The organism is Carboxylicivirga sp. (assembly GCF_982718395.1).
This window is the reverse complement of the sequence record NZ_CEXQWX010000040.1, coordinates 1-40,506: the sequence shown is the minus strand read 5'-3', so window position 1 is coordinate 40,506 and position 40,506 is coordinate 1. Positions and strand designations below refer to the sequence as shown.

40 protein-coding genes are annotated in these 40,506 nt (G+C 38.0%); 14 read left to right on the top strand and 26 right to left on the bottom strand.

Annotated elements, in window-relative coordinates; translation table 11 throughout:
- The 3 genes from AC4MRQ_RS09755 to AC4MRQ_RS09745 all read left to right on the top strand — a co-directional run.
- The coding region (locus tag AC4MRQ_RS09755; RefSeq protein WP_491197482.1) for an oxidoreductase at positions 1 to 877 on the top strand (877 nt) is incomplete at its 5' end.
- A gap of 177 nt (positions 878 to 1,054) precedes the next feature.
- Positions 1,055 to 1,507 carry a hypothetical protein gene (locus tag AC4MRQ_RS09750; protein ID WP_491197481.1) on the top strand — a complete coding sequence of 151 codons (453 nt, stop codon included), beginning with the start codon at positions 1,055 to 1,057 and terminating at the stop codon, positions 1,505 to 1,507.
- A gap of 161 nt (positions 1,508 to 1,668) precedes the next feature.
- The gene (locus tag AC4MRQ_RS09745) at positions 1,669 to 2,712 is read left to right on the top strand and encodes a TRM11 family SAM-dependent methyltransferase (RefSeq protein WP_491197480.1); all 1,044 of its coding nucleotides are present in this window, start codon (positions 1,669 to 1,671) and stop codon (positions 2,710 to 2,712) included.
- Positions 2,713 to 2,802: 90 nt separating this feature from the next.
- Here AC4MRQ_RS09745 and AC4MRQ_RS09740 read toward each other — a convergent pair whose 3' ends face one another.
- The 5 genes from AC4MRQ_RS09740 to AC4MRQ_RS09720 all read right to left on the bottom strand — a co-directional run bounded on the left by AC4MRQ_RS09740 (position 2,803) and on the right by AC4MRQ_RS09720 (position 6,516).
- Positions 2,803 to 3,165 carry an endonuclease domain-containing protein gene (locus tag AC4MRQ_RS09740; RefSeq protein WP_491197479.1) on the bottom strand — a complete coding sequence of 121 codons (363 nt, stop codon included), beginning with the start codon at positions 3,163 to 3,165 and terminating at the stop codon, positions 2,803 to 2,805.
- A 524-nt stretch (positions 3,166 to 3,689) separates the two neighbouring features.
- A complete protein-coding gene (locus AC4MRQ_RS09735; protein WP_491197478.1) occupies positions 3,690 to 4,388 on the bottom strand; it encodes an SDR family oxidoreductase in 699 nt (232 codons plus the stop codon).
- A 142-nt stretch (positions 4,389 to 4,530) separates the two neighbouring features.
- Positions 4,531 to 5,535 (bottom strand): alpha/beta hydrolase, encoded by a 1,005-nt coding sequence (locus AC4MRQ_RS09730; protein ID WP_491197477.1) that lies wholly within the window; start codon positions 5,533 to 5,535, stop codon positions 4,531 to 4,533.
- Between the two features lie 2 nt (positions 5,536 to 5,537).
- Entirely contained in the window at positions 5,538 to 6,071 is a 534-nt protein-coding gene (locus AC4MRQ_RS09725) for a nuclear transport factor 2 family protein (protein ID WP_491197476.1), read from the bottom strand.
- 4 nt (positions 6,072 to 6,075) lie between these two features.
- Positions 6,076 to 6,516, bottom strand: coding sequence for a nuclear transport factor 2 family protein (locus tag AC4MRQ_RS09720; RefSeq protein ID WP_491197475.1), 441 nt, complete (start codon positions 6,514 to 6,516; stop codon positions 6,076 to 6,078).
- Positions 6,517 to 6,735: 219 nt separating this feature from the next.
- Between AC4MRQ_RS09720 and AC4MRQ_RS09715 the strand changes: the two genes are divergently transcribed.
- Together AC4MRQ_RS09715 and AC4MRQ_RS09710 are read left to right on the top strand one after the other, a co-directional pair.
- Positions 6,736 to 7,605: a helix-turn-helix domain-containing protein gene (locus AC4MRQ_RS09715; RefSeq protein WP_491197474.1), complete on the top strand. Its 870-nt coding sequence runs from the start codon at positions 6,736 to 6,738 to the stop codon at positions 7,603 to 7,605.
- Positions 7,606 to 7,744: 139 nt separating this feature from the next.
- A complete protein-coding gene (locus tag AC4MRQ_RS09710) occupies positions 7,745 to 8,500 on the top strand; it encodes an MBL fold metallo-hydrolase (protein ID WP_491197473.1) in 756 nt (251 codons plus the stop codon).
- A 47-nt stretch (positions 8,501 to 8,547) separates the two neighbouring features.
- Here AC4MRQ_RS09710 and AC4MRQ_RS09705 read toward each other — a convergent pair whose 3' ends face one another.
- Positions 8,548 to 9,462: an AraC family transcriptional regulator gene (locus AC4MRQ_RS09705; RefSeq protein WP_491197472.1), complete on the bottom strand. Its 915-nt coding sequence runs from the start codon at positions 9,460 to 9,462 to the stop codon at positions 8,548 to 8,550.
- 240 nt (positions 9,463 to 9,702) lie between these two features.
- Here AC4MRQ_RS09705 and AC4MRQ_RS09700 point away from each other — a divergent pair, with 240 nt between their 5' ends.
- Together AC4MRQ_RS09700 and AC4MRQ_RS09695 are read left to right on the top strand one after the other, a co-directional pair.
- The gene (locus AC4MRQ_RS09700) at positions 9,703 to 11,589 is read left to right on the top strand and encodes a mucoidy inhibitor MuiA family protein (RefSeq protein ID WP_491197471.1); all 1,887 of its coding nucleotides are present in this window, start codon (positions 9,703 to 9,705) and stop codon (positions 11,587 to 11,589) included.
- An 83-nt stretch (positions 11,590 to 11,672) separates the two neighbouring features.
- A complete protein-coding gene (locus tag AC4MRQ_RS09695) occupies positions 11,673 to 12,398 on the top strand; it encodes an SIMPL domain-containing protein (RefSeq protein ID WP_491197470.1) in 726 nt (241 codons plus the stop codon).
- A gap of 76 nt (positions 12,399 to 12,474) precedes the next feature.
- Here the strand turns inward: AC4MRQ_RS09695 and AC4MRQ_RS09690 are convergent, their stop codons facing one another.
- Entirely contained in the window at positions 12,475 to 12,795 is a 321-nt protein-coding gene (locus AC4MRQ_RS09690) for a hypothetical protein (RefSeq protein ID WP_491197469.1), read from the bottom strand.
- 210 nt (positions 12,796 to 13,005) lie between these two features.
- Between AC4MRQ_RS09690 and AC4MRQ_RS09685 the strand changes: the two genes are divergently transcribed.
- Positions 13,006 to 13,428, top strand: coding sequence for a lipocalin family protein (locus tag AC4MRQ_RS09685; protein ID WP_491197468.1), 423 nt, complete (start codon positions 13,006 to 13,008; stop codon positions 13,426 to 13,428).
- On the opposite strand, the gene AC4MRQ_RS09680 is transcribed toward AC4MRQ_RS09685, so the two are convergent.
- From AC4MRQ_RS09680 to AC4MRQ_RS09665, 4 genes are all read right to left on the bottom strand, one after another.
- Complete coding sequence (locus AC4MRQ_RS09680) at positions 13,425 to 15,926, bottom strand: TonB-dependent receptor domain-containing protein (protein WP_491197467.1); 2,502 nt, start codon at positions 15,924 to 15,926, stop codon at positions 13,425 to 13,427. The genes AC4MRQ_RS09685 and AC4MRQ_RS09680 overlap by 4 nt on opposite strands.
- A 76-nt stretch (positions 15,927 to 16,002) precedes the next feature.
- Positions 16,003 to 16,890, bottom strand: a complete 888-nt coding sequence (locus AC4MRQ_RS09675; protein ID WP_491197466.1) for a FecR family protein — start codon at positions 16,888 to 16,890, stop codon at positions 16,003 to 16,005.
- A complete protein-coding gene (locus AC4MRQ_RS09670) occupies positions 16,887 to 17,375 on the bottom strand; it encodes an RNA polymerase sigma-70 factor (RefSeq protein WP_491197465.1) in 489 nt (162 codons plus the stop codon). The genes AC4MRQ_RS09675 and AC4MRQ_RS09670 overlap by 4 nt, the downstream gene beginning before the upstream one ends.
- A gap of 150 nt (positions 17,376 to 17,525) precedes the next feature.
- Positions 17,526 to 18,464 carry a hypothetical protein gene (locus AC4MRQ_RS09665; protein WP_491197464.1) on the bottom strand — a complete coding sequence of 313 codons (939 nt, stop codon included), beginning with the start codon at positions 18,462 to 18,464 and terminating at the stop codon, positions 17,526 to 17,528.
- A gap of 299 nt (positions 18,465 to 18,763) precedes the next feature.
- Here AC4MRQ_RS09665 and AC4MRQ_RS09660 point away from each other — a divergent pair, with 299 nt between their 5' ends.
- The 5 genes from AC4MRQ_RS09660 to AC4MRQ_RS09640 all read left to right on the top strand — a co-directional run bounded on the left by AC4MRQ_RS09660 (position 18,764) and on the right by AC4MRQ_RS09640 (position 24,666).
- Positions 18,764 to 19,339: an RNA polymerase sigma-70 factor gene (locus AC4MRQ_RS09660; protein WP_491197463.1), complete on the top strand. Its 576-nt coding sequence runs from the start codon at positions 18,764 to 18,766 to the stop codon at positions 19,337 to 19,339.
- 73 nt (positions 19,340 to 19,412) lie between these two features.
- Positions 19,413 to 20,414 (top strand): FecR family protein, encoded by a 1,002-nt coding sequence (locus AC4MRQ_RS09655; RefSeq protein WP_491197462.1) that lies wholly within the window; start codon positions 19,413 to 19,415, stop codon positions 20,412 to 20,414.
- A gap of 3 nt (positions 20,415 to 20,417) precedes the next feature.
- Positions 20,418 to 22,196: an STN domain-containing protein gene (locus tag AC4MRQ_RS09650; RefSeq protein ID WP_491197461.1), complete on the top strand. Its 1,779-nt coding sequence runs from the start codon at positions 20,418 to 20,420 to the stop codon at positions 22,194 to 22,196.
- Positions 22,197 to 22,382: 186 nt separating this feature from the next.
- Complete coding sequence (locus AC4MRQ_RS09645) at positions 22,383 to 23,240, top strand: lysophospholipid acyltransferase family protein (RefSeq protein ID WP_491197460.1); 858 nt, start codon at positions 22,383 to 22,385, stop codon at positions 23,238 to 23,240.
- 325 nt (positions 23,241 to 23,565) lie between these two features.
- Entirely contained in the window at positions 23,566 to 24,666 is a 1,101-nt protein-coding gene (locus AC4MRQ_RS09640; protein ID WP_491197459.1) for an LA_2272 family surface repeat-containing protein, read from the top strand.
- A gap of 124 nt (positions 24,667 to 24,790) precedes the next feature.
- Here the strand turns inward: AC4MRQ_RS09640 and AC4MRQ_RS09635 are convergent, their stop codons facing one another.
- Positions 24,791 to 25,498 carry a Crp/Fnr family transcriptional regulator gene (locus tag AC4MRQ_RS09635; RefSeq protein ID WP_491197458.1) on the bottom strand — a complete coding sequence of 236 codons (708 nt, stop codon included), beginning with the start codon at positions 25,496 to 25,498 and terminating at the stop codon, positions 24,791 to 24,793.
- 112 nt (positions 25,499 to 25,610) lie between these two features.
- Here AC4MRQ_RS09635 and AC4MRQ_RS09630 point away from each other — a divergent pair, with 112 nt between their 5' ends.
- Positions 25,611 to 26,027, top strand: coding sequence for an OsmC family protein (locus AC4MRQ_RS09630; protein ID WP_491197457.1), 417 nt, complete (start codon positions 25,611 to 25,613; stop codon positions 26,025 to 26,027).
- 140 nt (positions 26,028 to 26,167) lie between these two features.
- On the opposite strand, the gene AC4MRQ_RS09625 is transcribed toward AC4MRQ_RS09630, so the two are convergent.
- The 14 genes from AC4MRQ_RS09625 to AC4MRQ_RS09560 all read right to left on the bottom strand — a co-directional run.
- Positions 26,168 to 27,103 (bottom strand): hypothetical protein, encoded by a 936-nt coding sequence (locus tag AC4MRQ_RS09625; protein ID WP_491197456.1) that lies wholly within the window; start codon positions 27,101 to 27,103, stop codon positions 26,168 to 26,170.
- Entirely contained in the window at positions 27,100 to 28,092 is a 993-nt protein-coding gene (aroF, locus tag AC4MRQ_RS09620) for a 3-deoxy-7-phosphoheptulonate synthase (RefSeq protein ID WP_491197455.1), read from the bottom strand. Before aroF ends, AC4MRQ_RS09625 begins: the two co-directional genes overlap by 4 nt.
- Positions 28,089 to 28,979, bottom strand: coding sequence for a DUF5777 family beta-barrel protein (locus AC4MRQ_RS09615; protein ID WP_491197454.1), 891 nt, complete (start codon positions 28,977 to 28,979; stop codon positions 28,089 to 28,091). The genes aroF and AC4MRQ_RS09615 overlap by 4 nt, the downstream gene beginning before the upstream one ends.
- Positions 28,980 to 28,989: 10 nt before the next feature.
- A complete protein-coding gene (locus AC4MRQ_RS09610; RefSeq protein ID WP_491197453.1) occupies positions 28,990 to 29,352 on the bottom strand; it encodes a hypothetical protein in 363 nt (120 codons plus the stop codon).
- The gene (locus tag AC4MRQ_RS09605; RefSeq protein WP_491197452.1) at positions 29,345 to 30,025 is read right to left on the bottom strand and encodes a hypothetical protein; all 681 of its coding nucleotides are present in this window, start codon (positions 30,023 to 30,025) and stop codon (positions 29,345 to 29,347) included. The genes AC4MRQ_RS09610 and AC4MRQ_RS09605 overlap by 8 nt, the downstream gene beginning before the upstream one ends.
- Positions 30,026 to 30,092: 67 nt before the next feature.
- Entirely contained in the window at positions 30,093 to 31,304 is a 1,212-nt protein-coding gene (locus AC4MRQ_RS09600; RefSeq protein WP_491197451.1) for a porin, read from the bottom strand.
- Between the two features lie 45 nt (positions 31,305 to 31,349).
- Positions 31,350 to 32,525 carry a Rid family hydrolase gene (locus AC4MRQ_RS09595; RefSeq protein ID WP_491197450.1) on the bottom strand — a complete coding sequence of 392 codons (1,176 nt, stop codon included), beginning with the start codon at positions 32,523 to 32,525 and terminating at the stop codon, positions 31,350 to 31,352.
- Between the two features lie 27 nt (positions 32,526 to 32,552).
- Positions 32,553 to 33,977 (bottom strand): di-heme oxidoredictase family protein, encoded by a 1,425-nt coding sequence (locus AC4MRQ_RS09590; RefSeq protein WP_491197449.1) that lies wholly within the window; start codon positions 33,975 to 33,977, stop codon positions 32,553 to 32,555.
- 173 nt (positions 33,978 to 34,150) lie between these two features.
- Complete coding sequence (locus AC4MRQ_RS09585; RefSeq protein ID WP_491197448.1) at positions 34,151 to 35,296, bottom strand: imelysin family protein; 1,146 nt, start codon at positions 35,294 to 35,296, stop codon at positions 34,151 to 34,153.
- Between the two features lie 32 nt (positions 35,297 to 35,328).
- Positions 35,329 to 36,609: a porin gene (locus AC4MRQ_RS09580; RefSeq protein WP_491197447.1), complete on the bottom strand. Its 1,281-nt coding sequence runs from the start codon at positions 36,607 to 36,609 to the stop codon at positions 35,329 to 35,331.
- 269 nt (positions 36,610 to 36,878) lie between these two features.
- Complete coding sequence (locus AC4MRQ_RS09575) at positions 36,879 to 37,472, bottom strand: response regulator transcription factor (RefSeq protein ID WP_491197446.1); 594 nt, start codon at positions 37,470 to 37,472, stop codon at positions 36,879 to 36,881.
- Between the two features lies 1 nt (position 37,473).
- A complete protein-coding gene (locus AC4MRQ_RS09570; RefSeq protein ID WP_491197445.1) occupies positions 37,474 to 38,226 on the bottom strand; it encodes a hemerythrin domain-containing protein in 753 nt (250 codons plus the stop codon).
- Positions 38,227 to 38,485: 259 nt separating this feature from the next.
- A complete protein-coding gene (gene pheS / locus AC4MRQ_RS09565; RefSeq protein ID WP_491197444.1) occupies positions 38,486 to 39,508 on the bottom strand; it encodes a phenylalanine--tRNA ligase subunit alpha in 1,023 nt (340 codons plus the stop codon).
- Between the two features lie 132 nt (positions 39,509 to 39,640).
- Positions 39,641 to 40,506, bottom strand: an 866-nt coding sequence (locus AC4MRQ_RS09560; protein WP_491197443.1) for a peptidylprolyl isomerase, incomplete at its 5' end; no start/stop codon positions are given.

Below are 40,506 nucleotides of genomic sequence, written 5' to 3'. Positions count from 1 at the left end.
AGAGCAAATACCTGACTTAACAGGGAAAGTAGCAATTGTGACTGGCGGTAATACAGGGCTTGGTTTCCAGTCAAGTATGGAATTGGCACGAAAGAATGCAATGGTCATAATTGCATGCCGAACAATTTCAAAAGGAGAACAGGCTATTGCCGAAATAAAATCAAAAATTGGCGTAAATGCTAAATTAGAAGTATTGCAACTTGATTTGGCAGACTATAACTCTGTACGAAAGTTTGCCAAAGAATACATCGATAAATATGACCGCCTGGATATTCTGATGAACAATGCAGGAATCGTAAACCAAATCGATAAAGGCACAACAAAAGATGGCAGTGAAACCCAAATGGGAACAAACCATTTTGGCCATTTTCTGCTGACAGGTCTGCTTGTTGATGTTTTAATGAAAACCCCTGAGTCAAGAGTTGTGACAATGAGTAGTGGTGCTTACAAGCAAGCTAATATTGACTTTGAAGATTTGAATTGGGAAGAACGTCCTTATCACAGAGTTAAATCGTATGGAGACAGTAAACTTGCCAATTTACTTTTTACAATGAAACTTCAACAATTCTTTGAAGCCAAAGGAGCCGATAGTATGGCCGTTTCTGCCCATCCGGGTTTATCAGCCTCACCACGACAGCAAGCTATTGGTATAGGAGGTAAGCTTTCGAAGTGGTTGGCCTCCCCTCTTTCGCGCGGCAGCAGACCGCAGTTGTTAGCAGCAACAGCATCTTTTGTAAAAGGAAACGATTTCTACGGTCCCAGGTATGGCATTGATGGAAAGCCAGTGAAAATAGGCATCAAGCATAAACAATATACACAAGAAGTTGCAGAAAAGCTCTGGGATATTTCAGAAACGAAAACAGGTGTTAGGTTTTAAGAAAGCATTAATGGTTTTTAGTTTAAGAACGGGATAAAGAGATATTTGAATGATTCGAACCGGAGTTGATTAATAATCAGAAAGGTGTTCATTTTTTCGGGTTTATCTATTCATCTTCTTAACTTGCTTAACGACTTTGCCTGATTGCCTTTATGGAAATAACCAGATAATTTCGATATGAGCAAAGAGAAACAAAAGATAAAAAAGGATTTGGCCCGCCGAATAAAAACCTACTACATTACTGCTATTTTTAGTCTGGTATTCGCCGTTATGGGGTTTTCATACAACCTCTGGCGTATGAAGGTAAATGAGAAGAATAGCACAATCCGCACCGCTTCATTTGAAGTATTAAGGGTCTTGGGCGAGTTGGAGCAAAATATTTACGCAGCTCATTACGATCAGGACACTATAAGAGGCAATGCAAGAATTGGCTGGGTTAAAGTAGGTTTAATTCATGATCTTAGTGTGCTCTTAAGTCCCGCTGTTACAGAGGAAGCACTGGAATTAAAAAGATACTGGGGCAAAGTGTGGGATGACCTTCCGGATGATAATACGGTGGCAAACAAGTTGGTAGAGAATATTGACGCAATAAGAGCTGAGATTCGATTAACCATTGAAGATATAAAGTAAGGGGTAATCCGTGCTGCTTCCAACCCATCAGCTGGTGCGCGTGTCCTTACGCGTTCCTGATTTACTTAAAGGACATGTAATAAGGAATATTAAAAGGCAACCTCCAACTTGCCTTATTAAACTTGTTTCGCAATTCATTATTCGCTTCTTATCTTTGCGGCATGTATTTGATTTTACAAAATCCGGGACATAACCGAGTCTATTATAAAGAGGCCGCACAACTGGCCGTGTCAGAATTGGGCATTGCCGGTCAGCGCTTAAGTATTCCTTGTGATGAGGTTGAAGTTGTTGAGGTAGCCGGAGTTCGGTATATCTCATTAAGAATTGAGGATGAGCTAAACAGTGATGATATTGGTATTTTGTCACGTCTCTCGTTCACCTTTGCTATTTTTAATCAGTTTGGAATATATGCTGAAGATGGTCTCGTGCCCATCCCCATTGAGCGTTACGAATACCTGGATGGCAAGATTAGTACTATTCAGAAGTATGCCGGTAAAACAAATGAGTTGTTCACCAAAATGATGGTGAATGTAGCATTATTGGCCAGTGATTTTAATTACACTGATGATATCTGCTTACTTGATCCGGTGGCTGGACGTGGCACCACATTGAACGAAGCTACTGTATATGGTTTCAATGCTTTTGGTATTGAGATAGAGCAAAAATCAGTACACGAGAATCAGATTTTCTTTAAGAAATATCTGCAGAACGAGCGTCATAAGTTTTTGGCAGATAAACGTATGGTGTATGGTAAAAACAAGTCGGAAGCCATTTACATGCACGAGTTTGAATATGCCAACAGTAAAGAGACCTTTAAAAACAAGGAAGATCGCAAACGACTTGGACTGGTGAATGGTAACTCACAGGATGCCGATAAATACTTTAAAAAGAATAGCTTTCACCTGATCGTGGGCGACCTGCCCTATGGTATTGCACATGGTAATACCGGTGCTAATAAAAGCAGCACTGGAACCCGTAATCCTTCTGAGCTGATCAGTTCATGCCTGCCCGCCTGGAAAGCGGTTCTGAAGAAGGGCGGTACCATTGTACTTGCCTGGAATAGTTTTGTCGCTTCAAAACAAAAACTGGCTGCGATATTTGAAGAACATGGTTTGCAGGTGATGAGTGGTAAAACTTATGATGGCTTTGAGCATATGGTGGATAAGTCCATTAAGCGTGATATTATTGTGGTGAAGAAGCTATAAGAAGAATTGTTGAATACAGACTATTATTTGGAACAATTTCTCCTCCTTAATCAAGGAGGAGTACGGTGAGGAACGAACCGGGAGGTGGTTTTATAAATGTTTTTTAGTCTTTTGGTAATGAGATTTAATGTCGTCTATAATTACATCAGGATGTTCAAACACCATACAATTCTCATATCTTAAAATAGTAATACCATATTGTTCTAAGACTTTATCACGTATTCGATCGTATGCTTCATTATAAACATGGTATTGGCCATCCAGCTCAATACCCAATTTAAGTTGGGGACAGTAAAAATCAAGTATAAAATTATCAATTGAATGTTGCCTTCTAAATTTGAGATTACAGATTTGCTTAGCTTTAAGAGATCTCCATAATACAGCTTCAGCCGATGTTGAATGGTTTCTTAAGTTCTTTCTCCTGTTCTTTAATTCAGGTAGGTTGTTTTTCATAGAAATACAATCAAAATTATAATTTGCTCAAAACCTCCTCCCCTCTCCGTTGTCGAGGTACTCCTCCTTTTTAAGAAGGAGAAATTTAAAACAACCTTATCAAGTAAATCAATCCAATCGCAACTTGTGATTTTTGATCTCTTCCTGATTCAAGTATAAATCCTGATCATATTTTAGCCATGTGGCAGCAAACTTCTTAAAACGACTACATGGGTATATGGGGCATTGGTGGCAATGTTGCAAGCCCCTTTTTTCAACACAGCAAACATAAATGCCCTTACACTTTCGCTTTTTACAGCCTTCTTCAAAACCTACACATTTGTTCTTCGTTCGTTTGTAGTTTGGACATTCTGCACAATTAATGCCACAAGGAGGGTAGAAGTTGTTTTTAGGTCCGGGATTATTCATCTTCGAATATTTACGGCTCAATTTATACCAAAAATATTTAACCTGGAAATGTCATTAGAAAATCTATTACCTATCTGGGTTAAAAGCCGAAACGATTGATTGTACCACCATTGTAATCACCACTGTATTTCCTTCATATCCCTGAAGAACTTTCCGGTAGAGCCATTATCGGGGAGTTCAGCAGCCCAAATGATCGTTTCGGCCCCCTTTTCAGGGCTGCGAGGGGCTGTTGGTCCACCCATATCTGTTCTCACCCAACCGGGGCATACAGAATTTACAAGTATATTGTGGTCTTTTACATCAGCGGCCAATTTTACGGTCAGAGCATTTAAAGCGGCTTTTGAAATGCTATAACCAGGCGTACCTCCACCCATCTCGTAGAAGGACCCTGCCCCGCTCGAAACATTTACAATACGTCCGTATTTTTGTTTTTTCATCATGGGGATAAAAGCTTGTGCCATTCGCCAGGCACCGATCAGGTTGGTTCTGATGGTTTCCTGCACTTCCTCCAGATTGGCATTGGAAGCACCATGCCAGGTATCGTAATTGATTCCCGCATTGTTAATGAGTACATCCATTCGCCCAAATTCATTTTCAACAAAATGCTGTATAAACCCCACACTTTCCAGATCAACTACATCCAAAGCGTGATAATACACGTCTCCATACTCCTGAAGCTTAGTTTTAGCCTGCAATCCATCAGTCTCTTTTCTGGCTGTCAGGATCACCTTATAACCTTTCTTCAATAGTTCCTTAACTGTTGCCAGCCCAATACCTCTGTTTGACCCGGTAACTAATACTATTCGTTGTTCCATTGTGTTTTTATAAGAATTATTAGTGTCTCATTATTTCGCTAAATCAGTTTCCTATTAATAAAACACCTCTTCCTATCCTTGTCAAGGAAAAGAAGAGGTGTTTAACGGTCCGTTTGTAATCTGGAACAGGCTTATTTACTGTTTACAGTTTAGCCTGAAACCATTTAGATGCTTTATCAACCGCCATACCAACTTCTGTTTCCTGATCGTAGAAGTTAAACTGTTGCATTGGTGAATCTAAATCGGTTTCTACCCAATTTAACTGCTTGTCATTCGTGGCAATCTTCTCAAAAAAGTTTTTGGTGTATTGTGGTAAAACACAACCATCGGAGTGAATCATTAAAGTTGCGGCATTCAATTTTGAAGCATAAGGCATGGGATCAAGTGTTAACCAATCTTCCCAACTCATAACTGCAAATTTATCGTTGCTCCACTCCTTGATACCACCTCGTTCTGGGTTCAAGTAGTAATCGTATGGACCATACATTGCTGCAGAAGGATTGGTCGTAGAAATGGTTTCGATATATTCCACCACGCCATCTTTAGCAAAAGCTTCTTTTGCCTTGCGTGCAGCAGCAATCTTTTCTTTCACTCCTTCCTCGCCTCCATAGAATAATTTGACGGCCTCGGCATCCTGCAGCCATGATGCAGCAGTTACAACTGCTTTAATTCTATTGTCATCAGCTGCCGCCATCAAAGTGTACATCGATCCTGCACATACCGCAAAAGCGCCAATCTTGGCATTGTCTACTTCTGGCAGAGTTTCCAGGTAGCTCACGGCATTTTTAATATCCTGAACTTTCATTGTGGGATTCTCCCAAAAACGTGGTTCACCTTCACTTTCACCATAGTTTCTAAAGTCGAATGCAAGAGTAATAAATCCTTCGTTGGCAAAACGTTCTGCATATAGTCCGGCCATTTGCTCTTTTACAGTTGTCCAGCTTCCTGATACCACAATTGCAGGATAGGATTTGCCTTTTTCATAGTTTGCGGGATAATATAGGTTACCAACCAATTTTAAACCTTCGCTTTTAAAAGTTACCTGTTCCATTTTTCTATTTGTTTCAGTTAATACTTTGGCCTGTTTTGAATGGGCACAAGCTGAAAAGGCCACTAACGTTACGATTACTCCAATTAAATTTCTCATGGTTATTTGATTTTATCGAGCAGTCCGAATCCTTTTGCAGCTACAATCGGATTAAAGATTTCTACATACTCGGTTATTTTACCTTCATCATTAAATTTAAATGTGGCGTAGTAGTCGTTATTATACCAGCCAGCATCGTTCTTTAATTTGATTCTTCCTTCGAATTTCACAAAAGTCATAGAAGGGTCTTCCATTGCATAAAGCTCTTCAATCGGGAACTCCATTTTTTCGAAATTAGGGAAAACAGGTGCCCAGTAGGCACGTACTCCATCCTTTCCTTTGGTTCCTTCCGGGAACAAACCAGATGCGTAAGGATTAATATGTACGCCATCTTCAGCGAATAAATCTACCACAGCTTCTACATTCATATCTTCCAAAGCCTTTAAAAAAGCACGTGTATTCGCTTTGTTTCTGTCAGATATTTGACTTTTCATATCAACTTCTTTTTTCAATGCTTCCCCTTCCTTTTTATAGTTTGTATGGCAAGCAGATAATGTTGTTATTGCCACTGCTAACACGATTACTACTTTCTTCATGGTTTTACTTTTTTACATTCTCCATTGCTACCTGTGGTAGCTGTGTATTTCCATCCTGATATTTGTAATTCAGCTTCATCTTGTTTACCCTCCAGGTGTCTCCTTCTTTTGTTAGCTCAAGATTGTATGAACCAACAACCGTCCAGATATTTCCTTCTTCGTGTTCCAGGTAGTGTGTTGCTGTCCCATAGCAATAAACTTCTGCCATATCACCATTTACTTTTGTAATAAAATTACCTAGTTGATGGTGTGTTGCAGTAAATCCAGGTAAAATAGTTTTCCAGGCATCAGTGATTTGTTTTGGACTTAAAACCACAGCTGGATTGCCATTCATGCTTGAATAGTCCAACTCCACCTGGTCGGCAAATATTGCTTCAACAGTATCCCATTCCCTGTTATCGCTAGCAACAAAAAGTTGCGATACCACTTGATTAATTGTTTCCATATGCTGTGCATTTATACTTATTGAAATAATGCTGAATAGTAAAATTGTCAGAGCCTTCATATCGTTTTGTTTTTGTTTGATACAAAGGTCATTACATTACAGACCATTGGATTTATGATTTCAAAGCAAGAAGTATGAATTTCAAAGAATGCCGATTTTCTAGTAGAGAAATGCCTAAGGAAGCTCTTATATTTACATGGTTGTTTAAAAGCGAAAGAGATGAAGCATATCAAATTCAATAAAACACTGTGTGGAGTAGATTTTCTTTTGAATGTCATTGAAGTTGATGGTTCGAAGAACAATATCATTTCACAAGAGCTTCATACAGCCGATTTTTTTCAGATTGTTTTTATCAACCAGGCAGAAGGAAATTTGTTATTAAACGATCAATCAATTCGCCTGAAGGACAATCAGGTGTTATTTATTTCCCAAAATCAGAAATACCAATGGCATGTAAAGTCCGAAATGTTTAAGGCCACGTTTTTGGTCTTTCAGGAGGATTTTTTGAATGATTTTTTCTCCGATCAGTTTTTCACCTATCGCATGCTCTATTTTTATCAAACAGAGTTTCCGCTGTTTATAGAAATAGCCAATGAAACAAAGCAGCAATTTACAGGACAGCTAGAAGAAATAAAGAAAGAATTAATGCAACCCCAAACCGATAGTGTGCATCTTATCCGTTCAATTTTATATTATCTGCTGGCTAAGCTAAACCGGGCATATACCAGTGAGTATCATATTTCTGCATCAGATATGAATGAAAACATGGCTTTTCAGTTCCGAAAACTGGTAGAAACACACATTCGTAGTAAACAGCGCGTGGATGACTATGTTGATTTGATTAAGATGAGTCGTATCACCCTTAATAAGGTGGTGAAAAAACAGTTTAATCAAACCATCTCTGAGTTTCTAAAATCGCGTCTCACTCACGAAATCAAAATGGAACTTATCTATTCCAATAAAAGCATTGATGAATTATCGCTGGATTTTAACTTTTCTGAACCAAACCATTTATCCCGTTTCTTTAAAGCCCAAACGGCTTATACACCAACTGATTATCGTACAAATTATCAAAATGGTAGTTTATAGCAAAAAGCTGGTAGCCTATTCATGTCTTGATATACTGAAATTTGCATCGTAATTTTTAAATAAAACGATGAGAACATTAGCACTAGTGATTATTGCAATTATCACATTAAGCAATTGCACCACGTCAAAACAAAAAGACATGGAAAAGGTAAACATTCAGTTAATCAGAAACGCCACGCTTAGGCTGAACTATGGAGGCAAAACTATATTGCTTGATCCTATGTTATCGGCCAAGAAAAGTTTTATGTCATTTGTAGTACCAGATAAAAACTTGAATCCAACAGTTGATCTGCCTGTTTCGATCGATCAAGTCATTGATGGTGTTGATGTGGTACTGTTAACACATGCTCATCCCGATCATTTAGATCCTAAAGCAATAGAAGTGTTACCAAAGGACATTCCATTTTTTGCCCAGGTTGCTGATAAGAATGCATTGAGTCAAACACCATTTACCAATATTACACTCGTTGATTCTAAACAAACATTTGAAGGCATTTCGATTACCCGCACTGATGGTAAGCACGGACCAGATGAGTTATTCCAGGCCTTGGGCACCGTATCCGGATTCATTCTTCGGGCAGATAATTATCCAACAATTTATATCGTTGGTGATTGTTTGTTGGATGAAGACATAGAGAAAACCATTGCTACCTATCAGCCGGATATTATCATTACCAATTCTGGTGGTGCACTGTTTATGGGAGATAATCGTATTTTAATGGATGTAGATGAAACCTTAAAAGTGGCACAACTGGCACCAAAAGCAAAGGTGATTGCCGTCCATATGGAAGCCTTGGATCATTGCACTGTAACGCGTGAAGCGATGAAGCGTGCAGCTCAAAAGGCAGGAGTTGAAATTATTATCCCAAAAGATGGGGAAGTAATTGATTTATAGATCAGAAACAATGATAAAGAGGTAGATGGATTCATCCTTCTGCCTTTTTACACTTTTTTGCGATAACCGAGTGGGGTTAAACCGGTATGTTTTTTAAAGAATGCACTGAAATTATTGGGAGATTCGAAATATAGAGAATAAGCTATTTCTTTAACACTATCGTTGGTTTGTACCAACTCTGCCTTAGCTAATTTAAGTATGTGATTATGAATGTGACTTAAAGCCGTTTTCCCGGTAATTGATTTTACAACTGCATTTAAGTGGTTGGGATGGATACTCAGAATTTGTGCGTAATAACTTGGTGAATGAAGGTTTGCAAATGTTTCAAGCTTTGCATCTGGGTAGAAACTGGTTTTTATCAATTTCTGGAAACGGGATAATAATTTTAAATCTGCTGTTCGAATCTGATCTTCGGCTTTTTGGGCGTCAACCTGTTTATTAAACAGACGTTTTACCTGATTTAAAAGTAATAAAATATAGGTTTGAATAAAGTTGAATTTATCATCATTATTGCTGTAGTATTCTTCATAGATATGACCATAAATATTCAGAATATTTGGTAATTCTTTTTTATTGATTTCAAATGGGATCGACTCGTCAATCTTCAGAAAAGGGTACTCCTCCAAAAATTGATCAAAATGATGCGAAGAAGCAAGAAAATCTTGCGAAATCATGATATAGTAGCCCGACCAATTAGGAAGAATATCCCAAGACAGAATTTGAAAAGGTGAATTAAAAAAGACAGTTACACCATTCGGAAAATCTGTGTGATGGCCCGAGATGGCTTTACCGTCACCATCAGCTTTAATGGCAATGGAATAAAATTCATGACGAAAAGGCGACATTTTAGGCACCACCTTTCCCATGTTGTCTTCAAAACTCCGAATATCAAAATGCGGATGCTTAGGCGCTGAAATTCCAATCGCTTTACAATATTCAGTTATAGTTTTGAAATGCTGCATATACAAAAATAGGAACTTTATTGTTGTTGTATATAAGAAAATATTTGAACCCGTAATATGCATTAGAATTACTTAAGAAGCATTAATTCCGGAAATTTACAAATGATCAAGATGCGAGGTAGATTTCTGAAAATGTTATAGTTACTTCCTGGAATAATAAAAATTAAAAAAGTTTTATGGAATAAAGCTTTTAGGTGCATCCTGTTATCAGTTAATGAAAATCAATTAAATGATAATAGCATGAAACTCTTAAGCCTAATTATTCTATTTTTCTGTTTGACTGAATTATCAGCCAACAACGTCATTAAAAAAAATATTACTTCAAAAGTGAATGAGGTCACTGTATTTAAAAAGGGTGCTCAAGTCAGTCGTCATAAAGAGATTGCGTTAGGTAAGGGCATTCATTTGTTAAAGTTCACAAAACTATCTCCTTTTATTGACGCAAAAAGTATCCAGGTAAAAGCCAATGGAAGCCTTACAGTTTTGTCGGTTAACCATCAACTCAATTACCTTTTGCAAGTGCAAAACTCAAATGAACAGAAGGTGCTGAAAAACAAAAAGAGCCAGGTTGACGAAAAGATTGATCTTCAATATGCCTACTTATCAATAGTTAAAGAAGAATTGGAATTTTTAAAGGCTAACCGACACCTTGGAGGAAAAAACGATCAGTTGAACTTGACAAGCCTTCAGCAGACGGCTGATTATTATGGGAAGCGCCTCACAGAACTAAAACTAAAGGAGATTGAATACAATAAGCAAATCAAAGATTTACAGGAAGAACAAAGTAAAATCGATCATCAGATTAATGCATTATCAGCTAAGAAGGAATATCCAACAGGGGAAATACTGGTAAAGGTTGATATTAAATCGGCATGTAATACCAATTTTGAGTTATCCTACTTGGTAAATAATGCTGGTTGGTTTCCATCGTACGATATTCGCGCTAAGAATATTAATGAGCCTGTTCGACTTATTTACAAGGCTAACCTGCGCCAGGATACTAAAGTTAACTGGGACAATGTTAAACTAAGCTTTTCTTCTTCCGACCCCAAAATAACTGGTGTAGCACCAGAGTTAAAAACTTATTTATTGGACTACAACATCTTGCCTCCGGGCTATCAAAGCATAGTTAATGAAATAAGCGGAAGAGTTGTTGATGACAACAACGAAGCCTTACCTGGTGTAACAATTACAGTTAAAGGCACATCGATTGGTACTGTTACTAATATGGAAGGGTATTATTCGTTAACCTTACCCAATAATGCTGCCTATCTCGACTTTTCATTTATTGGTTTTGAACCAAAAGTATTACCAATTACCAAGAATCGATTAAATGTGAAACTGAATCCAAGTGTTACAGACTTAGATGAAGTAGTGATGATGGGTTTGGGTAGTAGTAATATGAAAGGTGCATTGGCAGGAAGTGCTGCTGGATTATCTGTAAAACCAAAGCGTGATAAGCAGGTAAAAATAAGAGGCACTAACAGTCTGGCGTTACCAACTAAACAAGTTCGCAATCAAACCACTGTTGAATTTAAAATTAAACAAGCCTATTCTATTCCATCAGATAATAAAAACTACACGGTAGATATGGAAGCTTATGAGCTGGAATCGAATTATCAGTACTATTGTGTTCCCAAAATTGATCGTGATGCTTTCCTGATAGCTAAAATATCGGATTGGGAACAATATAATTTGCTGGAAGGTGAGGCCAATATCTTTTTTGAAGATACATATATTGGTAAAACCTTGTTGGATGTGCGTTTTGCTTCTGATACGCTTGACATCTCTTTAGGACGGGATAAGCAAGTAGTTGTTAGCCGGGAAAAGGTGAAGAATTATACAACTAAACAACTTATTGGTAATAAAAAACAAGTAGGTAAAGCTTGGGAAACCGTCATTCGAAACAATAAAAATGAGGCGATCAATATATTGGTACTTGATCAGGTACCCGTTTCCACAATAGAAGAAATTGAAGTTAAAATAGAAGAGCTTAGCAAAGGACAATTAGATCAGGAAAATGGACAGGTTAGCTGGGATCTGCAGTTGCTTCCGGCTGAAAAAACAGAATTACAATTGCGCTATTCGGTTAAATATCCAAAATACCGTAATTTGCATATTGAGTAAAAAAGAACAGTCTATTTATGGAATTTGCCTGACAAGTGCATCCTGATAACAACAATTGAAAGTTAAATTTAAAATATTGAATTATGAAACGTACAACCTACATTAGCCTTTTTATCCTGTTATTTACCCAATTAACTGTAGCACAAAATACAACAAAGCTTAGGGTTGAAGGTATTGCCCGCATTACCGAGGTGCCTGAAGACATCATTGTTTCCATTAACCTGAAGGTGCAGGATAGCCTCTACCAGGAGTGTTTCAATAAGTCAATGAAATCTCTTAAAGAGCTCAAGGCAGTTTTTAAAGATAATGGTATCGATCCAAAGCTGATTAAGTCAAAAAACATCGCAGTTAATGAATCTTTTGAATACATACGCAACAAACGGGTGAAAACCGGCTACGTATCCAACATTGCATTGGAAATTAAAGCACCATTTACACAAAAATTTTCCAATTCACTATTAACAAGTTTAGATCGGGAAAGTATGGATATCAATTACAGTATAGCCTTTGGTTTTAGTGATGAGCAAAAAACAAAGCTTCGTGAGAAAGCGATTGAGTTGGCTGTTGATGATGCGCGTCAAAAGGCAGAAACCATTGCCAGAGCAGCTGGTCTAAAATTAGCGGGAATTCAAACAATTAATTATGGGAGCGAGGGCACATCCTTCCGTCAATTAGATATGGTTTTTAATGAAGAACTTGGTGCGACCTCAATGAAAGCGAGGGCTAATAGCTTTGGTGGCGTTGATCTTAATCCAAAAGAACACCAAATTCAAAAATCGATTACTATTGAGTGGAATTTTTCTGAGTAAATATACAAAAGGCTGTCCTACCAGACAGCCTTTATTCTCATTCATTGATGAGACGATCTCCAAATAAGCGTTTTGCTTATCCCTTATTCTCACACTCTTTTTTTTCTCCGTCTTTTTCACAGCATGCTTTCTTCTCACCATCTTTGTCGCTACATGCTTTTTTGTCTTTGCATTCGGCCTTTTCAGCACATTCTTTTTCGCATTTAGTGCTGTCTTTCTCGCAACAAGCCTCTTTTTTTTCTGCATCTTTCGAGCAACATGCTTTTTCAGCTGAAGCGTCTGCTGTAGCTTCTACAGCTGCTTTTTCCTTAACTTCATCTCCCTGTGCATTTGTTTTCATTCCACAAGATGAAACAACAAAAGCGGCTACGGCTAAAATAACTAGAACTTTTTTCATTTTTTTAAATAGTTTGAGTTAATAATGTATGTGAATAAAGTCTCTATAAAACTCTGGTTTAGATAACTTCAGACATTACGGAATTATACCACAAGAGTTACAATTATAGTTATTTAATACTATAAATAAAAGATGTGCAGGTCAGTCCAACATTCATATTATAACGCAACCAATTCCAAGTAATTGCATCTTAACCTAAAACCAAATATTATGAAGAAATTTCCATGGCTGGCCTTTTGCCTCATTTTTTTACTTACAAGTTGCGATGACTCGGATGATAAAATACTCCCGATTGACCCTGATAATTTACTGATCGGCCATTGGTCGTACCGACAAAGCACTGAAGGTAACCAAAGTACTTATCAACGAGTTGATCAATTTATTGAAGATGAGTATGGTTTTTTATTGGATCACAATAATCAATTCATCGAACGAAGAAATGCAGGATGGTGTGGTACGCCACCTATGGTATTAGAGAATTTTGAAGGAACTTGGGAACAAGAGGAAAACCGAATTAATATCAGTGTTGATAATTGGAATGGTGAGGCGCATTATACATGGGAAGTAATAGAGCTTAATGAGGATCAGCTTGTTATTAAACTAGTTTGGGATGAATATAGTCAAGGCAATTAATAATGTAGCTTTAAGTATAGAAGAGGGGTAAAAGGCATGGCATCTGAGTTGATATATAATGTATTGATCTGGTCTAAAGGTACACGGCTAAATTGATTGTACTTGATGTTTTCGGCGTTTGTGACATTTAATACTGAAATACCCACTTCTCCGTTGAATTTCTGAAGTGATAAGCGATAGATGAAAGAGGCATCCAATCGATTATAATCAGGCTCAGTATATTGTTGTTTTCTGTAATTACTATAAATAGGAAAGCCAGAGCCATAAATATAACTGGCCGATAAGTGAAATGGACCCATATTAAACAGACCAGCCAATTTTACTTCATGTCGCTGATCATATAAAGCCCGACGATATTCATTGTCGATTAAAGGATATTGCTCTTCTGTTTTTCCCAACGAATATGATGCCCATATAGAGTGGTCATTAAAATCTTTTTTTGCGTATAAATCAAGACCATATGAACGGCTGTTGCCATAAGTGATAATACTCGTCTGTTGACCTCGAATAAACCGTGTCAAACCATCGTTTGTTTTATAATACGAATCTGCGCTAAACAAAAAATTCTGAAGTGTATAAGCAGCTCCCAGAACATAGTGTTCTGAACTTACTATCGGAATCTCTGTTCCATCAGCCAAGGTCCAGGAATAGCGAAAGTTTCCATATTCATCTTCAACCGAACTCTTCACAAGAAACTGATGGTAATGGCCCCAGGAAGCATTGAGTTTTATATTTCCTGATGCCCGGTATGATAGGCTTAAGCGCGGGTCGAAATATATTTTGTCAACAAAAAAGGAATGGTTATATCGAAGTCCGGCGGTTAAATTCAAACGGTTATTTATCCGGAACTTATCCTGAAGATATAAGTTAAGCCGGTTAGCACGTTCCGAAAGGTCAATATATTGTGTGTTAAAGGTATCCTCAGTTAGAACCAAATCATTATTGATCCATTCCATACCTAAAGTGAAAGCATGTTTCTCGCCAAGCAATAAAGTGTTTTCCCATTTAAGGCCCAATTCACTAACATCATTTTGAGTGTTAAGATCTTTTCTTACCCGACTCCACTTGAAATAACTTGCCTCACTATGCGAAGAATAATACGATTGTAATGCAGAATAGCTAAACTTTAATAATGAAGAATTGCCATTCGCCCACGTTTTCCCGTAAAACGCAGTTCCTCCTATTTGTGTGTTTTCTTCCTTTGCCTCATTTTTGATATTGATATCTATTAATTCCCCATGTCTATTTTCATGCTCGATATCTCTGTTAATATTTAGATCAAAATTATCGGCAGCATGCAAGACGCTTACATAGAATAAATCACCATTATCACCTTGTAGCGAATATTTCAGGTTAAAATCGCGGTAGTCATATTCAGGCGTTGCGTTGAAGTTATTGCTCTCTTCGGCCAATTTATCCAGATAATCCAAATCATCGCTGCCAAACAAATTATAATATGTTTGTCTGAAAGCCAAAATAACAGCTGATTTCTTGCTGAATGGCAACTCAACCATTCCATTAAGCGTTTGATTGTTGATAAAAAGATTCAGTCCGGGTTCCAGTGTGCTTCCGGTTTTGCCACTGATATTAACAATACCGCCTACTACATCATCATTGGTTACACCATAACCTCCTTTATTTACCTCGATATTTTTAGCCAGATATGGATTAACAGCACTAATATTGTCATTAAAATTTTTCAGACCCCAAATAGTAAAACCATCAAATGTCACACGGCTGGTTCCTTCGGGGCTTCCCCATATAATTAAATCATTAGGTTGTTCGCCAGCGGCCAATATACCTGGTTGCAGTCGTAGAAGGTTAAACACCGAATTGTCGCCATTACCAGGCAGATAGTTGGCTATATGATGATTTAAGCTGGTAAGGCCTGATGATTCGCCAATCTGTGTGGATTTTTCGACAATATTATTGGTTACAACCACTTCTTTAATGCCAACTGCTGAAGGTGTTAACACTAATATATGATCCGAACCGGCATTTAATAGAGTATCCATCATAAAACACCCCAGGTGCGAAGCAATCACCTCATAAATACTGTCATTCACAAAATTAAAACTGAACATTCCTTTCACGTCTGTTACAGCTTGTTGATCATTGGCCTTAATATGAGAAAAGGGTAACGGCTCGCCCGTCCCCCTTTCAATGATTTTACCCACCAATGTGTAATGGCGGGGTTTCTTTTCTTTTTTTATAGGGAAGATAATATAAACATCTTCATTCTTCTCATATTCGAGGGGCAGCCCTTTTAGTAGAGAGCTTAAAGCTTCATCAATTGTTTTAAAATCTTGTTTTATAGTGACTTTAAAGTGAGAGAGCTGATGATCGTTAAAGGAGAATTGCAAATCGTAGCGGTCGCGCCATTCGATTAATATTTCACTGAGGGGTTTAGACTGACAATCCACCTCAATAGTTTGTGCCCAAACTGCCGAGGTGGATAACATCGAAATGTATATGAAAAAAACTATTAATTTCTTCACACGATATTGTTTTCTTACTTGGTTACTCCAAGATAATAATGATGATTAAGACCTTGGGTTCATAGTCTTACATTTTCTAATTACTCACTTTATAACCATATGTTGTTTTTTCAAATTTTAATCCCATTGGACGACAAATATTGTACATCACATCATCAACAGAACGATCCAGGCTAAAATTACCGGTGTACTCATCACTCATTTGAACATCCAACACAATACGAACTCCATACTGTCGCTCCACCTCTTCAAACACGGTTTCCATTGGAGTAGAGGTAAAAAAGAATTGATCATCAATCCAGGCTATGGTTTCTTCTGTGTTTACTTTGTCAGAACGAACAACTTGACCATTAGATTGTATAAAGGCCTGCATATTCGGTGTAATATCAGTCGAATTACCACTCACTACACTTACCACACGAACTTTACCAGTGTAACAAGTTACCTTGTATTCATTTTTCCGGGCATAAATATTAAAGCTTGTACCTAGTACAATGGTGCGACCCATTGAGGATACCACTTCGAATGATTCACCTTTTTGTACCTTAAAGAAAGCTTCACCCTCAAACTGTACTTCGCGGTTAAAACGCCACCATAAAGGTTTGTATTTAATAACCGATCCGGCATTTAGTTCGATACTAGATCCATCGGGTAGCATTGCGGTTAGGTGCTGACCGGCATTGGCATTTACAGTTTTAGTGTATAAACGGAAAAATGCTGTAGTGCCCAATAAAACGATTAGTATAGCAGCTACCGATATGAATACCCGACGAAGATTTCTGACTTTACCTTTGGATGTTTCTGTCTCACGCACCTCGTCCTGATCGTCCTCATCCATCATGGCTTCCATTTGTTTCCAGACGTCTTCTTTCGAACGCGAGTATGGCAGCTCTACCTTTGGCAACGACTTCATCATGTCATCGTCATTGGTCCATTGTTCGTTATGTAAATCTTCTTGTTTCATGTTACTGCCAGTGCTTCTCTTAAAAATCTTAATGCGTTTCTCATTCGCTTTTCTACTGCCTTGATGCTTAGTTCCAGTCGATCGGCTATTTCATGGTATTTGAGTTCGTCGTTCCGGCTCATCAAAAATACTTCTCTTTGAATTTCCGGCATCTCGCTGAGTGCTTTTTCGTATGTTTTTTTCAGCTCTTTGTAACTCATTTCCTCTTCTGGCGACTGGCTATTTTCTTGATCCGGCGGACGGGCGATAAATTCCTGTTCAGTTTGACTTCGCCTGTACTTACTGATGAAAGCATCTTTAGCCATTTTATAAAGCAAACCAACAAGCTCTTTGGGAGGCTTGTCCAGTTGCTTTTCCCACATTTTCATAAACACATCCTGCGCTATGTCTGTGGCCAGCTCGGCATCACCACATCGGTAATAAATGTAATTACGTAGTGGATCGAAATGCTCATTAAACAAACTTTTAAAATCTTCCCGCTTCAAAATAATTCAGATTGGTGTCTTTCCGTTAGCTCAATGTATTACGTAAAAGGTAAACCAGTATGTTTCGTTGTTAGTATATTTTTTTCGAAAAACCCGAAGAAGTACGTTTACTCCTTCGGGAACTTTTGGTTATGAGTGAACGGGAAGTTGTTATTCGTTGTTTTCATCACTACCTTGGCGTTTCTCACGCTTACGCTCGCCAATTTTAAATTCTTTGCTTCCTTCTTCTGTTGTCATGGTTGCTACACGGTCGCATTCCATATCACCATAGTTAATGGTTGCAAACACAACACCATTCTTCGAAAGTGATACTTCACCAGCTACGATCCAACGGCATCCACCTTTTTTGATTAATGGAGATGTGATCTCTCTTCTGTATACGTTACCATCAGAATCTTCACAGTTTACAAATCCTGTAATTTCGAAAATATCATCCGTGTGATCCAATGGTGTATCCATACCTTCTGTCCAAGTACGGGTGCGTTCTGCATCACGATCAATGGTTGTTCCGTCTTCTAAAGTGAAAGTTAAATCGCGAACGATTTCCACCTTATATTCATCTTTAAGGAAAGTTTTGACACTGGTTCCGGCAATACCAACACTATCAACACTGAAGTCCTGGAAAGTCACTGTACGTGTAGCACCATTCTCACGACGAGGAGCTGTCTGATAGATTTCAATGATACCAACAATCACACGTCCGTTTTCCAATTCAGTTCCTTCGCCATAGTTTAAAGTAATGGTACGAGGCCATCCTCCTTCTTCCTTTACGATATGAATATCAGGACATTTACCAAATTTGTAACGCCAGCGGTAACGTTCTTTGCTATCATCCCCTCCGGATTTAAGACTGACGCCTGACTGCTCCATGGCAATGGCATCAATAGCTTCATCTGTTCCGGTGAATAAGTCAACTTCATATTCAGCAGCTTCTGCCACATCATCCAAAGAAGCTTCGGTCGTTACAACTGATTCTGTTGTTGATTTAAGATCAACTTCGGTTAATGGCATATCTTCAATAATGTTTTCATTCTTGTCGCAAGATGCTAATGCCGCAACCACTGCTAATGATAATAGTACTTTTTTCATAATGTTCTATTTTATGTGATTAGTTAAATTCTGTTTTAAAGAGCTTTGTTATTAATTCCTTTGAACCCTGTTTTTAGTGCTCTTACATTAGGTCACCGCATCAACTTGATTTTACCCTACCAGAAATTTTATTTTTTTGAAAAATATTTACCAAATGAATATGAGTGTTGGATTAAACATCAGGAAAAGAGTTGTTTAGTGATAATATGATTTGCAAATTATTTTGCAGACAGCATTGACATTAGATGGCTGTATTTGTATTCTATTTCCTTACATTTGTGATTTAATGCATTCTGAATTTGACTTCCACGCCACACATAGCTATAGATTGGAAGAGCCGTGAAGGATACGAGCTACTTTTTAATGAACATTATAGCCGGATGGTTTCATATGCTTATAATTTTCTGAAAGAGCAGGAAGCGTCTGAGGAAATTGCGCAGGAAGTTTTTTATCAACTTTGGATTAATCGTGAAAAAACAGAAATTAAGACGGCTATAAGTTCGTACCTCTATCGTGCTGTTCGAAATCGTTGTATCAATCTGATTAAGCACATTGATATAAGAGAGAAATACAAGGCCTATAATAGTGAAGAGATTGAAAAAGCTGATAAAGAATCTACCGACTTATTAACGGTTAATGAATTGGATAAAATCATTCGTTCCAGTATAGATCAAATGCCACTTCAACGAAAAAAAATATTTCTGATGAGCAGGTATGATGAGATGACTTATAAGGAAATAGCTGAGAAGATGGGCTTGTCAAAAAAAACAATTGAGAACCAAATGGGTAAAGCTTTACAATACTTGCGTGAGGAATTAAAAGATTATTTACCATTGATTATGATATTTTTTCATCAAATATTAAATGGAAAATAGGGTTATAGTTGAAGTAAAATGTCATACTAATATGAACTATTAATTAGAGGTTCCAGGCTACAGGCTAAAAAATATGCAGAACGAAGAAGCACATATTGATGCAACGTTATTGACTAAGTTTATTACTGGCGAAGTCACAAAGGTGGAACAACTTCAGGTCATTGAATGGTTGGATACTGATCCGGCTAATCAGCTTGAGTTTGATAAGTTAGAAGCTGCCTGGATTAAAAGCGGAACATTAGATCCCAAACCTCTGCCCGTTGATATGCCTCAGGCATGGAACAAACTCCATACTAAGATCGAAATACATGACAACCAAAAGCGTGGGATTAAACGTTTCTTATCGCCGGCTGTTTATGTAGCTGCTTCGGTTGCAGTGATCATTCTGTTATTTAATCTGATACAAACAAAAGAAGTTAGTTATACGCCAGTGACTGTTGAAAACCTAACCGGCGAACAACACACCGATACATTACCAGATGGATCTGTTGTTACTCTCAATGTTAGAAGTCGGTTGACTTACCTGAGCAGAGCTGAAGATATACATCGACATATGAAATTGGAAGGCGAAGCTTTTTTTGATGTGGTTCGTGACACACTTCGTCCATTTGTAATTAAAGCCGGAATGGGAGGTGTCAGAGTGCTTGGCACAAGATTTAATGTTAAAGTCACTAACACAACAGATGTTACTGTTAGTGTCGAATCTGGCTTAGTTGAATTATTTTATCCTGTTGCAACAAGTAATGATACCCTTCGATTGAAGTTAACAAGTGGAGAAGAGGGCAAACTATCTTTTCAGAACAGCCAGCTTACCAGTAAAAAGTCAACACCTTCTTCATTTTTTTGGATGGATAATACCCTGATTTTTAAAAATAAGCCACTCCAGGATGTTTTTGATGTGCTGGAGCAGTGTTATGGCGTTAATATTATTTGCGATGATAATAATATTAACCTTACTAATTTATCAACTACATTTAGAGATAAAGAAGTTAATGAGGTGCTCGATGTTATTTCAGCTACCTTCAATGTTGCTTATAGACTAGAGGATAAAACTTATCGAATTTACAGACCTTAAACAATGAAGTATATATTACCGGTTCTTTTTCTGTTTTTTATCCATACGCTAACAAAAGGTCAGAATTATTTAGAGATGCCTGTTACAATTCAATCAGCTAACACGCCGATTGCAACTGTTTTTGATCAACTCGAGGCTCAGCTGGCTTTTAACTTTTCTTACGAAGCCCAACTGATTAATGAAGATAATGAGGTCAGTATTAATGCTGTAAATAAATCGTTGCAGGACGTTTTAACACTTACCTTAGGTCACGATTACGACTTTAAGGTTGTTGGTACTCATGTCATTATTCAAAGTAATTTAGAGCCAGTAGACAGACGAGGGGGAAGCTTCTCATTAATGGGTCAGATACTTGGGCCCGATAACCAGCCTCTTGAAAATGCAATCGTTTATGAAGCTAACAGGCAAACGGCTGCTGTAACTAATTATGATGGTTTCTACCGTTTCAATTTTCGCGATAAAAATCATCCAGTTGCCTTAAATATCAGTCACAGTGGTTTCCGTGATACAGTCGTCCATGTTAGCCAGGGAGAGTTGCAGAAAATGAGAGTTATCCCAATCTCAGAGCAGCGAATTATACCTAGTGATTTTAAAACCATGGAGTCCAAAAGCGGTACCTCTTTGGTCAATAATGAAATGAAGAGCTTAAGCGATATAAAATTGGTTCAGTTCATGATTCCTGATGATGCTTTGTATGTATCCAGTAACCTGAACGCTTTTAACTGGCAATCAGCACAGGTTTCATTAGTACCTTATGTAAGTACTAATGATTTGATGAACGGGTTGACTACCAATAATGTATCCTTTAATGTAATTGGTGGTTATACTGCTCAGATAGAAGGGGCTGAATTTGGCGCTGTCTCTAACTTTATTCAGAACAGTGTATATGGTTTTCAGGCAGCGGGCGTGAGTAATATCGTTGGTAAAGAGGTAGTTGGTTTTCAAGCGGCTGGAGTTGTTAATATAACATTAGGTGATGTGAAAGGTGGACAGGCCAGCGGAGTCATCAACCATGTTAAAGGATACCACACCGGAGCAATGGTTGCAGGAGTAATAAATATCACAGAAGGAACAGGCGAGGGCTCATCTTCAAAAGGAATTAAAGCACAGGTATCAGGCGTAAGTAATATTCATTTGAAAGACACTGCTAACCTTCAAATAACATCTGTTTGGAACCAGGCGGAACGGGTTAAAGGTGTTCAGGTTAGCGGATTCGGTAATTATACAAAAAAACTAAATGGGGTTCAGATTGGTATTGTTAATATTGCCGATACAATTGAAACTGGAGTCCCGATTGGCTTGATCAATGTAGTTAAGAGCGGGTACCGAAAACTCGAATTGTCTACAAATGAAGTGTTTCAGGCAAATGTAGCTTTTAAAACAGGTGGTAATCATTTATATAGTTTTTTGAATGCCGGCTTTGGTAAGTATATTGGGGTAGGATATGGATTTGGTTATACGACTGACTATAGCCGAAAAAGTTCTTTTAACATTGATGTTGGAACCACCGCATTATTTGACACCGATGCAGCCATTAATTCGTACATGGGTATATCCAACCGAATTACGGTAGGTTTAACCCATCAAATTTCAAAGCTCTTTGCATTTTCTACAGGACCTGCTTTTAATTTCTTTATGGTGCATAAGGAAGCAGGAACATCACTACCTTCAGAAATTAATAAACCATCCGGTATTTATTATGGGAACTATTATTTAGAACAAGCATTAAAAGCAAAGAAGAATAATCATTGGTTTGGTTGGTATTTTAGCATTCGTTTTTAATAAATACTTGCCAGGTATTGTGTAAATGTTAGTTTAAGTGGTTTTTTATTCGTCTCATAATGCTGTAAATCTTTTGTTTAGGGGAATGCTCAAAAAAAATATTGATTTTTTTAAAACCCTACTAGGGGTAGATATCGTATCGATTGTCATACTTACAAATAATTCAATCCAGCAAAAACAAGCAAAATGTCGTTGCCAAATTATTTATTATTAGGTCCCGTTAAGGCAGTAGGCCTAATGCCATTAGGTTTCCTTCACCGTTTATCTGATCTATTGGCTTTTATAGCCTATAAAGTAGTACGCTACAGAAAGACAACCGTTTTTCAAAATATCTCTAAATCATTTCCTGATTATAATCACAGGCAGGTAGAAGAAGTAGGTAAGAAGTTTTATAAAGGATTTACCGACATGTTTATTGAAACAACAAAGCTGTATGCAGGTAGAGAAAAAACAGTTAAGAACATGGTTAATTATACCGGACTTAATAAAATTGATGAACTTACCAGTCAGAATAAAACAGTAATTATTGTGATGGGGCATGTAGGTAACTGGGAAGCTCTCTCGACCATGAGTCTTAAGTTGAAAGATCCGCTACATATCGCCTACCAGCCACTTAATTCGAAAGTGATAGAAAAGTATATGTTTGATATGCGTAGCCGTTTTGGTATAAAAATGCTGCCTTCTCATAAATTAGCCAGACACTTAATAAAAAACAGAAAAAATCCTGGTTCTTATATGCTTATCTCTGATCAATGTCCATCGAGGGAGTCAACAAGGTATACAACCCAATTCTTAAATCAACCGACTTCGTTTTTCGATGGATTTGTAAAGTTGAGTAAAGGCGTGAAAGCTGCTGTTGTTTACCTTGGAACGCACCGTATAGAACGAGGTAAATACGAGGTAAATTGCAAAGTTCTTACCGACGACGCAGCCAGCAAAAGTGAAGAAGAATTGGGTAACTTATATGTTAAAGCTCTTGAACAGGATATACGTCAATGGCCGGAACAATGGCTATGGTCGCATAAAAGGTGGAAGAGGTTATAGAAAAATTAATCAAACTTAGAATGAATATAATTAGAGGTGATGTTTCTGCATACCGGTGATTAACCGTCAAGCAGAAACATCACCTTTTTAATTTTCCGCGTGTATGTGCTCAGGCAAGATACATTAATTATGTCACACACAGCATGTCCGACTGCTCCTTTCATTTTAGCCCCTTAATAAATCTAATGTTTCGACTTCAAAATGCTTATAACCTCTATACTTTAATTTTTTTTTGAGGTTTTTTTAAATTCTGAATGGGGGTACTTTAAATATTGCTTGTCATCCTGTTGTAAAATGAAAAAACAACAAATAAAAAATGATAAAGATGACAACAAAACTGATGACTCTAACCATGTTTTTAATAATGACCATTGGATTAAAAGCACAAGATGCTAAAACAATAGCACCGGCACAAGTTACTTTTGCCTATCCGTTAGGCACCAATGGTCAACAATCGAAAGAGATTGCCAATCGTTTTTCTTTTAATGTTCTTTATGGTATAAATGGTGGTGTTAGCTCTTTTGAACTTGGAGGTTTAGGTAATCAAAACCACGGAAATGTTAAAGGCCTCCAGTTAGCAGGTATTGCTAATATTACTGAAGGAACAAGTTCAGGTGCAATTATTAGTGGTATTGCCAATGTAACTACCGAATCAGTTAATGGCATGCATATAGCAGGAGTAGCAAATGTTACTAATGGTAAGGCGTTAGGAGTACAGATGGGAGGTATCGCCAATATTAACAACGATTCGTCAAACGGATTGATGCTTTCTGGTATTGCCAATGTTGTAACAAAGGATATGACCGGTTCACAAATCAGCTTTATAAACGCTACAAGCGGGACTATGAATGGTTTCCAATTGGGTTTTATCAACTTTGCAAATAAAGTGAAAGGGTTTCAATTGGGCTTTGTAAATGTGGCGGATAGCCTGGATGGGGCTGCATTAGGTTTTATTAGTATTGCAAGGAATGGTTATTACGCCGTTGAAGCAACAAACAGTGAGGTTATGTATTCTAATATAACCTATAAGATGGGGACAACGAAATTGTATAATATTTACACAGGTGGATATGGCAAATACAATAGTAAAGACGTATACAGCTTTGGTTTAGGTTTGGGATCATTAATTCCACTCCATAAGCGTCATGCATTGGCAATAGAAGGTGTCACAAATCATATCGGCTATGACAATGATTGGGAAAAGCTTAATATGCTGAATAAGCTTAACCTGACCTATCAGTTCCATATAAGCAGGAGAATATCAATTGTAGGTGGTCCTTCACTAAACCACTATATTACTGAAGTAGAAAATAATGGGGTATATGGTACACTTAATATGCCGAAAACAATATGGGAACACCAAGGCAGGAAGAATATGCAATATATATGGATTGGCTATAACTTTGGTATAAACATTAGACTATAGAATAAAGTCAAATTACAACTGTAATTCAGAATGGATAAAAAACGCCTGAGCTTAATTGAACTCAGGCGTTTCTATTTTATAGCAAGCTGCCAATCACAACTGACTAACAACTATTAACCACTGTCTAAATATACACATTACCGATCTTGATCAGCTTTGGTATATTGATCAATTTTATTTTACGACCGTTCAATTCGATCAACTTATCCGATTTAAACTCTGATAACAGACGAATAACGGATTCGGTGGCTGTACCCACCATATTTGCTAACTCCTCTCGTGTAAGAGAAATCTGAAGTGTTCCATCCTCATCCAAATCAAAGGTATCCATTAGTAATAGAAGCACCTCAGCTAAACGTTCACGAACCGTTTTTTGCGCAATATCGGTTAAGAACTTGTTAGATTCTCCCAGTTCACGACATGTCAATTTCATTAATGACATAGCGAATTCGGGGTTCACCTTAATTAAACTGGTTAACACCTCAGCAGGTAAATAACACAGAACAGCATCGTTAACTACCTTTGCTGTTGTACAAGCTAACTCGTCACTTACAACTGATCTAAAGCCTATTAGATCTCCATCCTTTGCAAATCGAATGATTTGCTCCTTCCCGTCAAAGCCGGTCTTATAAATTTTCAATATCCCTTTTATCACAACATAAGCACCATTAATACGACTACCTTCGTGGTAAAGAATATTTCCACGCTTGTGAAGGGTGCAGCTCATCGACTGCGTCAAAGAGTCTAATTCCTCTTCGGTTAAACCGTTGAAAATTTCATAAGACAGCAAATCTACATCATCGCTGAAAGGGACACTTTGAATATTTTTCATAACTTGACTAACAACTGAATGAATAAAAAAGTGATAAATGTCATAATTTGAGAGCAAAGATATAAAAAGGTCAGATAATTACATTATCACAAATATTTAAATAGTTCGATATATGAAAACATCAACAAAAATTAAATGGACAGGAAGCATGTCCTGGGAGACCGAATTATTCGGTCACAAGTTAATTTTGGATGCCAGTGAAGAGAATGGTGGTGAGAATAAGGGAACGCGTCCAAAGATACTTATGTTAACAGCTTTAGCTGGTTGTACAGGGATGGATGTTGTATCTATTCTGAAAAAGATGCGTGTGGAAGTAGAAGATATCCAGATATTTGTAGAAGGAGATCTGACGGAGGAGCATCCAAAATATTACGAAAAGATGCATGTCATCTATGAGTTTAAAGGGAAAAATTTACCAATGGACAAATTGGAAAAGGCAGTCAGTTTATCGGAGGAACGCTACTGCGGTGTATCGGCACTTTATAAAAAAGCTATACCGGTTACAACAGAAATCAGGGTTGTCGACTAGCCTAAAAAATGTTGTTAAACATCAAAATTCGACTCAAATAATGCGCAAAAAAGAGGCAGTCAATTTTCTGCCTCTTTTCATTTAGCTATGTTGTAGCTCTGATTTCTTTAATGACCTAAAAGACGGTTTGTAACATTCACTTATAGCGTTACAGTTTTGTGGGGCAACGAAACTTTTTTAATCGTGCTTTTCTCATGATTCAGCAACAGATAATTATAGGCAAGTGTTAGTTTTAAATCATCATCGTTGATAAGATGGCTGGCCAGCTTTTTCTTAATAAGTTTATTCATCAATCGCCGTTGACGTAATAATTCCAAAGCAACTGTAAAAAGCTGATCATTTTCTGAATAAAGCAGATTAGCTAATTGTTCTGTTAGTTGATCATTATCAAGCTTATCAGTATTACTCAAATTATGCAATACATTTATCTGCTGATTCAAACTAAGCTTATGCAATGCTGAAAGATCAAAGTCTGATGTGATTTCAGTTTTGTTATTGGACAAGTCGAATGCCTGAAGTGTTTTCTTTCTTATCTCGTCTTTTGATGATCCGTGAACCAAATGCCATAAAACCCAGGTTGTTTTGATGGCTCCATTAATGTATTCAAATTTATGTGTTTGCACAGTAGCTGAACTTACAGCATCAACGGAGTGGTAAGTATTCTCTGCTTCATGTGACGTCAGATTTTCATACTTACAGAATTTAAGCTCGGAGCCTGGATTATTAAGGATTTTATGAAGCTTATTGTAATCTCTCTCCGAAAACTCTTTGTGATTAAGTTTAGTAAGTGTTTCTTCCTCTAATAATTCATATTGCAGATAATTACCAAATATATCCCAGTATAAACGAACCTTCATTAAGCGGCAAACATCTTCACGGTGACATGGGAACTTCTCAATATCACGATAATAATATCTGGGGAGATTATTCTCATCTAATACCTGCACCAAGGTATATTCTTCTTCATCATTTTTAATCTCGAATTGAGTTTCTGTTTGTTTTAACTCAGTGTCTTTTTCTCCGTTTACCAGTGAAAAACCAGTAATAAATATGAATGCAGCAATTAAAATTTTCATACTAATTGTTCTTTTCTGATGTGCTTATAAGCCTCTAGTTGTAGAAGTAAACCCTTCATTTGTGAAATTGTAAGCGATTGCGGACCATCACTTAAGGCTTTATCTGGCTGGTCATGTACTTCAATTTCCAGTCCATCGGCTCCGCAGGCAATTGCAGCCAAAGACATTGGAGTTACCAATGAACGAATGCCTGTTCCATGGGATGGATCTACTATAATTGGTAAATGTGAATGCTGCTTAATATATGGCACTACATTTAAATCAAGGGTATTACGTGTGGCCGTTTCGAATGTAGAAATACCTCTTTCGCAGAAAATAACATGAGGATTCCCATGTGTCAGTATATATTCTGCTGCCAGTAAAAAGTCATTCATCTTAGCCGACATGCCCCGTTTCAACAAAACAGGTTTATTAACCTTACCAAGTGCTTCCAATAGTGAATAATTATACATATTGCGTGAGCCTACCTGAATAATGTCAGCAACATCTGCAACTTCATCCAAATGATCCGCTGTCATTAGCTCTGTTACTATCTTAGAACCATATTTCTCCTTCATACGGTTGAGATATTCCAGACCTTCCCCTTTTAATCCCTGAAATGAATAAGGACTGGTACGCGGTTTATATGCTCCGCCACGAAGAAACCGAATACCCATTTCGGCCAGTGAACCAGCTATTCTGTTTATCTGTTCGTAGCTTTCTATGGCACATGGTCCGGCAATGATTGTTAAATCTTCACCACCAATAAGATCATTACCACAAATTATCTCTGTTGATTCAGGCTTCAGTTTCCGACTTGCAAGAGCATATTCCGGAAGATCAGTAATTCTGTCAGCAACGAAACATTCGTCAATATTTTCGGCCACAGATGCTTCTTTAACCAGTAACATATCATTAACCTGCCTGCAATCCTCATTCAATATTGTTGAGTTTAATAATCCGGCCCGGGCTTGTTTACAACCCTCATTATTTAATTTTAAAATGATCATGATTGCTGTTTGTGTTTTTGCTTGTCTCCTGAAAAGAGTTTTACTCGGATGTTAAAACCTATTCTCAGGTTTTTTAAAGCAATTGGATTGATATTGTAGACCAAATCCTTACCCAGACTTATTTTATCCCGCGTAGTGAAAAACAATTGAAAATTATGGGTGCGGGTATATGATTCGAAGCCAAAGCTTAATGCAGCTTCCGGTTTAAATTCTGCAATAGAATTGTCATCGATCCAAGTAATATTACCCGGCTGCTGATAGCTTGCAAAAACAGATTTGTTTCGCGCTATTTTATAACCTACTGCTAAGTTAATGTCGTAATTATCAGCTTGTCGTTTATCGTCAACAGTATTCATATGAACGTATGCTAAAGATGCCTGTACATTGAACTTGTAATTAAATTGCCTGGCAATTATCAATTCATTTTGATAATACAATCGCTTACTAAACCGATACGTATCCCCAAACATTGCTTTGTCCCGTCCGTCAACAGATATTGCAGAATAAAAGCTTAAGGAGAATGGCATTCTATTATCAGTTGACTGTTGTAATATTCTGTATTTTACACCAAGTTCCTGAACTTTATGAAATTTTTGAGTAAAAAAACGAGCATCCAGGCGTTTATTGATACCATAACTGATGCCCATTGAAATATTTGATGTGGCATATACTCCAAGTAAATCACTGAACCCATTCTCAATAGTTCCGAAGCGATGCAATATTTCAAGTTGCAACTTTCCTTTTGGGACTGTTATTGCTGTTTGCCGGTCAACCAGGTGCGTTCCCCAAAATGCACTTCCAACCGGAATCTGCTTTTTATTATCCTGCCCTTTTAAAACCAGACAGAGACATAACAGAGTGAATATGCTTATCTCTTTAATATTCATTAATTTGATATTAGTTATTTAATGCTCCCTCTACTATCCACAGCAATAGCAATTGCTTTTCAAAATCAGTGGGCGTGTCAACAGTAGGATGACCGGAATTAATCTTAATTATCAACTTGCTCTGATCAGGTTCATCTATATCGATATAACCGCCTTCCATCAAGGCCTTGTATGCTGAATTCTGCAATAGAACAGGAGGTGTGGCAATACTATTGTGGCAAGCCATACAATTATCGTTAAAAATTGGCTGTACGTGCTCGTTATAACTAACCTGATCAGGGAGTATCCCGCTGATATCAACGTAATTGTACTCACAAGCTGATAATATTAAACTACCAACAAGCAGGTATAGCTTTAAAAAGCTCCTAATCATCCTTAGCACCCTCGTTGATCCACTTTTCAATGAGCTTTTTATCTGTGTCTGGTAAGGTTGTACTATAATCATGATTAAAGCTCACGTCGTTATCCAGAACTTTACTTATAAAACTCTTGGCTGCATCACTTGGAATTACCAGAGTTTCATTCTCATATCCGGCAACGTTTGACTTTACATTAACCAATGCAGCATAGCTTTTATCAGGAGTTAAATATAAATCGGCTTCAGTACCAACAGATCCACCATGGCATTGAATACAGCCATTGAAAACCTGCTCCTGAACTCGGATAAATGATAATAACTGGATGTCAGTCGTCGGTAAATTAACATCATCGATAAAACTACTTTGAGAGTATGTGTGCAATACAGCTTTAATATTACCTCTTTCAGCTTTGACATACACTTTACAGGTATAATTGCCCGATTCAGCATTACTGATGGTGAAGTTATGTTCTGCTGTGTTACCGGGATTACTGATTTGTGTGTAGTAAACGGGAGATGTGGCATCGCCTTTAAACAAACCTACATATAGGTTTTCTCCATCAATCCAGTTGTTGAGGTCTGTAATGGATAATGCGCCACTGACTTTTATTAATTTGGTGACATCTTCGCTATCACTGCTACAAGCAGTCAATACTAATATTGTAAATAAATAAATTAACTTTTTCATTGCTATATTTTGTTGAGAAAGTATGCAGTGCAGTTATAGGGTGTAATTGCACTTAAACCAGTTTTTATTAAAAAGCAAATTGCAACTGCGCACAAATGCTGTGTTCCGGCATTCCGTTGTCATCGTCATTTTCAGAAAATAAATCGTCGTGACCCATTTTTTGCAGATTTTGATACATAACCTGAAGTTTCAGGTTGTTATCCATGAAATAGTAATTGAGACCAAGAGCTGGCATTACCAATTGACCATTCACATCTGCTCCGTTACGATCCATCATATCAATACGGATTGCAGGTTGCAATTTATCCGTTACAAAGTAGCCGGCCTGTGCATAAGCACCATAAAAGTTCATTGTTTCAGAAGTTTGCTGACGTTCAACAAAGTCAACATTCATCAAATAACCTTCTGCTCCCACATACCAACAGTTCTTGATGTAGCTCATTTCCAAGCCAAGGCGCATATCGTTACTGGCTTCCATGTTAGCCTCAACATTGTATGATACGCTTGCGCCAAGTGAGAAGTATTGAGCGTTTAAGTCATCGGGTGATCCCTGATGCAAGGGCATAGCACCATTAGGTGTGTAAGCCATCCGGGCTGCATATAATAATGATGGAATTCCTAAGTCATCACTGGTGGTGCTTGTTGCAGAATTCACGCTGATACCTGTTCCGTTAAAAATACCAACCTGGTATTCCCATTTATTGGCCAACAATCCATGCATTTGTACACCTATATCAAATCCGGTGGCTATACGTGGATTGAATGAGTTCAGGTCAAATGGAATATTCACTCGGGTTGTTAATGAAGCTGGAGGTGTCATAAACAGTGTCTGTCCCAAACGCGACAGGTAAGCATGTGTATAAGGTGTTTTAAATTTACCTATACGAAAGCGCATTTGCTCCTTCAGGTTAATGTCGAACCAGGCTTGTTGAAGTAATGAACCGCCTGAAGCAGCAGCATTAATCGTCAGGTTATAGGTAATAATGTTAAATGCTTTGCCTGCAAAACCTACTAAGGCATAAGGAACACTAAAACCTGAGTTAAGCACATTATCCTGTTCAAAAAGTGCCAGCCCCTCATCATCGTAGTAATTGTAACAGGCACGGGTTTGAATCAACACAAAAGGCTTTAGCAAAAAGTCGCCTTTAGATGTTTCAAATCGGAATCCTTTTTTACCAGCTAAAGGAATAAGGTCACTTTCGATATATTTTTCGGTGTTTTCCTGAGCAAATGTTACGCTTGCTACTGTCAACAGAAATGCTATAATTTTGAGTTTCATTTTATTACTATATTCTATCAGGTTATTTTTTAAATTGATTTTTTCTTACACAATGGCGATGCACTCCATTTCTATCAACCAGCCAGGTCGACAAACAGGAGCCAATACAATTACTTTAGGGATGAGCGCCAGATGATTTTCAAAATATTGATTCGCAACTGCAGCGTCAGCTACATCGCGCAGGTAAATAATCAGCTGGGCCATATTTTCCAGACCGGCACCTGCATCCATCAACAAGGCTTGCATATTCTCAAGTGTTCGCACTATTTGCTTGTCGATCTGCTGTGTGTGAACTACTTCTCCTTTGTTATCAATACTGGCTGTTCCGGAAAGGTAAATATGACGGCGATCATCAAAGTCGACGCTTGTTCCGCGCTCGAAGGTTACACCATATTCATGGGTTGGATTGAGATGATCCAGCGCTTCTAAAAATCGGATACGCTCTTTCTCAATCCCCTTTATGGAGTAAGCATCCATTAACACGTTATTGTTATGGTTAAAATGGCGTCCTTCGATTCCTGTACTTGAAATGAAGTTGGTTTTAGCTGTCATATCTAAACGATCGAAGTATTCGCGACGTGATACAACAACTCCATTGTAATTATAATCAACATCTTTCACGTATATCCAGGTGCGAATGCAATGGTCTTTCATTTTCATGTTATTACCTTCCAGATCATTGTTGAATGACCTAAAAATTTCATCCGTTTGCTCGTAAGATGTTCCGGTCTGATTATCCGCTAATAATTGGGTATGATAAATGTGTTCATAACCACCGTACCTAACAGACAGATAATTGCCTTTATCCTGTTTATCGATACTTGTATCGCTATTAATAAGATAAGCCCACACCAGTACTTTATTTCCATCTAATGGTGGTTGTTGTACAATTGAAATTGCGCATGGTCCATATGAATGCTCCAGTTGCTTTACTGCATTTTGGAGCTTACTCATTTGGTTGGCACAATCACTAACAAAAAAGCGCAAAACAAGCAGACCATTCTGATTGATGTTGTTTTTTATGATGTAAGTACCAATCGCAGCCATTATTTTATCCAGCTGCAAATCAAAATGTTCTGGTAATGCAGGTTGACACATCAGGTGATGTTCTCCCCATCCGTTTTTGTTATAAACGGAACTCTGAACATTGACATTTACAATGATTTCGGAATGGTGCTGAACCTTAGTTTGTTCAGCTATTAAAATATCATTACTATTCATTGAGTTTTCCCTTTAAACATCAGATTATTATAAGGAGCGTAAGAATGCTACCAATGCATCCCTTTCTTCCTTTGTCATGTTGTAGAATATCTGTCGCGATACATCGCCTTCACCTCCATGCCACATAATAGCTTCAACATAGTTACGTGCTCTGGCATCGTGAAGAAAATCAGTATGTCCGTTTACTACCTCCTGAAGACCGATACCCCAGAGTGGCGCAGTACGCCATTCGTCTCCACTGGCATTAAATTGCGAGAAGTTATCACCCAGTTCAGGTCCCATATCATGCACCAGGTAATCGGTATAAGGATGAATGGTTTGTCCGCCCAGCCACGGCAATGGAGTACCGTCAATCAAGGTCACCCCTTCAGGGCGGGTATGTAATGTCGCGGTATGACACAAGTGACATTTGGCCCTTACGAATAACTCTTCGCCTTTTTGAACCTCAGGGTCATCAATATTTCGACGGGCAGGAACTCCCAATGTATGAAGGTAGTAATCCACATCTGCCATATCTTCCAAAGATATTTCGATACTGGGGTCATCACCTTCGTTCTGATCCTGACCGTAACCAATTTCTTCGGGATAGCGTGTACTTGTTACGCCCATATCAGATAAAAAGCCCAACTCAACTGTAAGATCAGCGTGGTGAGCCTTATGACCCGATAGGCCCATTTGTTTTGCGCCTCGTTCAATAATCCAGTTGATTTCGCCTGAGATGCCAAATTCAGGGTATTGTTGTTTTTCCAGCGCCTTGATTTCGTTAGGATCAACTGCTAACATCAGTCCCATACCAACATGCCGCAGTGGGGTACGAACTGACATTTCCAGTTGTTCCGGCGGGATTGAATCAGCATACCAGTCGTAAATCTCGTAATGTGGGGTACGTAAAGAATATTTTTCACCATCCGGAAACGCATATTCCTGCTCGGAATAAGTCACTCGTAACCGACCTTCAGGTTGATAACCAAATACTGCCTGGTCGTGCAATACCCGGCCATAATCGCGATGATACTGATCGTTAGGGGAACGCATAAAAGTTAAAAAAGACGAAAAGCCTTTTCCACTACCTCCATGTGTAAACAACGTTGATTTGGAGCGACCGGCATTGTTATGGCAACCGGCACATGAAAATCCACAGTAAAGAGGACCTAATCCACCATAAGGACCATTGTCGTATTGCCGTGGCGTATCATATAGTCCATCACCGTCGAGAAAACGGGTATACATAGGGCCATCACCAGCCCAGTCAGCAGGTGTATCGAACGCCACACTGGTAAAAGTAAAGGTAGTTGATTGCCCGGCAGAAAGCTCTTTTATGTTTGCAAGTGTTCCGTCGGGTTTATAGATATCCTGATATACCTCTTTATCGCAAGATATGGCGAGTAAGCCGATATAAAGCAGAATGATCAGATTCCATTGACTGATTTTTATATTATTGAGCAAAGCCATATTGTTGAGTTTTAGCATTGTAATACCTAATGGGTATTTATCAATAATTCAAAATTTTATTAAGCTACAAAACCCACCCCTTCCATTGAATAAATAGAAAGGATAGGTTAGCGTGATAATTTCACCCTTAGCAACACCTTTGTTTGCTAGGTGAAAAGCATATACGGTTAATACTATTCTACGCCACGTACATTACCTTCGCGGAAAATCAAATACTCAACGGTATGAAATCCACGAGTTGTATATCCTAATCCATTGGCTACAAAATCAGCGTTTAACGATTGCGCAGAATTCAACACGTTTGATAATTGTGTTTCATCCACTGGCCATGAGTCTAATAATGGATCAAGATTGTGGTCACCGGCAGGGCCAAATAAGAACGACTCACTCTTCTCCCATGGTGCACGTGTACCTTTCCATGCATTAGCAGCGGCTTCCAAGTTGGCTTTTGTCATGTCAGCTTTAAATGTTTCTGCTTTAGCAAGCAGATTTTTACTGTTTGTAAACATGGCAGCATAAGTAGGGATAATTGTTTTATCCACATAGTCAGCCAGAATTTCAGTAAAGTCATAATCACCTGCATTGGCAACAACAGTTGCTACCTCATCAGCAAAGATGCCTTCCACCTCAGCAATTTTAGTCATGGCAGTTTCCACTTTAGAAGATTTAAGATTGTCAACAAAAGCACCTTCTGTTGCACAGTCGTCAATAGCAGCAATGGCAGCGTCAATCTTGGCTTTAACCTCTGTATCTAAAGCTGCATCTTTTTCTTTTATGTAGTCAGACAATCCTTTACCACGATCATTGGCATCGTATCCGCCCAGGTATGAGTTTTCGATACTTAACAGGTTGTTCTTAAAGTCAGTGTATGAGTTCTTGCTAAAGCGTGATTCTGCCTCAGTTGGAACGGCAGCACCTTCTCCACCATTTGCAGCACCCATTTTTACTTTACCTAACTCATCGGCAATACCAACAATACCTTCAACAATTTCATTTACAGCAAATAATTGTGTTTGGTAACGACTACCTGCTTTACCAGCATTCTTATATTCTTCACCATATGGAGTTCCGATTTCGAGCTCAATCTCCTCCATTAAAGCAGACTCGCCTGTTCCGCCTTCCCAGCTTGCCCAAAGTGTCAAACAATCGTTACGTAATACTTCTGAAGAAGCAACCAGATACTCTGCCTCGCGGTCATTAATTGGACCATTATTAATGTCTCCACCTGTGGTGTTATTGGTTTCATCATCGCTGCAAGCGACAAATCCAAATGTTAATGCTAACGCACCCAACATTAAAAATGATTTCATCTTTTTCATGTCTATTATTGTTTAAGTTATGTTATTAAATATTATAGCCTTGCAAAAATGCCGTAGTAACCAATGGCTATGCCTAATGTGTTTTCATCATTGTAATTTCCCCCGTCAATTTTTCGCATTGAGTAATCAACCTTAATTGCTAAATTTTTAATCGGAAAATAGTTCAGGCCAAAGGTTGTGACTGTACGTTTGAATCTTGGATCCTGAAAAACGCCATCTTCAACCTTCTCCATAGCATTGTAATATTCATAGCGTACGAATGGATAAAGTTGCCCGGCAATATTCAAAGGCTTGAAAATATTATAACCCATTTCAGCTGAATAGCTCATGGCATTTTTAGCAACCGGTGTATTGGTATAAGGTGAGTAGCGCGAAAGAATCTTCTTATTAAGCTCGCTGATTTCTTCCGAATCAGTGAGGTCACCGTATAAGAAGTTAGCTCTGAATATAAAATCCCGGTTATTAAAAACAGCATCGAACGTTCCGATTGTAACCGTTCCGTCAATATGTTCCATTTTATCAGGTTTTGAACTGTTGGCTGCTGTATTGCCACGATAAAATGACGCTCCTATTTTCAGGTTCCGGAAACTGCGGTTATCCAGACGTAATGCTACGGCCATATCTGTCATCTTAACCTGCTCGTATTGTGTCTGGCGGGCTTTTCGCACCCAGTATTGCGACGACATACCGTTGGCATCCAAACCATTAATTAGTTGAGCCTCGTAACTCCATGCCTTGCGTCGGCCAAACTGTCCAACCAGAGCAATACCCGTTTCGTGCCATGTTAACGGTATGATTGTATTTTCACCTTCCGGTCTGACGGTTGTAAAAAATTGCGTAGGTAAATGATTTTGATTGGTTAAACCAACAGGAACCACGAAATGCCCCACTTTAATTGCAAAAGCATCATTGAAGTACTTTGAAATATAGAATTGTTCGAGAACGACTTCTCCACCTTTTTCAATTTCGGTTTCCCATTCTCCTGATTCTTCATACTCATATTCAACAGTACTACCTGTTCCACCGTGTTCAAATTCAATTTCTGTTGATAATGCCCAACCTTTTTTGAATTTATAATCAAAGGACACGATCATACGAGGCAAATCAACAATTGCTCTTTTATCAGAAGCAGAACCACCCGGTAACCAGGGATTAGAACCATAATCCATACGTTGATATAGAATTTCACCATATCCTCCAAAGACCAGACGACTGGTATCATTATTCTGAATAGGGTTTACATATAGGGCCTGCCCGGATAATGTTGTTACCATGCTTATAACAAATAGCATGGTTAGTAATCCTTTTCTCATTTTGGTAATTTGAATTAGTTCTCAATAATTTGAGAGCACAAAACAACCAATATTACCAGGCCAGTACAATAGCAATTAATTACGAAAATGAATTCTGTTGTAGTAGATGTAATGCATTGATATGTAAACAGAAAGGCTGTCAGGAAAAGTTACCAATCATGAATTGCATGAGTCTGATCATAACAAATAATGAATAAAGACTTTGGAGTATTAAAAACACATGCAATAGTAAAGCTATTGCAATTTAGTGTGGTAAGAATTACTTCAGATTATGCCTTAACATCTTCCGGCTTAATCAAATCATGCATAACGGCGTAAACAGTTAATCCTGCAATGGTTTTAATACCGAGCTTTTCCGTAATGTTTTTACGATGTGAGATAACAGTGTTAATACTGATGAATAGTTTTTCAGCTATTTCTTTGTTTGAATAGCCTAAAGCAACTGTTTTTAAAACATCAACTTCCCGTTCGCTCAATAACTCTGAATCGTTTTCTGAATTACTTTCTTCAGGCTCAAAGAAAAAGCTCTGAAATTTTTCCAGTACATCCTGGCGTGTATCTTTCTCTAAAATATATTTGGCTCCTGTATGGGAATTACAAGGTTTGTTGCAAACTACAAGCATTTTAGTATCAGGGCTCTTTGCTTTAAGCTTCTTTATTGATTTATCCAGATCAGGACAAAGTATTTCCTGAGCGACAACCATGAATTTTATGTCGCCAACATCACTTAGACAAGACATTGTTGCATCAAAAGAATCAGCTTCGAACATGTCTGGTTCTATTCCGATTACGCTCAATATTGTTTTTACACCTAAGCGATGAATAAAGTGCTTATCTGCGATGCAAACTTTTATTTTATGCATATCACTCTGCCTCACTCGCTTTAAGTATTTGTTGTTCTAATTGTATTACCTTTGGTACCAATACTTTATCTTCAATTCTTGAATGATCCTCTAAATCAACTTCAAGGCGAAATAATTCAGTTAATAACTTCTGACAAACCTCTTTGCACATGACAGGGGGAAGATGTCGGATAATCAGGTTTTTGAGATCGCTGAGTTTTAATTCCATATTTTCATGATCGCGGGCATAATGTTCGATTGATTCACTCCTTACTCTTTCCACTACTTCATTGGTAATGCTATTCTGTACAATTGCATCTTCTAAAAAGGAGGTATAAGGGAAAACAATTGCATCTTCACGGTTTAAATGGTTTTCTAATTCGATTCTGTATTCAGAAAAAAAGTTGCTTAATAATTCTATATTTTTCTGGTTCTTATCAGATACTTCCTTTTTGATCTGAGCAATATAACCTTCTATCTCTGGTATCTTTACGTTGAGGTAATAGGCATGAGTATTAGAGAGATAATCAACTATTAGAGAAGCATTGAATTTTTGTAATTCTTTTTGTGGGAAATAGTCATGATTATGGTAGGAGTTGATGATCTCAAGAAAAAACCAAACATTTATATTGTAATCGTTACACACTTCGGTAACGGTTTTATTGCTAAAACCATACTCTATACCAAACCTACCAATTATGGGGATAAGGCGATAATCCATATGGATGACGTCTGCCATTTTAGTAGGTGGCGTAAATGGTAAATTTTTATTCATTCTTTTGGGCTAACCAGATTATATAAATCCTTGAACATCAACAGGACACTTTAGTGTAATTTTTTATTATCCCAGTGAATTATCACTACACAAAAAGTATCCTATTTGTACGAATCAAAAGTATAGATCACCCATTAAAAAAAAATCACCATTTCTTATGATTTTGAGAGGCTCTATTGAAATGCTCAAAGTCCCCTCCTTGAAAATAAAAACCCCTGCTCAAAGAACAGGGGCTTCACTATATATTTTAAAATATTGCTTATTGTCCGGCAGATTTAAACTGATCGAGGAAACGTTTGTCATTCTCAAAGAACAAACGAATATCCTTAATCTGGTACTTCAACATAGTGATACGCTCAATGCCCATTCCAAATGCAAATCCGGTGTACTCATTACTGTCTATACCACTGGCTTCTAGTACGGCCGGATCAACCATACCACAACCTAAAATTTCTACCCAGCCTGTGTACTTACAAACATTACAACCTTTACCGCCACAAAGTGTACAAGAAATATCCATCTCAGCCGATGGTTCGGTAAACGGGAAGTAAGACGGACGCAGTCGAATCTTAGTGTCGGCTCCGAACAGTTCTTTTGAGAAATATAAAAGTGTTTGCTTTAAGTCGGCAAACGATACGTTTTTATCAATATATAATCCTTCTACCTGGTGGAAAATACAGTGTGCACGTGCCGAAATGGCTTCGTTACGGAACACTCGTCCCGGGAAGATGGCACGGATAGGCGGCTGTTGCTTTTCCATTACACGCACTTGAACTGATGAGGTATGTGTGCGCAGCAATACATCCGGATTTGTCGCAATAAAGAAGGTGTCCTGCATATCACGAGCCGGGTGCTCTGGAGGAAAGTTCAAGGCTTCAAATACGTGGTGATCATCTTCAATTTCTGGTCCATCAGCTACATTGAAACCAAGGCGAGAGAAAATCTCAACAATCTCGTTCTTCACTATGGATAATGGATGACGGCTTCCTAATTCGAAAGAAGTTCCGGGTAAAGTTAAATCAGTGCCTACCTCACCCTGACCATTGGAAGCAAATCCTTCTTTGATTTCATTTATTTTGTCAAGTGCCTGAGTTTTTAAAACGTTTAGCACTTTACCAACTTCGCGCTTTTGTTCGTTAGGTATGGTTTTAAACTCGTCAAATAGCTGAGAAACCAAACCCTTTTTACTCAAATATTTAATCCGCAACTGCTCAGCCTCTTCAGCTGATGAAGCTGCCAGGCTTTTAATTTCTTCAACTAATTGATTGATTCTATCTAACATGATTGTTTAATTACTTTATTATAGCGACTTGCAAAATTAATAAAACGATTGGGATGTGTGATGCGATTAGGATTCTTTTTTACAAGGACTGATGACTATAGCATTTTCCTAATAGTCATCAGTGAACTAAAGCTATTTCTTAATGATCTCAATGGTTTTAATACGTATTTCATCAACCGGACGATCAACAGCATAAGTTTTTACCGACGCAATTCTATCTACTACATCCATTCCTCTTGTCACCCATCCAAATACAGTGTAATCACCATCGAGATATGGAGCACCGCCAATAGTAGTGTATGCTTTACGTTGGGCTGCAGTGTATTTAATGCCTTTCTCCTGTTCCAGATCATCCAGTTCGGTATTGTTGAATAGGCGTCCTGCTACAATATAAAACTGTGAACCATCGCTTCGGTTATTCCGGTTGCGATCTTCGGGGAGCTTGGAGGCAGCAATCATACCTCGCTTATGAAACAGATCGGGTTGAATATTCATTTTTAAGGTATACCCCGGTCCTTGCCAGCCTACTACATCATCTTTTTTAGCATATTTGGTATCGGCTGCACCAGTTTGAATCAGGAAGTTTTTTATAACCCGGTGTACCAAAAGACTATCGTAAAACTGATCACTGACCAGCTTAATAAAGTTATCGCGGTATTTGGGTGTTTTGTCAGAAAGTGCTATTTCAATATTTCCTTTATTAGTGATAATGCGAAAACCTTTGACCTTTGTATGAGAGATGTAGACTTTGTTGGATTTATTTCGGAGGTCATAAATTGATTTGGGACTATTCTCTTGTTGTTTGATAAGTTGTGTAATCCACCTGGCTTCCAGAACTCTTTTCTTACCACCTATTTCCTGAACGATACCTGCCAGGCGATGACTTTTCGCAAACACGGGCTTGCCGGCTTTAAAGTCACCTTCATAACTTTTATAGCTAATGCTATCAGATTCTGTCAATACGCCATTAATATCCTGGTCAACATAGAGTTTTTTGT

Coding starts and splice junctions, on each gene's coding strand:
- AC4MRQ_RS09630 (WP_491197457.1), top strand. CDS start 25,611: ATGAAAACATCAACAAAAATTAAATGGACAGGAAGCATGTCCTGGGAG.
- aroF (WP_491197455.1), bottom strand. CDS start 28,092: ATGATCATTTTAAAATTAAATAATGAGGGTTGTAAACAAGCCCGGGCC.
- AC4MRQ_RS09600 (WP_491197451.1), bottom strand. CDS start 31,304: ATGAAACTCAAAATTATAGCATTTCTGTTGACAGTAGCAAGCGTAACA.
- AC4MRQ_RS09580 (WP_491197447.1), bottom strand. CDS start 36,609: ATGAGAAAAGGATTACTAACCATGCTATTTGTTATAAGCATGGTAACA.
- AC4MRQ_RS09740 (WP_491197479.1), bottom strand. CDS start 3,165: ATGAAAAACAACCTACCTGAATTAAAGAACAGGAGAAAGAACTTAAGA.
- AC4MRQ_RS09745 (WP_491197480.1), top strand. CDS start 1,669: ATGTATTTGATTTTACAAAATCCGGGACATAACCGAGTCTATTATAAA.
- AC4MRQ_RS09665 (WP_491197464.1), bottom strand. CDS start 18,464: ATGAAAAAAGTACTATTATCATTAGCAGTGGTTGCGGCATTAGCATCT.
- AC4MRQ_RS09725 (WP_491197476.1), bottom strand. CDS start 6,071: ATGAAGAAAGTAGTAATCGTGTTAGCAGTGGCAATAACAACATTATCT.
- AC4MRQ_RS09640 (WP_491197459.1), top strand. CDS start 23,566: ATGACAACAAAACTGATGACTCTAACCATGTTTTTAATAATGACCATT.
- AC4MRQ_RS09715 (WP_491197474.1), top strand. CDS start 6,736: ATGAAGCATATCAAATTCAATAAAACACTGTGTGGAGTAGATTTTCTT.
- AC4MRQ_RS09675 (WP_491197466.1), bottom strand. CDS start 16,890: ATGAAACAAGAAGATTTACATAACGAACAATGGACCAATGACGATGAC.
- AC4MRQ_RS09605 (WP_491197452.1), bottom strand. CDS start 30,025: ATGAAAAAGTTAATTTATTTATTTACAATATTAGTATTGACTGCTTGT.
- AC4MRQ_RS09710 (WP_491197473.1), top strand. CDS start 7,745: ATGGAAAAGGTAAACATTCAGTTAATCAGAAACGCCACGCTTAGGCTG.
- AC4MRQ_RS09655 (WP_491197462.1), top strand. CDS start 19,413: ATGCAGAACGAAGAAGCACATATTGATGCAACGTTATTGACTAAGTTT.
- AC4MRQ_RS09610 (WP_491197453.1), bottom strand. CDS start 29,352: ATGATTAGGAGCTTTTTAAAGCTATACCTGCTTGTTGGTAGTTTAATA.
- AC4MRQ_RS09585 (WP_491197448.1), bottom strand. CDS start 35,296: ATGAAAAAGATGAAATCATTTTTAATGTTGGGTGCGTTAGCATTAACA.
- AC4MRQ_RS09685 (WP_491197468.1), top strand. CDS start 13,006: ATGAAGAAATTTCCATGGCTGGCCTTTTGCCTCATTTTTTTACTTACA.
- AC4MRQ_RS09695 (WP_491197470.1), top strand. CDS start 11,673: ATGAAACGTACAACCTACATTAGCCTTTTTATCCTGTTATTTACCCAA.
- AC4MRQ_RS09645 (WP_491197460.1), top strand. CDS start 22,383: ATGTCGTTGCCAAATTATTTATTATTAGGTCCCGTTAAGGCAGTAGGC.
- AC4MRQ_RS09635 (WP_491197458.1), bottom strand. CDS start 25,498: ATGAAAAATATTCAAAGTGTCCCTTTCAGCGATGATGTAGATTTGCTG.
- AC4MRQ_RS09690 (WP_491197469.1), bottom strand. CDS start 12,795: ATGAAAAAAGTTCTAGTTATTTTAGCCGTAGCCGCTTTTGTTGTTTCA.
- AC4MRQ_RS09750 (WP_491197481.1), top strand. CDS start 1,055: ATGAGCAAAGAGAAACAAAAGATAAAAAAGGATTTGGCCCGCCGAATA.
- AC4MRQ_RS09575 (WP_491197446.1), bottom strand. CDS start 37,472: ATGCATAAAATAAAAGTTTGCATCGCAGATAAGCACTTTATTCATCGC.
- AC4MRQ_RS09730 (WP_491197477.1), bottom strand. CDS start 5,535: ATGAGAAATTTAATTGGAGTAATCGTAACGTTAGTGGCCTTTTCAGCT.
- pheS (WP_491197444.1), bottom strand. CDS start 39,508: ATGTTAGATAGAATCAATCAATTAGTTGAAGAAATTAAAAGCCTGGCA.
- AC4MRQ_RS09735 (WP_491197478.1), bottom strand. CDS start 4,388: ATGGAACAACGAATAGTATTAGTTACCGGGTCAAACAGAGGTATTGGG.
- AC4MRQ_RS09570 (WP_491197445.1), bottom strand. CDS start 38,226: ATGAATAAAAATTTACCATTTACGCCACCTACTAAAATGGCAGACGTC.
- AC4MRQ_RS09590 (WP_491197449.1), bottom strand. CDS start 33,977: ATGGCTTTGCTCAATAATATAAAAATCAGTCAATGGAATCTGATCATT.
- AC4MRQ_RS09720 (WP_491197475.1), bottom strand. CDS start 6,516: ATGGAAACAATTAATCAAGTGGTATCGCAACTTTTTGTTGCTAGCGAT.
- AC4MRQ_RS09700 (WP_491197471.1), top strand. CDS start 9,703: ATGAAACTCTTAAGCCTAATTATTCTATTTTTCTGTTTGACTGAATTA.
- AC4MRQ_RS09595 (WP_491197450.1), bottom strand. CDS start 32,525: ATGAATAGTAATGATATTTTAATAGCTGAACAAACTAAGGTTCAGCAC.
- AC4MRQ_RS09650 (WP_491197461.1), top strand. CDS start 20,418: ATGAAGTATATATTACCGGTTCTTTTTCTGTTTTTTATCCATACGCTA.
- AC4MRQ_RS09615 (WP_491197454.1), bottom strand. CDS start 28,979: ATGAATATTAAAGAGATAAGCATATTCACTCTGTTATGTCTCTGTCTG.
- AC4MRQ_RS09625 (WP_491197456.1), bottom strand. CDS start 27,103: ATGAAAATTTTAATTGCTGCATTCATATTTATTACTGGTTTTTCACTG.
- AC4MRQ_RS09705 (WP_491197472.1), bottom strand. CDS start 9,462: ATGCAGCATTTCAAAACTATAACTGAATATTGTAAAGCGATTGGAATT.